The sequence below is a fragment of the Anaerocolumna jejuensis DSM 15929 genome (genome assembly GCF_900142215.1).
GTDB lineage: Bacteria > Bacillota > Clostridia > Lachnospirales > Lachnospiraceae > Anaerocolumna > Anaerocolumna jejuensis.
The window spans coordinates 1-57,671 of sequence record NZ_FRAC01000024.1 but is presented as its reverse complement, the minus strand read 5'-3'; the positions used below and the strand labels follow the sequence as shown (position 1 = coordinate 57,671).

At 41.7% G+C, this 57,671-nt stretch carries 55 protein-coding genes and 1 other annotated feature (1 of these 56 running past the window's edge); of the genes, 12 read left to right on the top strand and 43 right to left on the bottom strand.

Annotated features, from left to right (window positions below):
- Both BUB77_RS20970 and BUB77_RS20965 read right to left on the bottom strand, forming a co-directional pair.
- Positions 1-302, bottom strand: the 5' portion of a protein-coding gene (locus BUB77_RS20970) for a P-II family nitrogen regulator (RefSeq protein WP_073278871.1). Its footprint begins 37 nt before the window's first position; 302 of the gene's 339 nt are visible here — the first part of the coding sequence; the start codon lies at positions 300-302; its stop codon lies off the left edge, out of view.
- Positions 303-337: 35 nt separating this feature from the next.
- On the bottom strand, positions 338-1,579 hold the full coding sequence (locus BUB77_RS20965; RefSeq protein WP_334293049.1) for an ammonium transporter: 1,242 nt from the start codon (positions 1,577-1,579) through the stop codon (positions 338-340).
- Between the two features lie 492 nt (positions 1,580-2,071).
- Here BUB77_RS20965 and BUB77_RS20960 point away from each other — a divergent pair, with 492 nt between their 5' ends.
- Positions 2,072-2,305 (top strand): hypothetical protein, encoded by a 234-nt coding sequence (locus BUB77_RS20960; protein ID WP_073278868.1) that lies wholly within the window; start codon positions 2,072-2,074, stop codon positions 2,303-2,305.
- 12 nt (positions 2,306-2,317) lie between these two features.
- Here BUB77_RS20960 and BUB77_RS20955 read toward each other — a convergent pair whose 3' ends face one another.
- Complete coding sequence (locus BUB77_RS20955) at positions 2,318-3,646, bottom strand: replication-associated recombination protein A (protein WP_073278949.1); 1,329 nt, start codon at positions 3,644-3,646, stop codon at positions 2,318-2,320.
- An 823-nt stretch (positions 3,647-4,469) separates the two neighbouring features.
- On the opposite strand from BUB77_RS20955, the gene BUB77_RS20950 reads away from it, so the two are divergent.
- Positions 4,470-4,646, top strand: a complete 177-nt coding sequence (locus tag BUB77_RS20950) for a DUF4250 domain-containing protein (protein WP_073278867.1) — start codon at positions 4,470-4,472, stop codon at positions 4,644-4,646.
- 10 nt (positions 4,647-4,656) lie between these two features.
- Positions 4,657-5,316: a YigZ family protein gene (locus BUB77_RS20945; RefSeq protein ID WP_073278948.1), complete on the top strand. Its 660-nt coding sequence runs from the start codon at positions 4,657-4,659 to the stop codon at positions 5,314-5,316.
- Positions 5,317-5,422: 106 nt separating this feature from the next.
- Here the strand turns inward: BUB77_RS20945 and BUB77_RS20940 are convergent, their stop codons facing one another.
- Positions 5,423-5,716, bottom strand: coding sequence for a DUF6514 family protein (locus BUB77_RS20940; RefSeq protein ID WP_073278865.1), 294 nt, complete (start codon positions 5,714-5,716; stop codon positions 5,423-5,425).
- 553 nt (positions 5,717-6,269) lie between these two features.
- Between BUB77_RS20940 and BUB77_RS20930 the strand changes: the two genes are divergently transcribed.
- On the top strand, positions 6,270-9,014 hold the full coding sequence (locus BUB77_RS20930; protein ID WP_073278862.1) for a transglycosylase domain-containing protein: 2,745 nt from the start codon (positions 6,270-6,272) through the stop codon (positions 9,012-9,014).
- A 294-nt stretch (positions 9,015-9,308) separates the two neighbouring features.
- Here BUB77_RS20930 and spoVAE read toward each other — a convergent pair whose 3' ends face one another.
- The 16 genes from spoVAE to BUB77_RS20855 all read right to left on the bottom strand — a co-directional run bounded on the left by spoVAE (position 9,309) and on the right by BUB77_RS20855 (position 26,973).
- Positions 9,309-9,665: a stage V sporulation protein AE gene (spoVAE, locus tag BUB77_RS20925; protein ID WP_073278861.1), complete on the bottom strand. Its 357-nt coding sequence runs from the start codon at positions 9,663-9,665 to the stop codon at positions 9,309-9,311.
- A gap of 200 nt (positions 9,666-9,865) precedes the next feature.
- On the bottom strand, positions 9,866-10,915 hold the full coding sequence (locus BUB77_RS20920; protein ID WP_073278946.1) for a stage V sporulation protein AD: 1,050 nt from the start codon (positions 10,913-10,915) through the stop codon (positions 9,866-9,868).
- Positions 10,916-11,248: 333 nt separating this feature from the next.
- Positions 11,249-11,758 (bottom strand): SpoVA/SpoVAEb family sporulation membrane protein, encoded by a 510-nt coding sequence (locus BUB77_RS20915; protein WP_073278860.1) that lies wholly within the window; start codon positions 11,756-11,758, stop codon positions 11,249-11,251.
- Between the two features lie 238 nt (positions 11,759-11,996).
- Positions 11,997-12,419, bottom strand: coding sequence for a stage V sporulation protein AB (locus BUB77_RS20910; RefSeq protein ID WP_073278859.1), 423 nt, complete (start codon positions 12,417-12,419; stop codon positions 11,997-11,999).
- Entirely contained in the window at positions 12,409-13,038 is a 630-nt protein-coding gene (locus tag BUB77_RS20905; RefSeq protein WP_073278857.1) for a stage V sporulation protein AA, read from the bottom strand. Before BUB77_RS20905 ends, BUB77_RS20910 begins: the two co-directional genes overlap by 11 nt.
- The gene (locus BUB77_RS20900) at positions 13,007-13,210 is read right to left on the bottom strand and encodes a hypothetical protein (protein ID WP_073278855.1); all 204 of its coding nucleotides are present in this window, start codon (positions 13,208-13,210) and stop codon (positions 13,007-13,009) included. Before BUB77_RS20900 ends, BUB77_RS20905 begins: the two co-directional genes overlap by 32 nt.
- A 167-nt stretch (positions 13,211-13,377) precedes the next feature.
- Complete coding sequence (gene sigF / locus BUB77_RS20895; protein WP_073278854.1) at positions 13,378-14,091, bottom strand: RNA polymerase sporulation sigma factor SigF; 714 nt, start codon at positions 14,089-14,091, stop codon at positions 13,378-13,380.
- 52 nt (positions 14,092-14,143) lie between these two features.
- Positions 14,144-14,563 carry an anti-sigma F factor gene (gene spoIIAB / locus BUB77_RS20890; protein WP_073278853.1) on the bottom strand — a complete coding sequence of 140 codons (420 nt, stop codon included), beginning with the start codon at positions 14,561-14,563 and terminating at the stop codon, positions 14,144-14,146.
- 50 nt (positions 14,564-14,613) lie between these two features.
- Positions 14,614-15,000, bottom strand: a complete 387-nt coding sequence (locus BUB77_RS20885; RefSeq protein WP_073278851.1) for an STAS domain-containing protein — start codon at positions 14,998-15,000, stop codon at positions 14,614-14,616.
- Positions 15,001-15,279: 279 nt separating this feature from the next.
- On the bottom strand, positions 15,280-16,680 hold the full coding sequence (locus BUB77_RS20880) for a tetratricopeptide repeat protein (RefSeq protein WP_073278850.1): 1,401 nt from the start codon (positions 16,678-16,680) through the stop codon (positions 15,280-15,282).
- Between the two features lie 52 nt (positions 16,681-16,732).
- Complete coding sequence (locus tag BUB77_RS30035; RefSeq protein ID WP_170866704.1) at positions 16,733-16,876, bottom strand: hypothetical protein; 144 nt, start codon at positions 16,874-16,876, stop codon at positions 16,733-16,735.
- Positions 16,877-16,949: 73 nt separating this feature from the next.
- Positions 16,950-19,610, bottom strand: coding sequence for a valine--tRNA ligase (locus BUB77_RS20875; RefSeq protein ID WP_073278848.1), 2,661 nt, complete (start codon positions 19,608-19,610; stop codon positions 16,950-16,952).
- 79 nt (positions 19,611-19,689) lie between these two features.
- Positions 19,690-19,899: a binding site (T-box leader), on the bottom strand.
- A gap of 90 nt (positions 19,900-19,989) precedes the next feature.
- On the bottom strand, positions 19,990-21,153 hold the full coding sequence (locus BUB77_RS20870) for a hypothetical protein (protein WP_073278847.1): 1,164 nt from the start codon (positions 21,151-21,153) through the stop codon (positions 19,990-19,992).
- A gap of 27 nt (positions 21,154-21,180) precedes the next feature.
- Positions 21,181-22,017: a hypothetical protein gene (locus BUB77_RS20865; protein WP_073278846.1), complete on the bottom strand. Its 837-nt coding sequence runs from the start codon at positions 22,015-22,017 to the stop codon at positions 21,181-21,183.
- Between the two features lie 14 nt (positions 22,018-22,031).
- Positions 22,032-23,303: a DUF5716 family protein gene (locus BUB77_RS20860; protein ID WP_073278845.1), complete on the bottom strand. Its 1,272-nt coding sequence runs from the start codon at positions 23,301-23,303 to the stop codon at positions 22,032-22,034.
- A 79-nt stretch (positions 23,304-23,382) separates the two neighbouring features.
- A complete protein-coding gene (locus BUB77_RS20855) occupies positions 23,383-26,973 on the bottom strand; it encodes a DUF5717 family protein (RefSeq protein ID WP_073278843.1) in 3,591 nt (1,196 codons plus the stop codon).
- A 111-nt stretch (positions 26,974-27,084) separates the two neighbouring features.
- Between BUB77_RS20855 and BUB77_RS20850 the strand changes: the two genes are divergently transcribed.
- Both BUB77_RS20850 and BUB77_RS30030 read left to right on the top strand, forming a co-directional pair.
- Entirely contained in the window at positions 27,085-28,206 is a 1,122-nt protein-coding gene (locus BUB77_RS20850) for a pyridoxal phosphate-dependent aminotransferase (RefSeq protein ID WP_073278841.1), read from the top strand.
- A 29-nt stretch (positions 28,207-28,235) separates the two neighbouring features.
- The gene (locus BUB77_RS30030) at positions 28,236-28,406 is read left to right on the top strand and encodes a hypothetical protein (protein WP_170866703.1); all 171 of its coding nucleotides are present in this window, start codon (positions 28,236-28,238) and stop codon (positions 28,404-28,406) included.
- A 253-nt stretch (positions 28,407-28,659) separates the two neighbouring features.
- Here the strand turns inward: BUB77_RS30030 and BUB77_RS20845 are convergent, their stop codons facing one another.
- From BUB77_RS20845 to BUB77_RS20820, 6 genes are all read right to left on the bottom strand, one after another.
- On the bottom strand, positions 28,660-29,934 hold the full coding sequence (locus BUB77_RS20845) for an adenylosuccinate synthase (protein ID WP_073278840.1): 1,275 nt from the start codon (positions 29,932-29,934) through the stop codon (positions 28,660-28,662).
- Positions 29,935-30,294: 360 nt separating this feature from the next.
- On the bottom strand, positions 30,295-30,897 hold the full coding sequence (locus BUB77_RS20840) for a 2-thiouracil desulfurase family protein (RefSeq protein ID WP_330392654.1): 603 nt from the start codon (positions 30,895-30,897) through the stop codon (positions 30,295-30,297).
- Complete coding sequence (locus BUB77_RS20835) at positions 30,851-31,366, bottom strand: dCTP deaminase/dUTPase family protein (protein WP_073278838.1); 516 nt, start codon at positions 31,364-31,366, stop codon at positions 30,851-30,853. Before BUB77_RS20835 ends, BUB77_RS20840 begins: the two co-directional genes overlap by 47 nt.
- 159 nt (positions 31,367-31,525) lie before the next feature.
- Positions 31,526-32,422 (bottom strand): LysR family transcriptional regulator, encoded by an 897-nt coding sequence (locus BUB77_RS20830; protein WP_073278837.1) that lies wholly within the window; start codon positions 32,420-32,422, stop codon positions 31,526-31,528.
- 3 nt (positions 32,423-32,425) lie between these two features.
- On the bottom strand, positions 32,426-32,767 hold the full coding sequence (locus BUB77_RS20825) for an arsenate reductase family protein (RefSeq protein WP_073278835.1): 342 nt from the start codon (positions 32,765-32,767) through the stop codon (positions 32,426-32,428).
- A gap of 78 nt (positions 32,768-32,845) precedes the next feature.
- Entirely contained in the window at positions 32,846-33,121 is a 276-nt protein-coding gene (locus BUB77_RS20820; protein ID WP_073278833.1) for a GNAT family N-acetyltransferase, read from the bottom strand.
- Positions 33,122-33,529: 408 nt separating this feature from the next.
- Between BUB77_RS20820 and BUB77_RS20815 the strand changes: the two genes are divergently transcribed.
- A complete protein-coding gene (locus BUB77_RS20815) occupies positions 33,530-33,982 on the top strand; it encodes an HTH domain-containing protein (protein WP_084124539.1) in 453 nt (150 codons plus the stop codon).
- 212 nt (positions 33,983-34,194) lie between these two features.
- Here BUB77_RS20815 and purB read toward each other — a convergent pair whose 3' ends face one another.
- The 3 genes from purB to purC form a co-directional block, all read right to left on the bottom strand.
- On the bottom strand, positions 34,195-35,628 hold the full coding sequence (gene purB, locus BUB77_RS20810) for an adenylosuccinate lyase (RefSeq protein WP_073278831.1): 1,434 nt from the start codon (positions 35,626-35,628) through the stop codon (positions 34,195-34,197).
- A 230-nt stretch (positions 35,629-35,858) separates the two neighbouring features.
- Entirely contained in the window at positions 35,859-37,301 is a 1,443-nt protein-coding gene (gene purF / locus BUB77_RS20805) for an amidophosphoribosyltransferase (RefSeq protein ID WP_073278829.1), read from the bottom strand.
- Between the two features lie 130 nt (positions 37,302-37,431).
- Positions 37,432-38,139, bottom strand: a complete 708-nt coding sequence (gene purC, locus BUB77_RS20800) for a phosphoribosylaminoimidazolesuccinocarboxamide synthase (RefSeq protein ID WP_073278827.1) — start codon at positions 38,137-38,139, stop codon at positions 37,432-37,434.
- Between the two features lie 604 nt (positions 38,140-38,743).
- Between purC and BUB77_RS20795 the strand changes: the two genes are divergently transcribed.
- Positions 38,744-39,181 (top strand): helix-turn-helix domain-containing protein, encoded by a 438-nt coding sequence (locus BUB77_RS20795; protein WP_242962560.1) that lies wholly within the window; start codon positions 38,744-38,746, stop codon positions 39,179-39,181.
- Positions 39,182-39,365: 184 nt separating this feature from the next.
- Here the strand turns inward: BUB77_RS20795 and BUB77_RS20790 are convergent, their stop codons facing one another.
- The 9 genes from BUB77_RS20790 to BUB77_RS20750 form a co-directional block, all read right to left on the bottom strand.
- The gene (locus BUB77_RS20790; RefSeq protein ID WP_073278823.1) at positions 39,366-41,759 is read right to left on the bottom strand and encodes a glycoside hydrolase family 94 protein; all 2,394 of its coding nucleotides are present in this window, start codon (positions 41,757-41,759) and stop codon (positions 39,366-39,368) included.
- A 239-nt stretch (positions 41,760-41,998) separates the two neighbouring features.
- A complete protein-coding gene (gene hslO / locus BUB77_RS20785; RefSeq protein WP_073278941.1) occupies positions 41,999-42,877 on the bottom strand; it encodes an Hsp33 family molecular chaperone HslO in 879 nt (292 codons plus the stop codon).
- Between the two features lie 118 nt (positions 42,878-42,995).
- Positions 42,996-43,820 carry a class I SAM-dependent DNA methyltransferase gene (locus BUB77_RS20780; RefSeq protein WP_073278821.1) on the bottom strand — a complete coding sequence of 275 codons (825 nt, stop codon included), beginning with the start codon at positions 43,818-43,820 and terminating at the stop codon, positions 42,996-42,998.
- 57 nt (positions 43,821-43,877) lie between these two features.
- Entirely contained in the window at positions 43,878-44,816 is a 939-nt protein-coding gene (gene hisA, locus BUB77_RS20775; protein WP_242962558.1) for a phosphoribosylformimino-5-aminoimidazole carboxamide ribotide isomerase, read from the bottom strand.
- Between the two features lie 284 nt (positions 44,817-45,100).
- Positions 45,101-45,865 (bottom strand): ABC transporter permease, encoded by a 765-nt coding sequence (locus BUB77_RS20770; RefSeq protein ID WP_073278819.1) that lies wholly within the window; start codon positions 45,863-45,865, stop codon positions 45,101-45,103.
- Positions 45,862-46,779 carry an ABC transporter ATP-binding protein gene (locus BUB77_RS20765; RefSeq protein ID WP_073278818.1) on the bottom strand — a complete coding sequence of 306 codons (918 nt, stop codon included), beginning with the start codon at positions 46,777-46,779 and terminating at the stop codon, positions 45,862-45,864. Before BUB77_RS20765 ends, BUB77_RS20770 begins: the two co-directional genes overlap by 4 nt.
- On the bottom strand, positions 46,779-46,988 hold the full coding sequence (locus tag BUB77_RS20760) for a PLD nuclease N-terminal domain-containing protein (protein ID WP_073278817.1): 210 nt from the start codon (positions 46,986-46,988) through the stop codon (positions 46,779-46,781). Before BUB77_RS20760 ends, BUB77_RS20765 begins: the two co-directional genes overlap by 1 nt.
- Before the next feature lie 80 nt (positions 46,989-47,068).
- The gene (locus BUB77_RS20755; protein WP_073278816.1) at positions 47,069-48,181 is read right to left on the bottom strand and encodes a helix-turn-helix domain-containing protein; all 1,113 of its coding nucleotides are present in this window, start codon (positions 48,179-48,181) and stop codon (positions 47,069-47,071) included.
- Between the two features lie 309 nt (positions 48,182-48,490).
- Positions 48,491-49,039: an HXXEE domain-containing protein gene (locus BUB77_RS20750; protein ID WP_073278814.1), complete on the bottom strand. Its 549-nt coding sequence runs from the start codon at positions 49,037-49,039 to the stop codon at positions 48,491-48,493.
- Positions 49,040-49,172: 133 nt separating this feature from the next.
- On the opposite strand from BUB77_RS20750, the gene BUB77_RS20745 reads away from it, so the two are divergent.
- On the top strand, positions 49,173-49,751 hold the full coding sequence (locus tag BUB77_RS20745) for a TetR/AcrR family transcriptional regulator (protein ID WP_073278813.1): 579 nt from the start codon (positions 49,173-49,175) through the stop codon (positions 49,749-49,751).
- A gap of 165 nt (positions 49,752-49,916) precedes the next feature.
- Here the strand turns inward: BUB77_RS20745 and BUB77_RS20740 are convergent, their stop codons facing one another.
- From BUB77_RS20740 to BUB77_RS20730, 3 genes are all read right to left on the bottom strand, one after another.
- Positions 49,917-50,222 carry a hypothetical protein gene (locus BUB77_RS20740; protein ID WP_073278812.1) on the bottom strand — a complete coding sequence of 102 codons (306 nt, stop codon included), beginning with the start codon at positions 50,220-50,222 and terminating at the stop codon, positions 49,917-49,919.
- A gap of 457 nt (positions 50,223-50,679) precedes the next feature.
- A complete protein-coding gene (locus BUB77_RS20735; protein WP_073278811.1) occupies positions 50,680-51,198 on the bottom strand; it encodes a DUF5104 domain-containing protein in 519 nt (172 codons plus the stop codon).
- Positions 51,199-51,203: 5 nt separating this feature from the next.
- A complete protein-coding gene (locus tag BUB77_RS20730; RefSeq protein WP_073278809.1) occupies positions 51,204-52,403 on the bottom strand; it encodes a PAAR-like protein in 1,200 nt (399 codons plus the stop codon).
- Between the two features lie 236 nt (positions 52,404-52,639).
- On the opposite strand from BUB77_RS20730, the gene BUB77_RS20725 reads away from it, so the two are divergent.
- A complete protein-coding gene (locus BUB77_RS20725) occupies positions 52,640-52,942 on the top strand; it encodes a transposase (protein ID WP_139241265.1) in 303 nt (100 codons plus the stop codon).
- 189 nt (positions 52,943-53,131) lie between these two features.
- Positions 53,132-53,698, top strand: coding sequence for a class I SAM-dependent methyltransferase (locus BUB77_RS20720; RefSeq protein WP_073278806.1), 567 nt, complete (start codon positions 53,132-53,134; stop codon positions 53,696-53,698).
- Positions 53,699-53,957: 259 nt separating this feature from the next.
- Here the strand turns inward: BUB77_RS20720 and xylB are convergent, their stop codons facing one another.
- Both xylB and xylA read right to left on the bottom strand, forming a co-directional pair.
- The gene (gene xylB, locus BUB77_RS20715) at positions 53,958-55,436 is read right to left on the bottom strand and encodes a xylulokinase (protein ID WP_073278804.1); all 1,479 of its coding nucleotides are present in this window, start codon (positions 55,434-55,436) and stop codon (positions 53,958-53,960) included.
- A gap of 124 nt (positions 55,437-55,560) precedes the next feature.
- Positions 55,561-56,880: a xylose isomerase gene (xylA, locus tag BUB77_RS20710; RefSeq protein WP_073278803.1), complete on the bottom strand. Its 1,320-nt coding sequence runs from the start codon at positions 56,878-56,880 to the stop codon at positions 55,561-55,563.
- A gap of 586 nt (positions 56,881-57,466) precedes the next feature.
- Here xylA and BUB77_RS20705 point away from each other — a divergent pair.
- Positions 57,467-57,671: helix-turn-helix domain-containing protein (locus tag BUB77_RS20705; protein ID WP_139241263.1), on the top strand; the 205-nt coding region annotated here is incomplete at its 3' end.

The following is a 57,671-nucleotide window of genomic DNA, read 5'->3' as shown; positions in this document are numbered from 1 at the left end:
CTGATACAGTCCACAACATCCGTAACAAATATCTTGCCATCGCCAAATTTACCGGTCTGAGCGATGCTTATGATTGTATCGATAATCTCTTCCAGACGTTCGTCGGGCACAACCAGAGTAATTTCAATTTTGGGAAGAGTATTCATGATAATGGTATTACCTCTGACATACTCCGTGAAACCATACTGCTTTCCACAGCCCAGCACCTGATTAATGGTCAGTCCGTTGATTTGCTGCTTTAATAAGGCATCCTTTAAAGGCTCCAGCTTCTCCGGCCTTACAATTGCTTCGATTTTCTTCATATACAGTCTTCCTTTCTATTCGTTCATGAGAATGGTTAATCCAAACCGTTAAAAGAAGGATATGCAACTTCGCCGTGTTCAACCATATCAAGTCCCTGTGCTTCTTCTTCCTGTGATACCTTGATAGGCATTACCAGCTTGATAACGGATACAATAATAAAGGTAGCAACACCTGCAAACACAATCGTAATTAAGATACTTAATAACTGTGCGCCAAATAATCTCACATCACCAAAAACCAGTCCATTCCACTGAGCACCTGAGTTAATGGAGGTCTTTGCAAATAAACCTGTTGCAATGCCGCCCCAGATACCGCCAAGTCCATGGCAGCCGAAAGCATCCAATGCATCATCATAACCGAATCTGCCTTTAATCTTTGTCATGCCGAAATAGCAGATAGGGCTTACCAGCAGACCGATAATAAGAGCGGCCCAGATGGGTACAAAGCCGGCAGCCGGTGTAATAGCCACCAGTCCTACTACAGCACCGGTAGCAGCACCAAGAACGGTGGGCTTGCCATGAAGAACTTTTTCGATCAGCATCCAGGAAAGGAGAGCTGCTGCCGCAGAGGTATTCGTAGTCATAAAGGCATGTGCTGCAAGACCGTCCGCTGCCAAAGCACTTCCGCTGTTGAAGCCAAACCATCCAAACCATAAAAGAGCTGCGCCAAGAACAACAAAGGGGATATTGTGAGGCTTATAGGATACCACCCCATATTCCCTGCGCTTTCCAAGAATGATACAGGCTACCAGGCCGGATACACCGGAACTGATGTGTACTACATTTCCGCCGGCAAAGTCAACGGCACCCAATCCTCTGATAAGACCGCCAACACCCCAGACCATGTGTGCCAGAGGGTAATAAACAAGCAGGGACCAGGCCGTAACAAAAACAAACAACGCTGAAAACTTCATTCTGCCTGCTATAGCTCCGCAGATAAGTGCGGGAGTAATAATAGCAAACATCATCTGGAATGCGGCAAATACCGTTTCCGGTATGGTACCGGCATAATCCCCATTGGGTTCAAATCCAACCCCATTAAAGAAGGCTTTGCTGAAATCTCCTATAATTCCGCCGTGATCGGGACCAAAGCTAAGAGAGTATCCTACTGCAACCCATAATACGGAACCCAGCCCTAAAATGAAGAAACAGGACATCAAAGTGTTAAGCGCATTTTTTCTTCTTTCCATGCCGGAATAAAAGAATGCCAAACCCGGAGTCATTAAGAGTACTAATGCACTGCTGATAAGTATATATGCGGTGTTTCCATTGCTAATTTCCATAGACTCTAACCTTCCTTTTTATATTTTCTTAATGGATAGTGATTAACAGTTTAGTTCAATTACTTCTCCCGGGCACTGCATTAACTTATTAAAGTAAAAAACAGTAAAGATACAGCTTAGGAAATTACAGGTATACGGCCGATTAATACCTTATCCATCAGCTGGCTGAAATAAAAAAAGACAATCATCCCATAAAATGAGATAATCGCCTTTGACTTTAAAATGTATTATACATGATATTTTATAATTGTCAAATAAAAAATGCAATCTATTTACAAATACTATATTATGCAATATTATTTTTACGGCTTTTAAATATTTATACAGCAATTTGCACAAAAATTAAATTTCATAGACAGGTTCTCTGCAACTGCTTGCTTTAATGACTGTTATTTTTACAGCCATCGCCTCTTGTTTTTAACAACTACTTCCTTTATACTGTTGTTATTAACAAAACCTAATTTCATTGAAAGTAAAGGGGTTCTTATGAAAAAAATAAAACGTATCGGTGCCTTAATAGCCGTACTGCTTTTGCTGTCCTTATATGGCTTTACACTCTATGCAGGTCTTACCGCCTCTCCCAATTCAAAGGGACTTCTAATGGCAAGTCTGTATTCAACCATTATAATACCTATCCTGCTGTATGCCTACATGCTGGTATATAAGCTGCTTAAAAAGCGCGGGGAAGAGGAAGCCAAAAAAAGGAAGGACAAGCAGTAACACCTGCAGGTACTATTCTTCCGCTTCCCTTCTGATCCGCTCCTGGTATTCCTTTAAGGTCTTTTCATAGCCTTGATCAGACAGCTCATAAAAGCTGCGGCCCTGTAATTCATCGGGAAGATATTGCTGCTTCACAAAATGGTTTTTATAAGAATGAGCATACTTATAATCCAGGCCATGCCCTAACTTCTGCGCTCCCTTATAATGAGCGTCCATCAGATGGGGCGGGATGGTGGGAGTATGCTCATTTCTTACGGCAGCCATGGCGGCATCTATGGCAATTATGGCAGAATTGCTTTTCGGTGCACAGGCAACATAAGCAGCCGCCTGAGCCAGTACAATCCGTGCTTCCGGCATGCCTAACCTTTCCACAGCCTCTGCGGCGGCATTGGCAACTACAAGCGCATTAGGGTCCGCATTGGACACATCCTCAGCGGCACAGATAACGATACGCCTGGCAATAAAGGACACGCTCTCTCCCGCATAGAGCATCCGGGCCAGATAATAAATAGCAGCATCCGCATCCGACCCCCTCATGCTCTTTATAAAAGCAGAGATGGTATCATAATGGTTGTCTCCGGTCTTATCATACCGGATGGCTCTCTTTTGCACACAATCCTGAGCCACTTCCAGGGTAATGTGTATCCTGCCGTCCTCTCCCCGTTCCGTTGTAAGAATTCCAAGCTCAATAGCATTTAAGGCAGTTCTGGCATCCCCTCCTGAGATATCGGAGAGAAAATCAAGTGCCTCTTGGTCAATCTCCCCGTTATAATTACCCATTCCCTTTTCCTTGTCATAGACAGCTCTCACAATTAATTCTCTGATATCCTTTTTCTCCAGCGCCTTCAATTCAAAGATAACAGAGCGTGAAATAAGCGCGCCGTTAACTTCAAAATAAGGATTTTCCGTTGTAGCTCCAATCAAAATTATCGTACCGTCCTCCACAAAGGGCAGAAGATAATCCTGCTGTCCCTTGTTAAAACGGTGAATCTCATCTATAAACAATATGGTCCGTTTTCCATACATGCCCATATTATCCTTAGCCTGGCCAATGACCTCCTCCATATCCTTTTTACCGGCAACCGTAGCATTCAATTGAAGAAAGGCAGCACTGGTGGTATTGGCTATAACTCTGGCAAGTGTTGTCTTACCCGTCCCAGGCGGTCCGTAAAAAATAATGGAACTGATTTTATCCGCTTTAATAGCCCTGTACAGCAGCTTGTCCTTCCCAATAATATGCTCCTGTCCCACAACCTCATCCAGCGTTTTCGGACGCAGCCTGTTGGCAAGAGGAGCCTCTTTTTCCTTCTGTGTTTCCCTCATATAATCAAATAAATCCATCATTCACCCCGTTTCCGCACTGCTCCGTCCATAACCTCATTTCCAGCCGCAATGCACCTGCATACAAACCTCCGTTCTCTTATTGTATAGAAAAATCCCCTCCCCGTCAACTAAAAGCCCCCTAAAGGCAAACGAATGAAAAAAAGTTTATGGAAACGGACGATGACCAAGGGGGGTGTTTGGGAGTTTTGTTGCGCGAGAACCCTTATTCCACTAAAGCGGCAGAAAACGTAACTGGCAGGTAAATCAGCGCCAAACTCGCTGTGACAAATATGGCTGTGTCAGTTAATGCGCTCAAACAGTGGCACTGTTTTACCTAGTTACGTTTCCTGCCGCTTAAGTGTCATAAGGAACCTCTTGAGACAAAACTCCCAAACACCCCCCTTGGTCATCTGTGTATATCCATTATTTGGTTTCATGCGTTTGCTGTGCCTAAAACTAAGAAAAACTCAAAAAACATAATAACTGTCTAAGGGTTTCTTGCCAATACCCAGATGATTTTGGCTTACCTTTCGTAATTTTCTATTAAGGAGTTCCCTAATGACACTTAAATGGCAGCAGCTGTTCCTAGGTAAAATTATACCACTGTCTGAGCTCACAGCTCCACACCGAAACAACCTGTCAGCGAGTTTGGTATAATTTCACCTGCCAGGAACAGCTGCTGGCATTTTAGTGGAATTCGGAACCCCGAACGAGAAAATTACGAAAGGTAAGCAAAAATCATCGTCCGTTCCCAATCCCCCCCCTTATTACATTTGAAATCCTATTTTGTTTTAACTAAGCTTATGTTATAATAGTAAAAAATACTGCTTAGGAGGACATCATGACACTGCCCAAGGACCCATTCATACTGTTAAGTTACGTTAATACCCAATTAAGGGATAAATTCAAAACCTTAACAGAACTATGCGAAATACTGGAAATTAACGAGCAGGATTTAAAAGACAGGTTAAATATCATTCACTATGAATATATTCCTGATCAAAATCAATTCAGATAAGGGGACAGCAATGAACGAAAGCTGCCGAACAGTATACGGATACAGCACCGGTGAGGTGTCGGTTAAAAAATCCAGATTTATTGCTTCAATCTATCCGGTCTCTTCCGAGGAAGAAGCACTCCGGTTCATTGAACAGGTAAAAAAAGAGCATTCCTCTGCCAGGCATAACTGCTATGCCTATGCAATTGGCAGCAAGGATGAAATCAAACGCTTAAGCGATGACGGTGAACCGGCAAAAACTGCCGGGCTTCCCATCCTTGACCTTATTGTACAGGAAGGGCTTCATAATGTCCTCATTGTAGTTACAAGGTATTTCGGCGGTACGCTGCTCGGTACCGGCGGTTTGGTGCATGCCTACCAGAGTGCTGCAAAGGAAGGACTTCGGAATGCTGAGGTCATCGAAAAGACCTTAGGCTTCAAGTCAGATATTCTAATTGATTATACTCTGACCGGCAAGCTAAAGTATACCATTGCCCAGATGGGAATATATCTGTTGAAAGAGGAATATCAGGATAAGGTAACGCTCTCTCTTTTGATACCGGAGGAGATCTTTTCTTCCTTCCGCCAGAGCCTTACAGAATTGACCGCCGGAAGGCTGAGCCTTTCCAGGGAGGAAGAGCTGTGGTACGCTGTAATAAATAATGAACTGGTTATTTTTGATAACAATTAAGAAAGGAGCCGCCCCTTAGCAGCTCCTTTCTTAACTGTTTCCCTTAGTTTATTTATTCTTCTATTATTTCGGTATTATATCTTTTGTTTTGTTTCCCTCAGTGAACCTACAATGTACAATCTGTAACTAAATCGTCTACAATTTCCAGCATTGTAACCAGCGTAACTTCATTCTTCCAGAGTTTATGTATCATGCCCTCCACTATCTCCTTCGAATCGGAAATAGGTTCTGAATACTCTACTAAAAGATGGTCCCTCATATGCTGGAATATTTTAATGCCGTAAAGCTTTACATTATTTTGACAATTCCTACATTCTTCCACTAAATAATAATCAAATACCAGCTCTTTGTTATCTTCCAACAATATCCTCTTTGTTCCCTCTAAGAATAATTTCTCCATAGCCCCTCCAAAAATCTGATAATTTTTAAAATAACACTGCAATAATAGAAATAATAAACTATGGCTATTATAACTTTAACACAATATAAAATAAAGATATTATTTTGGGCTAACTCCCAATTTAACTGCTGTGATAGTACAATTTCACGTTATGTAAACAATTATTTTATAATTCCCAATTAATCACAGATTTTGTGATATTTTTAACATTTTTTGAGCTTTTTTTAGTGCTACACTTTGTAGCATATGTGCATAAGTGCTTAGAAAAATCCATATTTTGGATTTATTTTGTATATACTTAACATATTTCTTTAGAAATGATATAATACTTAAAGGTGCCTTATAGGCAGTAATGTATCATTTATCTTTTATTATTACTATAATATATTCAGACAAGTATTTGAATATGCAATTTTTCCCATTTACAATCTGCTGCCTTAGGAAAACTTGGTAAACAAAGACTGTAAGCCGTGGAACTGGTGCCTTCACAACAAAATATTTCTTTATTTTGCAGGCTTTATTTGATATAATAACGGGATAAAGGAGGTTTATTATGGATTTTAGCAAGAAAGGAACCGCCAGAAAGCAACAGTATATAAAATCTGCTTCCAGGAAGCTTGCCACAAAAGCAAGTGTTACCCTCTTCCGTTTATTCCTGGTATGTTTGGTTTCTATCATAATTATCGGCTCCTATCTGGGATTCGGTGTTTTGAAAGGACTTGCCGACAGTGCCCCCAGTATAGATCAGATTAATGTCGCTCCAACTGGTTTTACCACCACTATATATGATAAGGATGGAAATGTGATAGACACACTGGCAGATGCCGATTCTAACCGCGTTTATGTTGAAATAAAGGATATTCCGAAGGTTCTTCGAAACTGCTTTATCAGCATTGAGGATGAACGTTTTTACCAGCACAACGGTATTGACATGCAGGGTATCTTCCGTGCCTTTTTTAACGGTATCAAATCCGGAGATTTTGACCAGGGTGCCAGTACAATAACTCAGCAGCTGATAAAGAACCAGGTATTTAACGGCGGCGCAGAAAATAATATTCTTGATAGATTTATAAGAAAAATTCAGGAACAGTATCTTGCAATCCAGCTGGAGCAAAAGCTTCGCAAGAACCAGATACTGGAGTATTATATGAATACGATTAACCTGGGCGCCGGGACCCACGGCGTGCAGACTGCTTCCAGGCGTTATTTTGACAAGGATGTAAGCGACCTTACCTTATCTGAAGCAGCTGTTATAGCAGCCATTGCCCAATCCCCGACAAACATGAATCCCATCAACCACCCGGATAACAATTCCCAGCGGCGTATGCAGATTCTGGACAATATGAAGCGTTTGAATAAATGTACGGAAGAGGAATACAAGGAAGCGGTAGCTGATGATGTCTACTCCCGTATTCAGTCCGTTACCGCGGAGCAGGATGAGAACTCTACCTATAACAGCTATTTTGTAGATGAACTGATCGAGCAGGTCATCGCAGACCTTCAGGCTGAAAAGGGCTATACCTATACACAGGCCAGCAATATCCTCTACAGCGGTGGATTAAGCATCTATACTACCCTGGATTCCAAGGTTCAGTCCGTACTTGATAATGTATATACCAACGAAAGCTACTTCCCTAAGATGGGAACCGATTCCTTCTGGGAGCTTACCTATGCCCTTTCCATAGAAAAAAAGAGCGGAAAAACAGTACATTACCACACCAATGATTTATTGAACTACAACCATTTAACCTCTGCTTACTTCTCTTCCAAAAAAGAGGCCCAAAAGCTAATAAAGGATTTTAAGACCGCGAAGGTAGAAGCCGGTGATACTATACTTGCTGAGAAGACCAATCTTATTATCCAGCCTCAGTCTTCCATGGTTATCATGGATCAGCATACAGGCTATGTTGTAGGATTAATCGGCGGCCGGGGCGAGAAGACCGGAAACCGTACTTTGAACCGTGCTACCAATACGACCAGACAGCCAGGTTCTACCTTTAAAGTGCTTTCAACCTATTTACCTGCTCTGGATTCAGCAGGAATGACCTTAGCCAGTGTAATAGATGATGCACCTTATAAATATCCCGGTACGGACAGGTATGTAAGGAACTGGAACGGCGAAAACTATGAAGGCCTGAGCACTCTTCGAAGAGCAATTACCAGGTCCATGAATATCGTAACTGTCAAAACCCTTGAAAAAGTAACTCCCCAGGTTGGTTTTGACTACCTTAACAAGCTAGGTTTTACCACACTTGTAGACAATATGACCTCCAAAACCGGTAAAGTTTATTCCGATATCAATCTTTCTCTGGCTTTAGGAGGAATTACAACTGGTGTTTCCAATCTTGAGCTGACAGCTGCCTATGCTGCCGTCGCCAACGGAGGCGTATATTCAAAGCCTATCTTTTATACAAAGATACTGGATCATGATAATAAGGTGCTCCTGAAGAAGAAAACCTCCGTCCGTCAGGTTATGATGGAATCTACGGCCTTCCTCCTGACCAGCGCTATGGAGGATGTTGTTAAGAAGGGTACCGGAACCATGGTCAACTTCCAGAACCTTAAGATGCCCATTGCCGGAAAGACCGGTACGACCTCTGATTACAACGATTTATGGTTTGCAGGTTATACACCCTATTACACAGCCTGTATCTGGTCAGGCTTTGACAATAACAGGAGTCAGACTAATAAAAACTATCAAAAGATTATCTGGCGGGATGTCATGGAACAGATTCATAAGGATTACGGCCTGGAACCGGTGCCCTTTACGATTCCCGATTCCATCGTCCAGCGTACTATCTGCACCAAGAGCGGCAAGCTTGCTGTAGACGGACTTTGTAATAAGTACGAAGGCGGCTCCACAGTGGCTACCGAATACTTTGCCAAGAACACGGAGCCTACGGAAAAATGTGATGTTCATGTAAAGGTTTCCATCTGTACCGTATCAAATAAGATTGCAAATGATTTCTGCCCGAAAGCAACGGTTAAGGAAAAGGTACTGTTATCAAAGGATGAGACCTCTAAAACAATGGATACACCTTATATACTGCCAAAGGATACCTGTAATGTACACAATGCCAAAAATTCAGGGCTCCCGAACATTATTCCACCACCCACACCTATTACGACACCTCCGTCTGGAACTCCGCCGGTAACCACCCCGCCCATAACCACTCCACCGGACAATTCCAATACCGGAGGAACAGATGACGGGAATACGGATAACGGGAACAATGGCACCAATAACGGCACGGAAGAAATTTATGACCCGGAATTCAATTATAACTATGGACATTAATAACTAATGACACTGATAACAATTGGCGCTGATAACGATTGACGCTGATAACGATTGAACTGATAACAATTGACCTGATAACAATTGACCTGACAACAATTGACATTGATAATTTTGACCTGATAACGACTAACACTGATAATTATTTACACTGATAATTTTTGGCACTATAATTATCTACACTGATTTCTGACCTATGTAAAAGCTCCATACCCTCTCTGCATTAACCGGTTAAAAGGCAGCCATAAGACCTTTGACCGGAGATATGCAGGAAAGCATGGAGCTTCTTTTTTATCAATCTTTCATCTTGGGATTAAATATCAGGGATGCGATATAGCTGAAAATCAAGGCTCCTGCTATACCCGACGATGTGGCAGTCAATCCTCCTTTAAATATTCCCAGGAAGCCATCCTTGTCAATTGCTTCCTTTATACCCTGAAACAGAGAATTACCGAATCCACTCAAGGGTACTGTTGCTCCTGCACCCGCCCATTTGGAAAAGGGCTCGTAGATACCCAGTGACCCCAGCAAGGCTCCCAGGCAAACCAATATTACCATTATACGTCCCGGCATGAGCTTCGTATTATCCATTAATATCTGGATAACCGCGCAGATTGCTCCACCAATCAAAAATGCTTTTAAATAATCCATAGGATCCCTTTCTATCATCTGCTATGACAATTTTTCTTATTTTTACCAGATTTCTAATTCCACTCTATACATTGCATACCACAAGTCTGTATGCGATACCTCTTAAATAGTAAGTTTAAAAATGCAGCGCATTTTTCAAGCTAATCCACGGGCATATCGCAAGTCCACTTGCGATACTATACTGAATAACATCCATATTCCTACATCCCCTCAATAATTACTGCATGGGCGATACCGGGGACAGGATTACCTTCGTTAAAGCTGACCGTTGACAGAAGCGCACCGGTTGGCACAAAGAGAACCCTTTTCCACTCTCTTCTTCGAAGCTTTGGCAGCACATAGCCTGCCAGGGTTATGGCACTGCACCCGCAGCCGCTTCCTCCTGAATGGGTATCCTGCGTATCCTTATCAAACATTTCGATACCGCAGTCCATGTGGTTCTTGGAGATATCAAAGCCTTCCTGCTTCAACAGGTCAATTAAGATATCCTTTCCGACATAGCCCAAATCACCGGTTATAATTTTGTCATAATATTCCGGCTTTACACCAAGGTCGTTCAAATTCGCTGAAATGGTCTTATAAGCGGAGGGTGCCATACAGGCTCCCATATTCATGGAATCCTTTATGCCGTAATCTACAATCCTTCCTACCGTTGCTCCCATTACACAGACAGGTGCTTCCTTTTCAAGCTCCTTCTTACTTCTGTTATCTGCTTTATCCAATATGACCGCCCCGCTTCCGGTAACTGTCCAAGTTGTCGCTAACGGCCTTTGGCTTCCGTATGCCAGTGGAAAACGAAACTGCTTTTCGGCACCTGCAAAGTGACTGGAGGTAATAGCCATAATCTTGTCAGCAAATCCGCCATCCACCAAAACCGAGCCGATGGCAAGGGATTCACCCATAGTAGAACAGGCACCGTAAACTCCGAATAACGGAATTTCAAGCTCCATAATACCGAAGGAGGTAGCAATTAACTGTCCAAGCAAATCTCCTCCTACCATAAAGCGGATGTCGTCTTTATTAATACCTGCCTTTTGAATCACAGCATCCGCCGCCCTTTTCATCATCCTGCTCTCTGCATCCTCCCAGGTATCTCCCCCAAACATGGGGTCTTCCTCTACCTGGTCAAAGTATCTTCCAAGGGGTCCTTCCCCCTCCTTTTTACCGGTAATAGAGGAGCCTGCTATAATATAGGGCGGATTAGCAAACAACAGGCTTTGCTTACCGCATGTTTTACTGTTATTTTCCATATTTATACCCATTGCATACCGCAGCCAGGCCAGAAAGCCATTCTGCGATACTGCCACAAATAAAACGAGTGAAAGAATCTGTAAGTGGCATCCTTTCAAAATGATATTTTCTTTCACTCTTGCTCCCGTTGCATACCGCAGACAGGTCTGCGGTACTGCTATAGATAATGGAGTGTGAAAGTGCTTTTCTTTCACATATCCCGACATAATGCCGCTTTTTAACATCACAAACAATGATGGAAGAAGTCTGGAATGAGTACAAGTACCCTCTGTACACATTCATATTTGAAGTTAAGCCATAAGGTATGCTGACTCAAACCATTCCGGCAGCGGCTACCCTACGACTCCCATTTTCATTAATATATAATAGATAACTCCAAGAACCCAGGAGGAAAATACACCATATAGTATTACAGGACCTGCAATCGTAAATATCTTACAGCCAATACCAAAAACCTGTCCCTCTTTTTTAAACTCTACGGCCGGTGCAGCTACGGAATTGGCAAAGCCGGTAATCGGTACTACGGTACCTGCGCCTCCAAATTTGGCCAACTTCGGATATATATTCAATCCGGTCAGGACAACTGATAATAAAATTAAGGACAGTGAGGTGTAACCGCCTGCCTGATCCTTATTGCATCCTAAGTACGTGTAGTAATTATTTAAGGCTTGTCCGATAATACAGATAGCTCCTCCTACCCAAAAAGCATTGAAGAAATTGATGACCTTATTGTGAGTGGGCGTCTTTTCCTTGACATATTGATTGTATTTTTCTGCTTTTTTGGTCTTATCCTGCTCGTTTACCACATCAGCAGCACTGACCTTCTTTTTATTATTATCCATTTTAACCTCTTTTCTGAATATCCTATTTTTAATTGGATATTCGTTAATCCGTAGTTGAAAAAGTTTTTGTTTTTTCAACCTAACCTCTTTCCTGAATATCCGATTTTTAATTGGATATTCGTTAATCCGTAGTTGAAAAAAAGCTTTTATTTTTTCAACCTAACCTCTTTCCTGAATATCTAATTTTTAAGCTGATTGCTGCCTTACTATTTTACATAAATCCGATAATTTTTATTCTTTATTTTTTATAATGGATAAAAAGTTGAAAAAAAGCTCCCAAACCTTTTCCCAGGGCAAGAAATAATACGATTATAGGAATTCCCATTTTCAGCTTCAGGCGGTGTGTCATAATAGGAAATATTTGAATTACTTCCTCCAAGGCTACTGCAAGGCAGCCAATAAAACAGCCTATGAACAGCCCGAATATGATTAGTCCCACCGTACCAACAGGTATCGGAAGCCTGAACAAGTCCATAATATTCCCAAAAGTAGCACCGACCACAACAATGTCTTCATATAGCAAAATCCGCTTTGCGGTATCTGTTCTGATGGCAAGTCTTGTAAGGACGCCTACAATGGTTATGAAGGCAACTGTTCCGGCAGCTATTAAGATACCTGCTGTCAGTCCCAAAAAGCAAAGGAAAGCATATTTAATGAACATCAAAGGATTTCCCCTCCCTTGAACTGTTTTCAATCAAGGTGTCATCCATATCCGATTCGTATAGCCGCAGCTGAACCTGCATCGGCGTAGGGTCATTTCCGGTCTTTAACTTGCTGAAATGGTTAAAGAATATGATGATTCCTAAGGGAAGTCCTACCGCATAGGATATTTCAAGTATGGAGGCCTTTCCCTGCTCGGTTCCTAAAACTGACTTATAAATAATTCCAAATACTTTCTCTACACTGGCATCTTCATTAAAAGTCATTATTGTAAAAGCTGCTCCAAAAAATACAATACAGCAGACAAAAGCCACTTTAAAATACTCCCACAGCTTCTTTTCCTTCCCGGAGGGTTCATACTGAACGATGAAATCTGCTTCTCCCAGATTTGTAATTTCAATATCGGCATACGTCTTATGGATGAGCTCCATTAATTTCATAACAGAAAAGATATAGTCCATCTTTTTATCATCTTTGATAATATAGAGAACCTGCTGGTATAATTCCTCCACAAGCTTATCCTCCGGTGAATATAGCTTTGCTACATCCTTCAGGCGGATGACCTTATGGTGTATCAGAATACTTTTCTCAATCTTTATATAGAGGCGTACATTTTTCATTGGGCACCTTCCCTTTTATATCAGCAGTCTTCATGTAATTTCTTTCATAAACAAGGGTTCCCTTATGGATATTCCTTTCCGTATTCTGAGTAAAATAGGCTATCGCAATTCCTGCTGCAATTAACAGGAGTACTGCTGCAAAAATCCAAATACTTTTCTGTCTGAATGCCATCCTTCGTTACCTGCCTTTCTAAATACTGTAAATAAAAACAGCATCCCTTTTACCAGGATGCTGTTTTTATTTATTATTTTATAATGAATAGCTTGCAGATTTTACTATTTACTCTGATATTATCTGTTTACCTGCCCTTTCTATACTGGTAATATCCTCCATGTCCCTCAGGACATTTTTTCCCTCATTTTCATAAGTATTTTCTTTTCCAGACGTGATACCTGCACCTGGGAAATTCCCATTTCCTTTGCAATATCTGTCTGGGTTCTATTCATAAAGTATCGAAGCCTGATTAATTCCTGATCCTTCTCATCAAGGGATGCAATGGTCTCTCTTAATGCAAGCCTGTCAAGCATATTTTCACTCTCATCATTTGTCTGCTCCAATTTATCAATGAGATAAATGGCATTTCCGTCCCCCTGATAAATTGTTTTATATAAAGATTCTACCTCTGATCCTGATTCTAACGCCATGAGTACTTCTTCTTTTGCCAGATTAAGCTCCTTGCTGATTTCTTCCAGAGTTGGCTCCCTGCCATACAGGGTGCCCAGTTTTTCTCTGGTGATGCGGATTTTCCCCGCTGTTTCCTTCATGGAACGGCTTACCTTAATGGCTCCGTCATCTCTTAAAAACCTCTTTATTTCCCCCATTATCATGGGAACTGCATAGGTGGAGAATTTTACCTCATAGGACATATCGAACTTGTCAATGGCTTTGATAAGCCCTATACTGCCTATCTGAAATAAATCCTCCGTCTCATGTCCTCTGGACATAAATCTTCTTACAATACTCCATACCAATCCTATATTCTCCGTTATTACCCTGTCTCTTGCCTCCTTGTCCCCTGCCTGTGATAAACGGATTAATTCGATTGTATCCACTGTTTCACTTCCTTCCTGTCACCTTTGGTTTATCAGGATATCAGCCATTCCCTTAGTGGATTTTCTTTTTCATTTTAACAACTGTACCTTTGCCCTCTTCTGATTCTACTTCCAGATCATCCATAAAGGCCTCCATAAAAGAAAATCCCATGCCGGACCGTTCTTCCTCCGGCTTTGTTGTAAATAGTGGCTCCATAGCTTGTTTGATATCCTTTATGCCTTTGCCCTGGTCATGGACCTCTACATAAACCTCATGTTCAAATATTCTGCAGACTACAATAACTTTTCCCTTCAATTCTTCATAGCCGTGAATGATGGCATTGGTCACGGCTTCCGAAACAGCAGTTTTGATATCAGAAATCTCCTCCAAGGTGGGGTCAAGCTGTGCTACGAAGCTTGCCACTACGGATCTTGCAAAGCTTTCATTCTCAGATCTGCTGTCAAATTCTAATAACATTTCGTTGGTATCCATACTTATCCTCCTGTTTAAATACCTATCCCCGATTTACCGGCTTTCTGCAGCTATCTGCATCTGGTAATGGCCTCTTCTATGGAATCAAATTTCGGAACTATCCTGTACAGCCCGGACATTCTGAATATTCTGTCTAGATTGTGATTAATACCGGTTACAAAAATCTTCCCCCCGGAAAGTGTGAGCCTTTTGTAACGTCCCATTATGACTCCGATACCGGAACTATCCATAAAATCCGTTCCGGAAAAGTCAAATACAATACTTTTAATCTGCCCCTTCTCCAACAGCTTGTCCGACTGCTCTCTGATGGACAGGGTATTGTGATGGTCTAAATCCTGCTTTACCTTAATGATAAGGCATTTATCCTTAATATGGTACTCCGCAGCCTCCTTTCCCTTTGTACTGCTTGTCTTCTTTAAGGGTTCTTGTCTTTCCATGCATACCTCTTTTCCGGATATTTTATTTCCTCCGATTCCCTTTGTATAAGATTTGCACTGAGAGTACAGGGCTTTTCAGCCCTTTGACCGATACGGGAAGCCATAAATTCTTCCTGTGCTGCTGCAAATCATATCATATAAAATCCAGAAGTTTACATTTACATATTTTAACATATATTTTTAGTTTCGTCTATAAGAAAAGACAATTCCAAAAAATTTTGGAATTGCCTTTGCTTTTTGACCGGATTTATTTTTTTATTTTAATTTTACTATTTAAGCTTATTGGATACTCGACAGCTTTTCCTTGGCAGAACTTACACGCCAGGAATCCGGGAATTTATCTATAACAAGATTGTAGTATTTCTTAGCATCGTCATATTTTCCAAGCTGATGATAACTTCTGGCAATAAAATATACCGCAGACACATTCGTATCATCCAGCTCATAAGCACTTGTCAGATTGCTTAAAGCCTCGTCATACTTTCTGGCTAAATATTGGTTATGTCCTTCCTCATAAAGAGCTGCAGAGGCATTGGTTCCAATCGCCTGCTTTATCTCATTGTATAAGGCCTGAGCCTCAGGCTTATCAAACTTGTCACTCTTAATTTTTGCAAATTCGCTTGCAACTGCCAGATAATCAATATTTGACCCGCTTTTTTGCAGCTCGTTTATATAAAGAGTTCCTGTCTTTAGGAGCTGATCATAGATTGTATCGTCAAGCTGGCTGCCGTTTAAATCCTTTATCTGCTTGTTCAAATCCTCAATCTTTGCATCCTGGGTCTCTTTTTCCTTCTGAAGGGAATTATATTCCTGCTGCCATTTATTTACGGCTGCATTGTTATCATTTATCTGGTTATTATATTTGTTTTGATATTTGTCTCCGACTGTAGGAACAATTAAAAATACCGCTCCTAAAATACCTACCGCTATACCGATAATCAGATTCACAAAAGGCCATATATTGGGCTTATCTTCCTTATAGGCCGCATGGGTAAAGGTGACAGGCTCTGCTGTTACCCTTCGCTCTTCTTTTCTTTCGGGCTTTCCATCCTCTTCCGGTCCACTGGTCAAATCACTTAATTCCTTCAGATAACGAAGAGTGGTGGTATTGGAAACATCAATTTTGCTTGCCTTTGTCAGATTCTTTAATGCCTTCTCCATCTCACCGGTCTTCATATACAAGAGGGCTAACAGCTGAAGTGCTTTTACAAAATGAGGATTCAGGTTGGTTACCTTTTTAAGCTGTATGATAGCCAGGTCTTCATTTCCCTGTTTGGCTGACAAAAGGGCAGCATTATATCTTTTTGTTGTCTGATTCAGATTTTCAAGCCTTGTAGGATTGGACTGCACCAGCTCCATGTACCGGTCCGCATCATTGTTCTCCTGCTGGAAGTGCTTGCTGATGACCCACTCACTTAAGGCAGCAACGGACTCTCCCATCTCATAGTAAATTAAGCCTAATAGATTTCTGGCATCGGTATTCCTCTTATTGAGCTCAAGACTTTTCTTTAAGATGACAACGGCACCGGAAAGGTCCCTCACCTTTGATTTCTCAAGCCCTTCATTATAATACCGGTTTGACATCATATAAACTTTCTTATAAACAGTCAGGTCTTCGCCGCAGCGTTCACAGCGGTTATTCTTACCCTGTATGCTCTTATTACATGCCGGACATATCATGTCTTATTCCCGCCACTTTTTACTGTGAAATCACCTTGTGGCTTCCTTTCTTCTAATTTCTATCCTTGATTTCCTTCAGCATGGTCTTAATAATGTCTGTAATATCTGACAAATCATTGCTGTGAATTACTTCCTCCGCCTGGTCGACCTCAAGGCTTGGCTGAAATTTCGCTATTTCTTCATCAAAATTAATCATACAATCTACCTTTTCCATTTTTAATTCTATCTTACTCACAATATGTTTAAAAATCAAGTGTATTTATTCTTAACTATTTTTTAAGAGTTTTTAAGCGTTCTTCTACCTGTTCCATCAGCTGGGTATACTTAGCCAGCTTTTCCTTCTCTTCCTCAAGCTTTGCCTGGGGCGCCTTGCTCACGAACCGCTCGTTGGACAGCATTCCGTTTACACGTTTTAACTCTCCTGTCAGGCGTTCCTTTTCCTGGTTCAATCTTTCAATTTCCTTATCGATATCAACAAGCTCCGCAAAAGGCATGTATATAACTGCTTCCGGAATCAGGGCTGTTACCGCATCGGAGGATATTCCCTCGGTGCCTGTCTGTATCAGGACCTCAGAGGCATAGGCAAGTGTGGCAAAGAATGTCCTGCTGTTTTCAAAAATCTCTTGTATTCTGCTGCTCTCTGTCACGATGATAACGGAGGCTTTCTTGGAAGGCGGAACATTCATGCCCGTACGAACTGTACGAATCCCCTTGACAGCAGTCTTTATTAACTCTGCCGCCTCTTCCTCCTGCACATAATCAAGCTTCTCATCATAAACCGGCCAATCCGATATCATAATGGATACTTCTTCTCCGTCCTTTCCTTCCGCCTCGGAAAGGGTACAATAGATTTCCTCTGTAATAAAGGGCATATAGGGGTGGAGAAGCTTTAAGGAGGTAATGAGCACCTGCTTTAAGGTCTGTATTGCTGCGCTCTTGGTCTCATCCGTCTCACTGTAAAGTCTGGGTTTTACCATTTCAATATACCAGTCGCAGAATTCCTCCCAGATAAAATCATAAATCTTCTGAACTGCAATACCAAGCTCAAAATTCTCCATATTTTCCGTTACTTCTTTTACCAGGGTATTACATTTGGAAAGTATCCACTTGTCCGCAAGGGTCAGGTGAATTTCCCTGTTTCCTTCATTTTCTGCCTTCTCCAGGTTCATCATGATAAAGCGGGAAGCATTCCATACCTTGTTGGCAAAATTTCTGCTGGCTTCCACTCTTTCCAGGTAAAAACGCATATCATTTCCAGGTGCATTACCGGTGATAAGGGTAAAACGCAGTGCATCCGCACCGTATTTATCGATAATTTCAAGGGGATCAATGCCGTTTCCTAAGGATTTACTCATCTTTCTTCCAAGAGAATCCCTTACAAGTCCATGAATAAGCACCTTCTTAAAGGGAGCCTTGCCCGTATATTCATAGCCGGAAAATACCATACGGATAACCCAGAAGAAAATAATATCGTATCCGGTCACAAGTACATCCGTCGGATAAAAATATGCAAGGTCTTCGGTGTTCTTTGGCCAGCCGAGGGTGGAAAAAGGCCACAGAGCGGAACTGAACCAGGTATCAAGGGTATCCTCATCCTGTTTAAAATGAGTATGGCCGCATTTCGGGCAGACTCCTGGCATTTCCCTGGCTACCACTACCTCACCGCATTCCTCGCAGTAATAGGCAGGTATTCTGTGTCCCCACCAAAGCTGTCTGGAAATACACCAGTCCCTGATATTATCGGTCCAATTAAAGTAAATCTTATCAAAGCGCTCCGGAACAAAGGATATTTCCCCGCTCTTTACGGCTTCTACAGCTGGCTTTATCAGTTCATCCATCTTTACGAACCACTGCTGCTTGATTAAGGGTTCTACAGTTGTATTACACCTGTCATGGATACCGACATTGTGGACATGCTCCTCCACCTTCTTTAGAAGGCCCATTTCTTCCAGTTCCTTAACCATCTGCTTTCTGGCTGCATAGCGGTCCATGCCTGCGAATTTGCCGCCCTTTTCGTTGATGGTGGCATCGTCGTTCATAATATTTATCTGTTCCAGATTGTGCCTTTTGCCGACCTCGAAATCGTTGGGGTCATGGGCAGGCGTTATCTTAACCACACCTGTTCCGAATTCCCTGTCGACATAGGTATCTGCAATAATGGGAATTTCCTTATTTAAGAAGGGCAGAATGACATTCTTCCCAATCAGTTCCCTGTAACGCTCATCCTCCGGGTGAACTGCTATCGCAACATCACCCAGCATCGTTTCCGGCCTGGTGGTAGCAATCTCCAGGAAGTCCTTTGTTCCTGCTATTGGATAGAGAATATGCCAGAAATGTCCTGTCTGCTCCTCATGCTCTACCTCTGCATCGGAGATACTGGTCTTACATACAGGGCACCAGTTTATAATACGGGAGCCTTTGTAAATCAGTCCTTTTTCGTAAAGCTTTAAAAATACCTCCTCAACGGCTTCCGAGCAGCCCTCATCCATGGTGAAACGCTCTCTGTCCCAGTCACAGGAGGAGCCCATCTTCTTAAGCTGGCTGATGATGCGTCCGCCGTATTCGTCCTTCCACTGCCAGGCTCTCTCCAGAAAGCCCTCTCTACCAAGGTCCTTCTTATCAATGCCTTCTTTTTTAAGCTGCTCGATAATCTTAACTTCTGTTGCAATACTTGCATGGTCCGTTCCCGGCTGCCACAGTGCGTTATAGCCCTGCATCCGCTTAAATCTTGTAAGAATATCCTGCATGGTGTTATCCAGGGCATGACCCATATGGAGCTGTCCTGTGATGTTCGGCGGGGGCATTACGATCGTAAAGGGTTTCTTGGATTTATCCACCTCTGCTTTAAAATATTTCTTATCTATCCACCTGGCATAGAGTCTGTCCTCAATATCACCAGGGTTATAAGTCTTTTCCAGTTCTTTCTTCATTTTCTTCCTCCTGTGGATTTAGTTTTCCGTTAATTTTATTGCCTAAACCTATTTTAAGGCAATAAAAAAGTTCCCCGCCGAAAAGGACGAAGAACCGTGGTACCACCTTTATTTACAGCAATATGCTGCCTTTTCTTCTATAACGGGATTACCCGGTATCTCCTACTCGCCTTCAAAGATACTGTTCAGGAGCTACCTTCAACAAGCAGTAAGCAAGACAGCCTTTCAGCCAATGAACTGTCCTCTCTGATACACTTACCTATCTAATCCTCTCCGTCTTTACATTTTCAATTATTATATTGGCATAGAAGCTGAATTTTAGTTTAAACTTAATTCAACTTATATAGAATCAACTATGAATATCATATGAAAACTTTCCTTATCTGTCAAGAGCGATTCCCTTCTTTTTTAGAAGCTCTGCCACATATATCTTGTTTTCTTCGTTTTCTTTAGTAAATTTTTCAATTTCTTCCATGCATTTCTCTTTCAGAAGGTTATTCTGCTCTATCCTATCCTTTAGCTTCTGCCTTCTTTCAAATAGAGCCTCTTTTACCTTTTCCATCTCTGCGCCGTCTAACAGAGCCTCCAACTGATGCACCCATATCTTTGCGTCCGCCAGCCTGTACTCCTTTAGGTGGTTGATCAGCTCCCGGTTATAATATTCCGTCTGATCCTTGCTGAGCTTATATTGATTTTCGTCTTCTTTTTCCTTTTTATACTGTTCCCACAAAAAGCCCAGCTTTTCCTGACTGTCCACCAAATATTTGGCATAGCAGTAATCAAGGGCATTTGTATTGTTGACATATTTGATTTTAACCTTATTCAGCAGCAAAATAGCACGGTTTAACTTTTTCTCTGTTTCTGCCTTTTCCTTCTTATTATCCCTGGAACGAAGGAAAATATAAGCGGCTGCCGCGGCATCCATTGTAACGGTCAGCATAAAGGGCAGCTGCATGTTGGCATTTGTCTTACTATTTATCCATAAAAACACAAGAAATAAAAGGACGGAAAGTACGGTAGTGGTGATTCCGATGGTCCCAAGTGTCTTCTGGTTTTCTTCCACGTCTCCCTTCTGGTGCAGCAGGGCGGTTCTCTCGCTTTCCAGATATTTTAAATCATTTTGTATATTGGAGCTGTATTCTTCCCAGTATTTCATTTTTTTTAAATCCCTGGGAACATCCTCTTCGAACTTTGCCAGGTTCAGATACTGGGTGTCTTTTATCTTTCGTATTCCCTTTTTATATCTTTCCCTGTCCTTAGACAAGGTCAATATCTTTCTTGTAAGGTCATTTACCAATTCTCTGTCTTCACTGTTCAGGCCTTCCAGCTTCTGGATATCACTGATATAGGCGGTTACCGCCTGAAATTCTGCTTTTAATTCCTGCGCCTGGAGTGTACTTTCCACGACCTGCTCACAGCTCTCCTCTATGAAGCTCTTTTTTAGCTCCGAATAGTCCGCTTCTGCTATCTGTGCTGCCGCAAGTTCATTTTCTTGCCTTTGCTCTTCCGGCTTCTCCAGGTTTTTTTTCTTCCAAAACCCCATGTAATCATCTCCTTTTATGTTACCGGGTTATGAGTTCTCTGACCGGTATTCCTGTTTATAGCTCTCAAGCCTCTCCCTTACTCCCTGAAGAAAGTCAGCCGGCTTACCGCTGTCCCTGGCTTCCTTCAGCTCCTCAAGCTTTTTATATTCATCAGAAGACCCGTATTGTAACAGGCTGTCCTGAATTTCTTCCCTGATGCCCTTTACATAGGCTTCACTGATACTTTCCTCCGCCCCGAATGTACTTTCATTCCCGCCAAGGAGCATACAAAGCACATACTGCCTTTTGGATTCCTCTCCGCCAGTCATCTCGTAGGCTGCCTTAAAATCCTTCGCTGCCCTTTTAAAACCTTCCGTATGGAGTCTGCAAACCCCAAGGTTATGCCGGATTCTGCCTGCCTCTTCCTTTAAGACAGCATACATGCCGTCTCCGGCAAGGAGGCTTTCGTAAATCATGCCAGCCTCGAAATACCGCCCGTGCTGCAGAAAGGATTCTGCCTTTTTAACAGCCAGTTCCCCGGGGGAAACATTCTTTCTCTCATTCTGCCTTAGAAGGAATTCCTGTACTTCCTCCTCCTGATAATAGCTGTTATCAGAAAGCAGGATGGAGGCGGCTTCTACCAACGCATCATAGCCGGAATAGTTCTTTTTCGCTTCTCTTATTTTTTCCGCCTTCTCTGGAAGGAACAGTTCCTTTTCTAGCCACATTAGAAAGGCTTCCTCATATAATTCATCGGTTAAAAGTAAAAAATTATGATAGACATAATAAAAAAGTTCCTCTGCCGTATAAATGCCGGTATCCGTTACCTTAAAGCGGTAAGGAAGCTTTGCCTTATTTTCTTCGCATGCTATCAGTATTCCCATCCCACAAAGCCTCCTTATAGCTTGATTTCCTGCTCCCAGCATAAACCGGAGGAAGGTATGATCTGCCCGAATCCCCTATCACAGATTTTAATCAGGGCAGTCTTTCTGTCTTTAAAGGATACGGATATTTCTACTCTTGTAGACTTATCAGCCCTGACCTCCAGGCCCTCCAATAAAATATCGTGGTATTCCTTTTTCAGGGTAAACAGCTCTTTTACCAGTACCCTTATGGTATTATCCTCTGTCAGGATAAATTCCTGGGTCAGAGCCTTGTCATACCATGGCTTATAGCCATCCCATAAAGGTATCTGGATGAGCTTGCCGTCTTTTTCAGCTTCGATGGACAGAAGGGAGGTTATCTGGTCAGAATCAAGAAAAAGAAACTCCTTCAGCTTTCCACCCTCTTCACTTCCGATTTCCTTTGCCGCATAACAGGCTCCTTTGGCATAAAGGTTCTGCCCCTTGAAGACCCTTCTTCCGACACAGAGCTCCTTTAACGCATTATCCGCCCAATCCCCTTCAAAGCCGCAGCCCGTTACGTAGATGGTGGTTACGAGCTGTTTATGCAAAAGACTCCTGGCAAGATTCAAAAAGCAGTATTCCAGACGTTCCTTATCCCCTTTTTGCACCTCTTCATAATCCAGAATGTCATTAAAGTCCTTCTGAGTAATCCCCACCGGCAACGGAGTAAATTTCCGGCTGATACTTATCTGCCTGTAATGGAATTCCTCCTCATCCATATGAAAGAGCCCTACATCCGTACTCCACAGCTCTTTTTTCTGGCTCAGGGCATAATATTCATAGCTTAGGGAATGGCTCTGGAGGAACAGCCTGTCCTCCTTTAATCCGAGATTGCCAAAGACCTCTTTAAGCACAGCCCGAATGGTTTCATTTAAATCCTTGACTGTCACCGCAAGCTTTGCAATGCTTTCTCCCGGAAATTTTAAGGTTACCATTGTGAGGCACTTGCGAAAAAGCTTCTCCAGCAAATACACAGGGGAATAGACCGTATCATACAATACCGTCTCCGTACCCTGCTCTGCCTTCTTCAGCAGATTGTCTGCCGTCTGGCATAAGCCCTGCTCCTGAAATTCCAAAGCTTCTTCCCCGAAGAGCCATTCTTTACTCCCCTGTTTAAGGCCTATAAGGGAAGGATAGAAATACGGCCTGTCACCCGAATATAAGGTGACGGATTCCGGTTCCAGGCTCTTTGGGTTATAGCAGCATATCTGAATATCCTCATTTCCGAAATCAAGTCCTAAAAATAAACTTCTTTTATCTGCCATAGCAACCTCTTTCGCGAATATCAAAGCCTCGGTCTGATATTCCGTAGTTGAATAATCCATTTATAGAAATAAACCTGACTTATAACGCTTTAAATAACTTGTTTACCAAATGCCTGTTTCTTTCGTAATTCAAAATTCCCTCCCGGACGCTTTCATAATCATTCATTTCCAGAGCCGCCGCTATAAAGTTTATCTGTTCATAGGGACTGTCTTCCTCTCCGGATACCGCTGCGTCCGTCCTTAAGCTTCCGCTTTCCGTTATGACTGCCTGGGAATCTTCCCCCTCGGATATGTAATACGGAAGGCTTTCGTCTGCAAAGAGGATAAAATCCTTTACGTGGATTCCAAGAAACATATCCTTCATTTCTTCCCGGGTATATTCCTCCTGTGATTCCTTTCTGTAATGAATGAAAACCCTTTGGCTGGGGTTGGATATATATTCTACAAGGCAGCTGCTGTTTATCTTATCATTCAAGGGCAGTACCCCCTTAAAGTTCTGGAAAAAGGGCAGTATCATTCCTCTTCTCATAAAACGCTGCAGATTATAATCAATGAATTCCTTCTCGCTCTCATCAAAGAATTCTTCCGTTGAGAGCTTCTTTAACAGAGCCAGCATGCAGACATCATTTTCCTCATATATCAGCTCTCTCCTCATTACCTGGAACATTTCCCCTTTGAGAATTCTTCCGTTAATAAGGTATTTATAGGCATGATAAGATAAAAATGCCCGAATCAGCTTTCTGTTGCAGCCTCTCTGGTAGTATTTAAGAAATACCTGGGGAGAATTGACCAGATATTCTCTGGTTACAAGCATCTGCATCAAAAGCCTTTCCTCCAGGATGCAGGTGTCAATTTCAAAGCCGCAGGCAGCCTCCCAAAGACTGTACAATTCTCTGGTGGCACCCACATACTGCTCTGACAGGTATACCAATATTTCTTCATTATATTTGCCGGCCTTAAAGATATAAAAGCAAAGGCTTAAAAGAAGCTCATCCTTTTCTGCTTTTCTCTCCTGTAACAGCCAGGCACATATCTTCAGCAGCCTGTTAAGCTGAAGATCTTCAAATCCGTACTCCATTAAGGCTTCTTTAGCTTCCTCATAAAAATTCCTTATGATGTAAAGCTCTATGAGCTTCACCCTGTCATTCTTATTAAGACTGGCCGGATCAATCTCCTTTAGATACTCCTCCAGTAAATCTCCCTGGAAATTATCATAATAGTAAGAGATTAAATCCATCTGTATTTTACTTCTGTAGTTCTCCTTCAGGAAGGGAAGCTCTAAAAGCTTTCCTCTGATACGAACGGACTCCGCATCAAATTTCTGATAGGCTTCTGCTTTTTCGGCAAAGTTCAGGAGCACCATGGCATTCCCGCTCTCCTGCTGCAGGCAATCCATCAGATAATTGTCTTTTCCAAGGAAGGGATACAGGGTATAGGCAACGGTCTTGGCATACCGGTTATCCTGATTATCCACCAGGAGTATTTCATGATTCTCCGTATAGAGGTCAATGTAAGCGCACTCTGCTGCCAAGGGGGTATATATCTCGTCTCCGGTTTCGGCATGTACCGTTACCACACCTTTTATATTGCTGTTCTGACAGCATAATTCCTGCTTGAACATAACATAGGAAAGGTCATTTCCGATTTCACAGGTAAACCCGTTCATGGTTATCAGTTCTTCGTAAATAACCGAGAGGTTTCTGTCAATGGCATGCTCCTTCAGCATCCTTTTTCCGAAATTCTCGATTTTCTTGCTGTAGCTCCGGTAAATAGAACTAAGCTCATCCTTATTTTTTATGAGATAGGCATAGAGAAATGCCCTCTTTTTATCGCTCAGGCTGCTATTATAAATAAAGTATAACAGTACCTGCATGGGCAGCTTGCTCTGCTCTTCTTCGTCGTAGGAATAAAGATAATATTCATAAAGCTCCGTAAGGCGAAGCTGCTCCTTTACTCCCTTCTGGTACCAGTTAAAATACTTCCTTCCCCTTTTGTGCCCTTTGATTAAAAGGCTTAAGACAGCAGTCAGGATATTGGTAAGAGCCGCCTGTTCTTCCTTCTTACCCTTCTCTGAATAATTCCGGTACAGCAGTATAAGGCAATAATAGATACTTCTTTTAAATTCCCTCTTTTTTGCTGCCAGATAGGCAAACTGTCCTGCCAGCTCCACGTCCACATAGCTTTCTTTCACACCAAACAGGAGTACCTGTATTTCAAAATCCCCAAGTTCTGTTAACAGCACGGGATTTTCCCTATAGATTAAAATTGCTTCAAAATAAAGATAAGGACTGCGGCAGCCATGTAAAAACTGTTCTCTTAGAAGCTCCAGTGCCTGTCCTTTATTGCCGTCAAATTTCTTATCGGTGTATAGCCAAAACCATAATACCCTATAATCGTAGGAATTCATATGGTAGACATTTCTTATTTCCTTTATAGCCGCCTCCACCGTCTCCTCGCTCCTATCAATGAGTGCAAGAAGATACCAGTAAGCGCATACCACCGCCGTATCCTTCTGCTCTTTCTCTATGATTTCCGGCTTCAGGGCGTTCAGGGCAGCCTTTATCTCATTTTCGTTCTGGAGGTCGCCCATATCAGCCGTCTGCAGCAGATGGACTTCCAGGAGCCTGTACCACAATAAATTTTTCTTATCACCTGACTTCAGCCCCTTTAATTCTACTTCAGTCTTTTGGATATATTCCTCAGGACTGATGCGGTTTTCTCTGAAATTCAGATAATTTCTCACACAGGCAATGACTTTTTCCTTGATATGCCTCTGTTTGCGCCTCTCCTCTGTCTTTTCCGCCTTGCGTGTTGCCGTCACTTCTACTACAAGGGTATCATGAACGGAGGAAAGGATAATCTTGCCGTAATTCCTTCCTCTTCTCATAGCAAGAGGCTGTATTACAAATTCCAGAGGATATGTATTTCCCACAAAATAATCCGACCATATAATTTTATGCTCCGGTTGGATAAAATCCCCTTCGCAGCTGACCCTTATCTCTTCATACCCCCAGTTATCCTTCATCAGGGTTATCTTATCCATGAAGCTTTCCGTGTTCACTTCATATTCTAAAGTATTCTTGTCTACAATAAAATTAACAGGGGTTTTTTTACGGACTGTAACAAGAAATTCCTCCAATGCCTGATTTGCCGACCTGCTTTTCTTTAAGGCATCATATAATACCAGGTATTTCTTATCCCGGTACTGAAGAAATTCACGGAATTCTTCTGTTTTAAAGAGCTTTACTGCTTCGGCCCAGTCAGACTTGGCAAGATTGGTAAAATGAAAGAAATCTTTGATTTTACCAAGAGAGGAATTCAGATAGGGTGGCTCTGCCGTTATAAAAAAAGGGACTCTGGCTTCCCCGCTGTCACTTACAACATCAAGCCAGCCCCGTACCATATCTCCCGGTGCCAGTGTCTTAGCCTGTACCGTATATGCTAACTCAATACGCTCTCCTTCAAATTCCTGCTTTTCCGTGTAAAAATAGGTACTGGAGGAATACAGCTGCCCTGTCAGCATGGTGCCAAGAGAATTCCAGACCGATAGTGTTCCCTTATAGCAGCCGCCTGCATCCACCGTTATAATAAGCTCTTCCTCCGACAATAATAAAGCAGGAGACTCATATTCAAAACATCCGTCAGCCAGCTGTTTTATCTTCTCTTTCAACCAATTCACCCCAGACCATGATAATTTATGTATTGTATTGCATTTCTTCACCTTTATATTATAATTATTATAACACTAATCGACAGTATTTCGCAAGGGAAAGGATGGACTATGATAACACCAAAGGAACATTTTCACGGAAGTGATTTAGAAAAAATAGAAAAGTATTATGGAATTAAAAAAGATGAGATAATAAATTTTGCGGGAAATGTCAATCCCCTTGGAATATCCCCGGTATTAAGGGCAGACCTTTCCGGCCATATTGATGCCATAACCGATTATCCGGACAGGGAATACACCTCTTTGCGAAGGAGCATTGCTGCCTATGTCAATAAAGACCTGCCCACAGAGAAACAGTGTCAGACAGAGCATATTCTTGTGGGCAACGGCTCCACGGAGTTAATTTCTCTTTTTATCCAATTTATAAAGCCAAAGAAAGCACTGATTATAAGCCCTACCTATTCGGAATATGAAAGAGAGCTGACTCTTGAAGGGAGCAGGATTGATTATTTTCTATTAAAGGAAGAGGCGGAATTTAACGTAAATCTTTCCGCCTTGAAGGAAACCCTTAAAGCTTCCTATGACCTCCTTGTTATCTGCAACCCCAATAATCCTACCTCCTCTGTGATAAAGACAGAAGTAATGGCAGAAATCCTTGCCTTTTGCAAGAATAGGAATATTTATTGCATGGTGGATGAGACCTATGTGGAATTTGCTCCCGATATCGCCTCTGTTACCTCCGTTTCTCTTCTTTCCGCCTATAAGAACCTGATTGTCATCCGGGGAATCTCAAAGTTCTTTGCCGCTCCCGGACTTCGCCTGGGGTACGCCATGACAAGCGATGAAGAATTGCTTCACCTTGTAAATGAAAGAAAAAACCCTTGGACAATTAATATCCTGGCCTCTTTGGCGGGAGAAATTATGTTTTCCGATGAGGAATATATAAAGAGAACCAGAAATTTGATCAGCAGCGAAAGAGAGCGTATAAAGGCCGTGCTGAAGAATGTGTCCGGCTTAAAATACTATGAACCTTCTGCCAACTTTATCCTGTTGCAAATACAAAAGGATAACCTTACTTCCCATGATTTATTTGAGGGAGCCATCCGACAGTCCCTGATGATTCGGGACTGTTCAACCTTTCAGGGCCTTAGTAACCGTTTTATACGCTTTTGTTTCCTTACAGGAGAAAATAATGACAAGCTGCTGGAGTATTTATCCCGTAAGCTTGGCTGAGTACCCACGGCAAGCGCATGAAGGAAGTAATGGGAACGGACGATGACCAAAGAGGTTGTTTAGAAGTTTTGTTATGCGAGAACCCTTACTCCACTAAAGCAGCAGAAAACGTGACTGGCAGGCAAATCAGCGCCAAACTCGCTGTAACAAATATGGCTGTGTTAGTTATCAAGCTCAAACAGTGGCACTGTTTTACCTAGTCACGTTTCCTGCCGCTTAAGTGTCATAAGGAACCTCTTGAGACAAAACTTCTAAACAACCTCCTTGGTCATCTGTTCATATCCATTATTTAGTCTCATGCGTTTGCACTGTCTGAGTACCTTTAAGTACTCCAGAGCTTTAACAAAAGGAGCAGTCTGATATCTCTGGCATACAACTTTAAGATACCTCGCCAAGTTGTATGCCAGAGAAAATCAAACTGCTCCTTTCATCATGAGGGTGTTGCAAAATGATTTAGCGGTAAATAATCTCATCTCTTTCCGGTCCGTTGGATACCATCGTAACAGGAACACCAATTTCCTTTTCAATGAATTCAATGTATTTTCTGCAATTTTCCGGTAAGTCTTCGTATTTCTTAATTCCCCTGATTTCCTGCTTCCAGCCGGGAAGCTTCTCATATACAGGCTTTGCTTTGGCAAGCTTAACAGTGGTCGGGAAATCCTTCGTTACCACACCGTCAATTTCATAGCCTACGCATACCGGCAGCTCCTCCAGATAGCCCAGGACATCCAGTACGGTTAAGGCCACCTGGGTAGCTCCCTGCATCCTGCAGCCATATCTGGTAGCTACGGCATCAAACCAGCCCATACGTCTGGGTCTTCCGGTGGTAGCACCGAATTCACCGCCGTCTCCGCCTCTTCTTCGCAGTTCGTCCGCTTCTTCTCCAAAAATTTCACTGACGAATTCTCCTGCTCCGACAGCACTGGAATATGCCTTGGCAACAGCAATGATTTCCTTGATTTCATAAGGAGGTATTCCCGCACCGATAGCACCGTAGGCTGCTAAGGTAGAGGAGGAGGTTACCATCGGGTAAATTCCGAAATCCGGGTCCTTTAAGGCACCGAGCTGTCCTTCCAGAAGGATATTCTTTCCTTCCTTTATGGCTTCATAAAGGTAAGCAGCCACATCACATACATAGGGCTTTACCATATCCCTGTATTCCAAAAGGGTCTGGAACAATTCCTCCGTATTGATAGCAGGCTTGTGATACATATGCTCTAAGATGACATTCTTTGCTTCGCATACTCTCTCAACCTTTTCTCTTAAGCTTTCTTCCTCAAAAAGCTCCGATACCTGAAATCCGATTTTTGCATATTTATCAGAATAAAAGGGTGCGATTCCCGACTTGGTGGAGCCAAAGGATTTGCCGCCCAGCCTTTCTTCTTCGTATTGGTCAAATAAAATATGATAGGGCATCATAATCTGTGCACGATCGGAAACTAATAGCTTCGGTTCCGGCACTCCTCTGTCCGTTAAGGACTTCACTTCTTTAAAAAGGTAGGGAATATTTAATGCTACCCCATTACCGATAATGCAGGTGGTGTGATCATAAAATACGCCGGAGGGAAGAAGGTGGAGTGCAAATTTGCCATACTTGTTGATAATGGTATGTCCTGCATTGCTGCCGCCCTGAAACCTGATAATGATATCCGATTCCTGACCAAGCATGTCTGTTATTTTACCCTTACCTTCGTCGCCCCAATTAGCGCCTACTATTGCTTTTACCATGAAAATTCCTCCTTTTTATACCTGTGAATATAGCTGGCTTACGGTTATTCCCTTCATATCCATTGCATCCTGACCGGAAATATCCCACATCACATAAAAATAGCATCGTAACAAAACTTGCTACCATGCCTTATTACTTTCTTATTATACCCGCCGAAACAGCATAAGTAAAATCAATATTTTTTATGCATTCCATAAACTGTAGTTATAATGCATTATGACATCAAAAGCAGGTCCCATATCCGCACTTTGCTCCCGCCCTGTTATTATTACCGCTCTTTCCAGGATTATTCTGCCCTACACCTGCCCTGATGTCTTCAAGTCTTACTGGTCTTTCAAGTCTTACTGGTCTTTCAAGTCTTACTGGTCTTTCAAATCTTTCAGTTTCTTCACATCTTTCAATTTCTTCACATCTTTCAGGTCCTTTAAGTCTTTCAGGTCCTTTTCCGAATATATCCTAAGCCCCTTTTTATGCAAGAGCTCTGCCGTTATACCGTTTCCCTCTATCAGCTTTCCGCTGAAGCTTCCGTCATAAATACGCCCAAAGCCGCAGGAGGGGCTGTTTGCCTTTAGCAGCGCTACCCTGCAGTTAAAGTATCCGGCCAGCTTGCCTGCTTCCTGCGCTCCCTTTTTAAACTGCTCCGTACAGTCGGCTCCTTCTTTATTAACGGCTCTGCCTTCTGTTATTTCTACCGGGCTTCTGGGGGTAGGAAGGCCGCCAAGCTGCTCCGGGCATACGGGTATGAACTGGAACTCTTCCTTTAGCTCCTCCAGTTCGGCAATATACTTGCCGGTTCCGGAATATCTGCAATCAAGTCCCAGCAGGCAGGCACTTACCAATATATTTATCTTTTCCATCCTTTTGCCCCTTTCTTCTTCCAGCTCCCCATCTGCTTTCAAAGCCTGTCCGGCAGCACTAAGCTCTCGAAGTGCTTCCAAAGCCTCCGTTACGTTTCTCTTCACAGTCATCATCAAAGGTTATTCCATATTCTACAAAAATACCCTGCATAAAACCTGAACTAGCCTTTACTTCTGCTGTTTTTCCTTCATTGGAATCATTGGTCACCTTGGCAAAGATATGCCCTTCATTGTCGGAATAATAATAGTCACTGTCAATAATGCCCACGGTATTATTCATCTGCAGACGGAACTTAAAGCCCAGGCCGCTTCTGGGATAGCATTTTAACACCCAGCCCTCCTCCATTGAAACCCGGATACCGGTAGGTATCTTAATGCCTTCTCTGGGAGCCAGTGAAAAATCAATGGGGCTGTAAAAGTCATAGCCTGCCGAGCCCACTGTTGCACGCCTTGGAAGCTCTATTGCTTCATAAAGCTTATCTGCTTCTTCCCTTTCCATATCCGGAAAAGTCTCCATCCAATCCTTTGTAAATTGACTCTTACTTACCTTTTCAAACTTTGCTATTCTTTTCATGCAGTATTTTAAGTCCGCCGGCTTAAACCGGCGGCTCTTCCTTTCTCTTTCCTTGTCCTTCTGGCTTATATTATAACAGTATGTATGAGCTGCTAATTTAAAAGAAAAATCTCATACCTTTTTAATAAATTTTAAAATACTTTTTTCGTACCTCTTTTATCAAATTTCCTTTTCGCTTATCATCATAGAAAGAAGGCTTTTTGCTGCCATTGCTTCCGGATTTTTTGAGCTTGTCACAATGCAGAAATGCCTTGGCGGCAGGGGCCGTTTAAGCTTTAGTTCAAACAGCTCTCCCCTGTCAATATACTCCCTGGCGAAATCCCTGACCACAGAGCCGACTCCCAAATTCCTCAGGGAGAATTGAACAATCATATCACTGGTTGCCAGTTCAAATTCTGTCTTTAATACTACTCCGTTGTTTTTCAGTATTTCATCTACATAGGTTCTGGTACTGGTCAAGCCCTCCAGGCAAATAATCGGCAGTTCCTCCAGCTCCTTATACTCCAGTTCTTTATCCGACAGATGGGCAAAGCTGTTTCCTGCCACAAAAATATCCTGTATTTCCTTTACCCTTAAGGAAGTAACCTCTGGCTTTGCCATAAAAGGCTCACTGACAATTCCAAAATCAATCTTTCCTTCATAGAGATAAGACAGGGTCTCCGGTGTCGGTCCATTGGTTACGCTCACCTTGATGCCCGGATATCTTTTATGGAATTCCTCCAGATAGGGAAGCAGGTAAAATTGCAGTGTCATATCACTGGCACCAATCCGTATCTCACCGTTTTCCAGGTCCAGCAGCTTCCTTAGATTTTCTTCTCCCTTAAGGATTGTTTCATAACCGGAGGAAATATAGGAAAAAAGCATATCTCCTTCCGGTGTCATTCTTACTCCCTTTTGGGTCCGCAAAAAGAAATTTCCGCCAAGCTCCCTTTCCAGAAGCTTAACAGCCTGGCTTACGGCCGGCTGGGATATATTAAGCTTCTCTGCAGCCGCCGTAAAGCTTCCCATCTTTGCTACATAATAAAATATCTTATAATATTCAAGGCTGATGTCCATGGTTTAAACCCACTCTTTCCAAACATCCGGCTGATATCCCACCGTTGCCTGCCTGCCGTTTCTTACTATGGGTGTCTGGAACATTCCCGGGTGCTCTAATAGCTTTTCTTCCCTGTCCTGTTCCTCTGACAGATATTTCACATAATTATCTTCATATTCTTTGGAATGCTCATCTATCAGCTCCTGCATACTGCCTACGGCTGTCTTTACACTTTTATACTCGCCAAGACTCATGCCATGTTTTCTTAAATCAATCATCTGATACTTGATCCGTCTTTCCTTGAAATACCTTTCTGCTTTTCTTGTATCAAAACATTTGGATTTCCCGAAAATTTGTATGTTCATCCCATCCTCATTTCTTACTTAAAAGGTCTGGTCTTTAAAGACCGGCTTTCCACAAATCAGCTGCAACTATCAACTTTCCTATCTGCTAATCAGATCTTCATTCCCTTTATTCTTCTCAAACCAGCTGATTGCATAGGAACAGGTAAGTACTGCAGTCTTACCCTCAGTACGAAGTCTCTTTACCAGCTCTTCCATAAGCTTCCCTGCAACGCCCTGCCCTCTAAGGGAATCATCTACAAAGGTATGGTTAATCTCCACTGAATTCTCATTCACATCAGGGAATGTCACCTCTGCAACCATCTTTCCCGCTGCGTCTTCCAGATAAATACGGTTTGTTTCATGTTTAAAGTCCATATTCCTGCTCCTTTCCTTTCACTTACTATACTATAATTTCCAAATGTTCTTTGCTGCATACATCTTTATTGTAAGTTGTGCAGGCACGAAATGCAAGGTTATTTTGTGCGAAAGCAGCATTCGCCGTTTTTCTCTCTAATCGCGTTTTATTCTTCCTGTCAGCTCATTTTTTCGTGTAAATCCATGCTTTTGTATCACTCTGATAAAAGTAAACAAGCTCCTTACCAATAATTTTTGCATTTATATACTTGAATTATTACTGTAAGTGTAAATCGCAACATAATTAGTAATAAATTTACATAAAGCTGTTGCAAATTTCCATATAATGGTCTAAAGTATAATTTTAAGAAGGGAGTGAAAATAAGAGTTTACAATTATTTAATTAAATTTTTAATAGGAGGGTAAAGAATGAGTATGAAAGAAATACCGAAAATACCCAATAAAATTATACAGCATGATTTAAAAACATTAGTGGAGAATGGAAAGATTACAATAAATACATTAAGTAAGGTTACCAGAATAGAGAAGCAATGGTTTGAAGATTATATTTCTGAAAAGGAACATATAGAGTCAATTTCACCGGATGAAATACATTTTATAACAGATTTTATTTCTATCCTTTCGTTAGGAATGAAAATAGATGATGATAGTAGATTAAAGGCAATAATTGAAGTATTAACTCAAATTTATGAAATGAATACTGACACAATAGCAAATTGTATTGAAATAGACAGGCAAATCATTGAGAATTTTATGTTAGATAGTAATTTGATTTCAATGGAAGAAAAATATACATTATCTGTGAAAGTCATGTTTCTTTATTATATATTAAAGTTTCCCAAATATGATATATTAAATTAGAAATTCTTCTTGGAACCTTATAGCAGCTGTTTCATAATCTCCCTTCACTTCCCGGTAAATTCAACAGTTAGAAAGCCTCTGCTTCATCTTTTCTTACCCCATAACTATATAAAAAAAGAACGCTCCTGCAATTTTGCAGATAACGTTCTCATTTTTTGAATATTTCTATATAAATTCTAATATCAGTAGTTTACTGTAGACAGATACATTAATCAGACCTTTATATCTGCTGTAATACCAAGGCACACCTTATATTCGTCCAAAATAGGGTTAATAACCTCTGTTATAAACTCCTCCACCTGCTCCGCCGAACGTCCGACATACTTCTTCGGGTCCATGGTCTGCTTTAATTCTTCCAGAGAAAGGTTAAAGGAAGGGTCTGCTGCAATTAATTCCAAGAGATTGTTTTCTAACCCCTTTTCCTTTACATTTCTGCCGGCTTCCATGGACAGGGTGCGGATTTTCTCATGAAGCTCCTGCCTGTCCCCTCCTGCCTTCACCGCATCCATCATAATATTTTCTGTTGCCATAAAAGGAAGTTCTGCCATCAAATGCTTTTCAATTACCTTGGGGTACACTACCAAACCGTCCACAATGTTAAGATACAGGTCCAGAATTCCGTCAACTGCCAGGAAGGCTTCCGGCACACTGATGCGCTTATTGGCGGAGTCATCAAGGGTTCTTTCAAACCACTGGGTGGAGGAGGTAATGGCAGGATTCAGGGCATCACAAATCACATAATTGGCAAGGGATGCAATACGCTCGCTGCGCATGGGGTTTCTCTTATAGGCCATGGCAGAGGAACCAATCTGGTTCTTTTCAAAGGGCTCTTCTATCTCCTTTAGATGCTGCAGCAGCCTGATGTCATTGGAGAATTTATGTGCGCTGGCAGCGATTCCCGCAAGTACATTTAATACTCTGGTATCCACCTTTCTGGAGTAGGTCTGTCCGGATACGGGATAGCAGTCCTCATATCCCATCTTCTCTGCTATTTTCTTATCCAGTTCTTTTACCTTTGCATGATTTCCTTCAAACAGCTCTAAAAAGCTTGCCTGGGTTCCCGTAGTTCCCTTGGAGCCCAGCAGCCTCATGGAACCGATCAGATATTCCAGGTCATCAAAGTCTAATTTTAACTCCATCAGCCAGAGAGAGGCCCTTTTTCCGACAGTAGTGGGCTGTGCCGGCTGGAAGTGGGTAAAAGCAAGGGTCGGCAGCTCCCTGTATTCACAGGCAAAATCCTTAAGCTTATCCATAACATTCAAAAGCTTTGTACGGATTTCTTTTAAAGCTTCCGTCATTACAATAATATCGGTATTATCCCCCACATAGCAGGAGGTCGCTCCAAGATGAATGATTCCCTTTGCTCCCGGGCATTGCACTCCGTAAGCATATACGTGGGACATTACATCATGGCGTACCAATGCTTCTCTTTCCTTTGCCACATCATAATTGATGTCGTCCTGATATTTCTTAAGCTCTTCTATCTGCTCCTTCGTAACCGGAAGTCCCAGTTCCATCTCCGCTTCTGCCAGAGCGATCCAAAGCTTTCTCCAGGTTTTAAACTTCATATCGGGAGAAAAAATATACTGCATCTTTTTGCTTGCGTATCTCTCGGACATAGGGCTTACATATTTGTCATTGCTCATTGCAACCTCCTGTAATTTTTCTTCGTCTTGCAATTTTCACCTTAGTTTTTAGTTCACACCTAATTTTATAGTTCTTATTTTTACTTTTTTGTTCTTAATATATATCTTCTTCATTTCCAAAACATAGGGACTGCAGGATATTTTACATCCTTCCTGCACTCTCCTGGTTCTTTTCTCTATTTTATTATCCTTAATATTTAACAGAAAAGCAAGTCTGAATTTCTTTTTCTTTATCTGTCGTATTCTCCCCTGATATCTTCTTTCGGCGGTTCAATGGGGTAATTTCCGGTAAAGCAGGCATCGCAAAAGCCCTTATCTCCTTCAATTAATTCACTGAGCCTGTCCACACCTAAATATCCCAAGGAGTCTGCACCAATCATTTCTTTGATTTTTTCCACCGTATTATTGTGGGCGATCAACTGGTCATCGGAGGGTACATCCGTGCCGAAATAACAGGGGTATAAAAAGGGCGGAGAGCTTATCCTTACATGAACTTCCCTGGCTCCTGCGTTCTTAAGCATTCTTACGATACGCTCGCTGGTAGTACCTCTGACGATGGAATCATCAATCATGATAACCCGTTTGTCCTTTACCACATCCTTTAATACGTTCAGCTTGATCTTAACGCTGGACTCCCTCATGGACTGCTTGGGCTTTATAAAGGTTCTGCCCACATAGCTGTTTTTTACAAAAGCCGTGGCAAGCTGGATTCCCGATTCCAGTGAATACCCGTAGGCTGCCGCATTGCCGGAATCCGGCACACCAACCACAAGATCGGCTTCCACCGGATAGGTCTGTGCCAGTATCCTTCCTGCCATAATTCTGGAGTTATACACACTGACATTGTCCAGGCAGCTGTCCGGTCTTGCAAAATAAATATATTCAAAGATACATTTGGCTTTCTTTGGCTGTGTCATGGACATATCGGAATGAATGCCCTCCTGGTTAATCATAACGACTTCCCCCGGTTCCACATCCCTTACAAAATCTGCTCCCACCGTATCCAGTGCCGCACTTTCGGAAGCCAGTACGTAGGAGTTTCCTCTCTTTCCGATGCAAAGAGGCCTGAAACCAAAGGGGTCCCTGGCTCCGATTAATTTTCTGGGGCTCATGATAACAAGAGAATAAGCTCCCTTTAATTTTAGCATGGCATTCTTAACTGCTTCCTCAACGCTCCTGGTCTGAAGCCTCTCTCTGGCTATGAGATAAGCTATTACTTCTGAGTCTATGGTTGTCTGGAAAATAGCTCCCGTATAGGCTAATTTATCCTTTAATTCCGGTGCATTGACAAGATTTCCGTTATGGGCAAGTGCCAGAGTTCCCTTGACATAATTTAATACCAGGGGCTGGGTATTCTCTCTGTTACTGGCTCCTGCCGTCGAATAACGTACATGCCCCACACCGATATTACCCTTTAAATCATCTAAACTCCCAGGTGTAAATACCTCATTTACCAAACCCATTCCTTTATAGGACTTAACGCTGCCCTTGGGTCCGCTGGTATCACTGACTGCAATACCGCAGCTTTCCTGTCCTCTGTGCTGCAGGGCAAATAAGCCGTAATAAATGGAAGAGGCAATGTCATTGCCATCAAAATCGTAGATTCCGAAAACTCCGCATTCTTCATGTATTTCATCTGAAATCCAGGTATCAATTTGTGTGCTCTTATCCATCCATAATCCTTTCTGCAATCGTTTCATGACTTTGGAAGCTTCTGTCACTTCTTACGAAAGAAGGGCTGCTGCAAAATCCAGTACGTGATGTACTTTTTACTATGTTTGCAGCAGCCCCTTGGCATACCTCTTAAGCCAGGCCGATTCTCTTTAATACTTCCTTATAAGCATCTTCTACACCGCCCATATCTCTCCGGAAACGGTCCTTATCCAGTTTTTCATGGGTTTTACTGTCCCAAAGCCTGCAGGTATCCGGTGAAATCTCATCTGCCAGGATAACCTCCCCTTTGGACCTTCCGAACTCAATCTTAAAATCTATCAGCTCAATGCCGCATTCTTCGAAATACTTGCACAGAACTTCATTAACCTTAAAGGTCATCTTCGTAATCTTCTCAATTTCTTCTCTGGTAGCAAGGCCCAGGGCAATTGCATAGTAATCATTAATCATAGGATCGCCCAAATCATCATTCTTATAGCTGAATTCCAGAGTAGGTGCCAGCAGCTTAATGCCCTCTTCCATTCCTAACTTCTTGGCAAAGCTGCCTGCGGATACATTACGCACAATAACTTCTAAGGGTACAATTTCAACTTTTTTAACAACAGTCTCCCTGTCACTTAATTCTTCAATAAAGTGAGTAGGAACACCTTCTTTTTCGAGTAACTGAAACAGATGATTGGACATACGGTTATTGATAACACCTTTTCCGACTATGGTTCCTTTTTTTAAGCCATTGAATGCCGTTGCATCGTCTTTATAATCAACAATATAAACATCTTCCTGCGCTGTTTTAAAAACCTTCTTAGCTTTACCTTCATAAAGCATCTCTAATTTTTCCATATACGGCTCCTATCTGTGTTCTTTTCACAAAGTGTTGTTACTGCGTCTCAAGCTTTCCTCTACTCTTACTCTCTTATTATATCCTACTAAATCAGATTCGCAATAGATAATTCACAATTTGTGGCCGCAGCAAAGCATTTTTATACTAATCATCATCATAAGAACTGCTAATAAATGAAAAGTTTTACAGACTATTACTTATTAGTCTAACCTTCCATTCACCAGATAATTTCATTATACCGGCAATCCCAATGGTGAAAAAAAGATCTGCAAGCCGGTATTAACAGACTTGCAGACCTTTTGTGTAAATGTGTAGCATTTACCCGCATGTACTTCCGATAAAATCCAAATACAATGAACTGATTTGAGGGGAATGGATTCAAAAAACTACTTGTATTTTATTGGATAGGCACAATGCCTGCCAAAACCTCCGAACGAAAAACTCCTACAATTGTTTCGTTCTTTTTGTTTTGGCTACGTTTTCATTATATGACCATAAGGCATATTTGTCAATACTATAATTTATATTGGTCATAAATCGCACAATTATGACAGATAGTATTATATAATATCGAAGTCAGGAGGTGGTGGTGAATTGTTTGATGTGAGATTAAAAGAATTGAGAGAACATAAAGGCTTAACCCAGAAGGATTTAGCAAGTAAATTAAATCTTACTCAAAGTACCATCGCATATTATGAAAGCGGCAAGAAGCTTCCAACGGTGGATACTCTGCTGTCCCTGGCAAAATATTTCAATGTTTCCACTGATTTTCTTTTAGGCCTCAGCAAAGTCCAGAAATTTTCGGAAACCGCTGTACAAGGTAACCTGAATGAGTCTCCTAATTATCAGGCAATTCCGCTTACCGGTGAGCATCGGAAAATCATACGCTATTTTGACAGATTAAATAATGAAAATAAGGAATTTATCATTGGTAAAATGATAGAACTATATAAAGAACAACCTGATGATGAGATTGCACGGGAGCTTGAGCGTTACCGTCTGGAATTATTGTCAAAGAAAGATTTATCAGACCTGGGATAGGATACAAAGCCCCAGGGCGGCTAAAGCGTAACAGACAGGCGTAGACTTTTGCCATACCATTTCGCTGCCGAAAACGGGGAACAGGATACAATTTCCGTTCTGTAGCAACGGACTTCTTCTCCTAATCGTCATACTTTTTATAAATTTACGGCGCTGACTGCCAGTCAACGCCGTCTTTTATGTTTTACATGACTAAAAGTATTTCATTCTCTTCTTTCAAGCTGTTTTCCACAATATAATTGTCTTCCTGTCTTACTCCATTTAAATACATTTCCTTATATCCGCCTTCGGCACCATCCTTATTCTCTACACGAATATTCAGGCTCTTGCCTCGGAATACCTTTTTAATGGTAATTTCCTTCCAGTCAGAGGGAATGGAGGGAGCTATACGAAGCCCGTACAGGTCCGGCCTCATTCCCAGTATTCCTTCCACGCAACCCACCATAACAGTGGAAGCAGTACCTGTCAGCCAGTGTACATGGGAACGGCCTTCAAAAGGGCTGTCTGTGCTTTCCGTAAACTGCCCGTGTACATACGGCTCCAATACCCTAATCTCAGCATGGTCATTCTGCATGGCCGGGGAGCTTCCCTTAAAGTATTCAAAGGCTCTGTTTCCATGGCCCATCAGGCTTTCCGCCAGAATAATCCAGCCCTGGGGCTGTGAAAAGATGCCGCCATTTTCCTTTGTAGAGGGGTTGAACAGAATGGCAAGGGCGCCGGGGAAAGCATGGTCTACAAAGGAAGGTGCCATTAATCTTACACCGTAAGGAGTATTTAATTCCCTGTGCACAGATTCCAGTGCCGCCTCTCCCTGCTCCCTGTCTGCAAGTCCGCTGATAACAGCCCAGGACTGGGGATTCAGCCACATGCTGGCCTCCGCATCCTTTTTAGAGCCAATTACCTGGCCGTCCTCTTTGATGCCTCTTATATATCTGTCGTCTTCCCAGCACAGGCTCTGAATAGTGTCGAAAAGCTCGCCCTGTACCTTATTGATATATTCGATATATTCGCTGTCCTTTTGATCCTTTGCAAAATCTTTGATAATGCTCATGGCATAGTAGAGCTGAAAGGCAACAAAGGTCGATTCCCCTTTCTTTCCAAGCCTTAAGCAGTCATTCCAGTCAGCATGAAGGCCGGCGGGCATCTTATGGTCACCCTGTCTTTCCATGGAAAAACGGATGGCACGTTTTAAATGTCCGTACACTGTATCCTCTTCCTTGTTGGCATAGGGAATCACTTCCTTTAAAAAGCCGGTATCTCCCGATTCCCCGATATACTTTAAAATAGTGGGGAAGAGCCAAAGGGCGTCATCTGCGCGGTAAGCGGGATGTCCGGTAGCCTGAACATAGGAGTAATCGTCAGGAGTGTCCTCATTCCCTGCATTGTGGTCATATTTTACCAAAGGCAGGCCGCCGCCGTTATCCACCTGGGCGGAAAGCATGAAACGGATTCTTTCCTTCGCCATAGCCGGATCAAGATGGATAATTCCCTGGATATCCTGAACCGTATCACGGTAGCCATAGCCGTTTCTCTGTCCGCAATATATAAAGGAGGCAGCTCTTGACCAGATAAAGGTGATAAAGCACTGGTAAGCATTCCAGGTATTTATCATACTGTTAAATTCACTGCTGGGGGTATTGACCTGAAAATTGTTCAGCTTTCCATGCCAGTAGTCCTTTAATTCCTGTATTTCCTTCTCTGTGACACCAGGGTCTTCATAAGCCTTTAATATCTCATCGGAGTCCTTGTCATTGTATCTGCCCAGAATATATACGATTTCCTTCGTCTCACCGGGTTGAAGGGTGAAACTTGAGTGCAGGGCACCGCAGCTGTTGGAATTATAATTCAGTACATTGTCGCAGTGCCCTTTTTCTACAGCAATAGGATTGCCATAGGTACGGTAAGACCCAAGGAATGCTGTCTTATCGCCGTTATAGGAAGTCACCTCAGTACCCACACATCCGAAGAAACGCTCTTTGCCATTGGACCCCTCTTTATCCTTTAGCTCGTTCTGGTTTATGGTCTGAAGTATCTTATTGTTCTTAAAATAAGTTTTTGTAATAAATAAGGTATACTGGAGATTTATCTGGTCCTGCTCGTAATTGCTGTCATTGGTAAATTCCGCATAGCCAAAGGCAGAAAGCTTTCTCTCTGTCTGAGAAGTATTCTGAAGCCTAAGCCTCCATACCTCATAGGTTTTATTAAGAGGTACATAATAAAGTGCCTCACTGGTTATTCCCTGATACTCTGCTGTTATTTTGGTATAGGCAGTACCGTGTCGGCATTCATTCTTATAAACCGCAAGGTCTTTCCCTACCGGCTGCCAGGAAGCGGACCAATAATCGCCGCTGGCATCGTCCCTTATGTAAAGATACCTTCCAGGTGTATCATCACTGTTAAAATGATACCTTAAAATCCTTCCGTTGGCTCCGCTCTTTACAAAGCTGTAGCCTCCCGCATTGTTAGAGATAATGGCTCCATAATCCGGAGAGCCCAGATAATTCGCCCAGGGTGCCGGTGTATCAGGCCGGGTGATTACATATTCTTTCTGTTCTTCATCGAAATAACCGTATTTCATATTTACACTCCTTTTTCATTTTACGAAACATTTCGCAAATATTCTTTTATTCCACTGGAATAATTATAAGGTTTTATGCCGATTCCAGAAAAGGTAATTTATGTCTCAAATTTATTTTACTATAGTTTTCGTAAAATAGCAATGAATATGCTGATGTTCTTTTATACGGAAAAAGCCAGGTACTTTTCCCTGCACCCGGCTCTTTCAATGAATGTATAATTTCCTGTTATTATTCCCTGTTACTTGCTTCTTTTTATAATTTCTTTCAGGTCTTCCACGTCAAAATGATATTTGGAATTACAGAAATGGCAGTTAACCTCAATGGTCTCCTTCTCATCAATCATTTCCTGGATTTCCTTTTTCCCGATACTTACGATGGCTTTTTCCACTCTTTCCTTGGTACAATTGCAGTAAAAGCTTGTATCCATGGTATCAAGTATGGAAAGGCCCATATCCCCGAGAATTGTTGTCAGAATGCTCTCCGGTGTATTTTCCGCCTCTAAAAGAGAAGTGATGGAAGGAAGGCCTGCAATCTTCTCCTCCAGCTTCCGTATTACTTCTTCCTCTGCAAAGGGCATAAGCTGGATAATAAATCCCCCTGCCTGCCTTACGGTATTTTCCTTATTCATTAATACCCCTAAGGCTACAGAGGAGGGGACCTGCTCGGAAACTGCATAATAGTAAGTGATGTCCTCTGCAATCTCACCGGATACCAGCTCTGTCTGTCCCACATAAGGCTCCTTTAAGCCCATATCCTTTATGACGCTTAGTATACCGGGCCTTAATGCGCCGCCCACATCTAATTTTCCTTTGGGGCTGGGAGGAAGCATGACCTCGGGATGATACACATATCCTTTTACATTTGCCTTGGAATCGGCAGTTACCGTAATTCCTCCTATGGGTCCGTCACTTTTTATCTGCAGGGTGAGTAAATCATCCGTTCCCTTCATCATACTTCCCATCATTGCTCCCGCCGTCAGGAGCCTTCCAAGTGCTGCTGTTGCTACGGGACTTGTATTATGCACACTTCTTGCATGCTCCACCAGATTTCTGGTCGTTGCCGCAAATGCACGTATCTGATTATCTGCTGCTGTTGCCCTTACGATATAATCTTTCATGTTAACTCCTTTCGTATCAAATCTATGATCTGATATTCCTGAATACATAGTTGAAAAATGTTTGCCCTCCCTGCGCACGTAAAACTGGGCTGAGATTGGGCTGAGAACTGTCTGTATTTTACTGGTATACCTTTCCTGGCTGGAATTTTTCTCTGGCAAGGAAGCATACCCTTTGAGTAGTTTCAGCAGGAGGTTCATCTAAAAACGCTTCATATATGCCGATAAATTCCATTCCCGCTTTTTCCAGCAATGCCTTTACCGTATCGATGGAATAAGCCTTCTGGTAATGGGTCTCACTGAATTTTTCATAAAGCCTGCCCTGGTTATGTCTCTCCTCTTCTTCCTCTTCTGCTTCTACAAATATTGTTACCTGATATTCGTTGATGCTTTCCTTTTCATCGAAATAATTTTCCCAGATAAAGCTGCAATCCTCTCTGTTTTCTGCAATCACGCTGTCACCTAGGATTTCTTTGTACTTATATTCCGTATTCATATCAAAAAGGAAGATTCCCCCGGCTTCCAGATAATTATTCACCAGGGAAAAAATGTGCAGCAGCTCTTCTTCCTTCGTTATATAATTTAAGCTGTCACAAGTACATACCACTGCTGAAACGGTTCCATACAGTTCAAAGTCCCTCATGTCCTGATTCAGATAAAGGATATCCTCTCTCTTACTGGCCTGGGGAATATCTTCATCTTCCTCATATTTCTTTTCCATGGCAATCTGAAGCATTTCCTCCGAAATATCAATTCCAATCATGTCATAACCGCAATCGGCAAGCCTTCTTGTAATATTTCCCGTCCCGCACCCCAGATCTAAAAGGATGCCCTCCGAAACGCCATATTTTAAAAGTATTTTCCGGATATCCTGTGCCCATTCATCATAGGGGACATTATCCATGAATTTATCATAAACCTGGGCAAAGCCAGTATATGCTTCCATCCGCTTTCCTCCCATGTCATTCTATTCTGCTTTTTGCTTTTTACATTACAACAGCTTCTATGAATGCTGCCGGAACCATTCCACCACTTCCCTATAATTCAGTGGTCCTCCAAAAAGGCTTAAAGAGCTTCCTATGGTAACATCAATGTTTCCCTTTCCGCTCTTCCTTATGCTTTCAAGGTCCTCAAAGTTACTCACTCCTCCTGCATAGGTTATGCAGGAATCCTGCCATTCACTTAGTAACTCTATCAACTCCCTGTCAATTCCTGCTGACTTTCCTTCCACATCTACCCCATGGATCAGGAATTCATCACAGTAATCTGCCAAATCCTTCAATAGAGAAAAGGAAAGCTTTTCCCTGGTGAATTTCTGCCAGCGGTCGGTTACAATGAAATAATCCTCTCCCCGCTTACGGCAGCTGACATCCAGCACCAATTTGTCCTTTCCCGTCTCAGCGGATATCCGTTTAAGATTATCATATTGGATAAAGCCATCCTGAAAGACATAGGAGGTTACAATAACGTGGGAGGCACCTGCTTCCAGAAAAGCAGAAGCGTTCTTATCCGTGATTCCTCCCCCGATCTGAAGGCCGCCGGGATATTCTTTTAATGCTTTTTCAGCCTGCTCCATATCCAACTCATATTCTTTGGTACCTGCCGGATTTAACAGGATGATGTGGCCACCCTTAAGACCATCCTCCTTGTAAAGGGATGCGTAATATTCTCCGCCTTTTTCCGATACAAAGTTCTCCTTAGCCTTACTCATGCTCCCATTACATACCGCAGACAGGTCTGGGGTACTGCCATTAATATCGGAGTGTGAAAGTGCTTCTTTTTCACACTTGCTCCCATTGCATACCGCAGACAGGTCTGAGGTACTGCCATAAATAATGGAGTGTGAAAGCGCTTTACTTTCACACTTTTCATCTGTAAGGCTTCCGCCTACAATCTGCTTGACTTTCCCATTGTGTATATCAATACATGGCCTGAATCTCATTTATTCCTCCTAAGGTTCTGTATACCTTTGCGATAATTTCCTTCCTAAAACCATAAACATACGTACAAGCATTATACCTTAGATGGGAGAAACAATCAACTGTCCCATCCTCTTCCATAAGCACCCTATCCTCTTACATAAGCACCCCTTAGCATAATGCAAGAGAATTACCATATATCTATATAAAAACAAAATAGCTCCTCTTGGAACAAACAGCCCTTACTGCCTGGCTGCTTACCCAAAGAGGAGCATCTATTCATAATCTCTTCCGGCATAACCGGAAACTATATTTTCTTTTTCCTAAACATCTGGATAGAAATTACAAGGCATAACACCGTCAGCGCAATTGTTATCCCTATGGTCAGATATAAAGAGTCCCCTTTTACCGTTCCGTTTAAAAGAGCAGTATTTTTTGATGCAAGGGTAACCGGATTGAACTTTTCTGCCTTTGGAAGGATGTTTACCATCAACAGGATAAACAGGGTAACTGCCGATAAAATCAAGCCTCCGAAAGAGCCTGCTGCCAATGTGCTGGAGAAAAGAATCAGCGCAATTACAAAACAGCCAAACAGCCACAGGCAGAACATCGAAAAAATAAGCGCAGGAACTCGGGGCTCCCCAAAGAGATATGCTGTGTATCCATAATTTGTTACAGCGGACAGAAGAAAGCCAGCGGACCACAGGATAACCGCTGCTGTGTATTTTGAAAGCAATACTGCTGCTCTTGACAGTCCCTTTGCCAGGATATTGACCAGGGTCCCTTTGACCAGCTCATTGGACAAGGTTCCTCCAAAGATAAGAAGCAGTACCACAATCCCCATCTGTGTCATGTTTTTGAAATACTGGGCATAAGCATCCATGGCGGTGGGCTTTGGCAAGGTTAATGTAACTCCCCCCATATCCATGGAAGAGATTAAAACCGGTGTCAGCTTGGCAAGAAGGGGGCTCATCAGCCCAAAAAGGAAAAATACCGACAGGACTATTAGCCACTTGTAAGTGCGCGCCTGCTCCCTGAATTCTTTTTTCGTAAATGCAAGAAAGCCTCTCATCCTACCACCTCCAGAAATACATTTTCCAGGGAAGGTTCCATAATCTCATAGCGGATTACAGGAATATTTTCCTTTAACAAAAATGCTAAAATGCCCGCTCCGGAATCTTCTGCATTATGAACCTCCACTTCAATCCTTTGGCCGCTTATATGAATATTGTTTACAAAGGCAAGCTCCTTCAGTCCGGCAGCAGCCTTCTCCACAGGGTACTGACCTCCTATTTCAAGCCCAATGATATCCTTTCGGTACTTATGCCTGATATCAGCTACATTCCCTCCCAAAACCAGTTTTCCCTGGTTTAAGACTCCAATACTGTCACAGATTCGTTCCACATCCGATAAAATATGCGTGGAAAACAGTATGGTAGTCCTGTCCTTTGCCAGGGAGAGGATATCCAGTATCTCCTTCCTGCCTACCGGGTCCAGGGCAGAAGTCGGCTCATCGCAGATTAAGAGTTTGGGCTCGTTTAAAAGTGCCTGTGCAATTCCAAGTCTTTGCTTCATTCCCCTTGAAAAACCATGTACTTTTCTGTTAACGCCCTCCAGGCCTACCAGCTCTAATAACTCCCCGGTTCTTGAACGGATGGCCTCCTTGCTTAATCCTGTTATTTCTCCGCAAAGCCTTAGATATTCCCTGGGATTCATATAGCCGTAATACTCCGGCACATCCGGCAGATAACCGATGTTACGGTTGGTTTTTGTATTGCCATAGCTAACTTTTTCCCCGCATACACGGATAGCTCCTGAATCCTGCTGCAAAAATCCCAGAATCATTTTCATGGTGGTTGTTTTTCCAGCACCATTTTTACCGATGAAGCCAAAGACGGAATGCTCCGTGACCTGAAAGCTTAAATCACTGATTACCTTCATATCTCCAAATTTTTTATTCACCTTATCCAGCTCCAGAACTGCCATTAATCCTCACCTCTGCCGATTGTAAAATATAGAATGGGCCCTATTGTATTGACTACCACGGTTATAATAACCCAAAGGATTCTGTTGCCAAAACGGTAGTTCTGATGGCGGAAGATATGAATCAGGGCTGCTATCATTAATCCATATTGTATGATTAAAATTGGGATAAGAAACGGGATATATTCCTTTATTTGACTGAAATCACTCATAGTTTACCTCATTTTCCGCTGCTCGGTAAACAGTTGGAAGCCAGACTGCCGGCAGCATATAATCTGATTTATTCTTGCCCTTAGTTTACCAGCTCCTGTAAGCTCTTTTTGATCAGCTGGAACCGCGGTTCCCCTTCCAGTGCATTAAAAGCAGGATTTTCAGCAACTATCTTCCTGATATCCTGCCATATCACCTGGGAATTGCGGGGAGCCAGGGTCTCTGCGTCAATTGCCCTCAGATAATTTTCCAGGGAATCAAATATCTTACTTCCATGGAGTGTAAAATCCTTCTTCGCATTCCGCTTTGCCAAATCCACATACCTGTCCAGTACATCCAGTGCTTTTTCATTTCTTCCCTGAGTTACATAAACGGTAGCCGCAACGAAATAGATGGTATATAGTCCTCCTGCAGCTACCTGATCGATTTCAAAAATATCAATCAGCTTTATAAAAATATCATAGTACTGGTCCATCCGTTCTTCATTGTCCGCATACAGCTGAAAGAAATCCGTGGCAGAGCCCAGTATTGTATTTAAACTTGTAAAAGTAGAGCCCTGTAAATACTCGATTGCTTTCTCTTTCTCTCCTTTTAGCTGATAAGCCTTTATTAGCAGGGTTTCCGTCTGTATCATCGGCTCACAGAGGCTTTCCAGAACCTCTATGGCCTCGGTGGGCTTCTGCTGGCAGAGGTAACAGTATGCCTTTATCTGCATCGCCTGCTTGACAAGGCTTATATCATCACCGGAATGCTCCACCTGTTCAAGAACCTCCACTGCTCTTTGCAGTATTCCTGCCGTCTTTTCAGGGCTTCCTGCAAGACTGCAATGATTCAGGTACAGCAAGCCGATTTGATATTGCAGGTACCAGCAGGAAAAATATTTTTTCAGTAATTCCTCACATTCCTTATAAACCTGATCAAAGGGCTTTTGGGCAAAATCATCTGCCAAACGGTGATAGAGTTTTCTTACATCCTCCTTTACCATCTTAGGCTCGTATCCAATCAGCTCATCCACCGATATATTAAAATAGGCAGCCAGAATCGGAAGCAGCAGAATATCCGGATAGCTCTGGCCCGATTCCCATTTAGAAACCGCAGGCTTTGATACTCCCAGGTAATTTGCCAGTTCTTCCTGGGTAATTCCTTTATCTTTCCGTTTAACCGATATCATCTTTCCTATATTAATCGTATCCATAAGAGCTCCTTTCCATGGTAATTACCATATATTATGTATATTATTTTATAACCTGGGCTATTTATATACAATGGATTTATAGTTAATTTACGTTAATAAAATTAACCTATGGTTAACCATGAAAAGTGGGGCTGCCGAAAATAGAACAGCCAATACCGGATATTGTATGCAAAAACGAATCTATACAAGGTATCTGGTATGAAATTTCTATTTTGCAGCAGCCCCTTTCGGTTTTACAACTTCCAGGTATAAAAGTGCTGGAATATATGGCATTTTAATACCTGGAAGTGGTCCGGAACTTAATTCATCTTATATCATTTTTTCCTCTGAATACCGGTATAGCCATTCGGACCAGTAAGCCATCAGCTTATGAAGCAGCGGTATTAATATACCGATCATAACGATTCCAAACAGGCAGGCTAATAGAATAGTTCCTGTTCCGTAATGTAAGCTTATATTTGCCCTGTACAAAAAATAGATACTGGGAATCAGAAATATAACGGATGTAATGACTCCCGGTACATAGTTCTTAAACCGAAAGCATATGGGCATATGGATCACAATCATATGGATTACCAATCCCAGGAAAGCCCCATACCATATAAAATACCCATCCAAGGCCACAGAAAGAAAACTGATAAGTACAAAAAGCACAAATTCGATTTCCACTCCGATAGAAAATGTCGGTGTATGGCAGTGGCGTATATAATTTAACCCAAAGGGCTGCTTTCCCGGCCAGACCTTGTTAATCTTAGTTTTATAGCGCAGCCCCCATACCTCTGCCATAATGATTTCTTCAAAATCATGGAGCATAAAAATAACCGGCAGCATCCATACAATAAAATTCATCGTCTTCATTTATTTTTCCTCCTTTAATGTCACACTTGTGTCGATTAACAATTTCCATTATAATAAGTAAAAAAGTGGAGTCAACCACTTTAGCCTAATAGCTACAAATCAAATATTGTGTGACGATGAAGGAGGACTGCTTATGCAGGATAAAAATAAAGGGAATTCAAAATCAAACCAATCCAAACTCTGGATGGAGGCCGCCCTGTTAAAGCTGATGGAGACTGAAAATTATCAGGAAATTACCATACAGGAGATTACCGATCATGCAGGGCTTTCCAGACGGACCTTTTACCGGAATTATTCCAGCAAGGAGGATATCCTGGAAGGCTGCTTTTACAAAATTTGGTCAGAGTACCGCTTCCTTGTTTTACAGCAAAAAGATATATCCCTGCCAAACATTGCAAGAGTATTTTTCACTGAGATGCAAAAATATACCGGCTTTTTATCCGTTATTAACCGGCACCGGCTGCTCCCGCTTTTCCTTACAAAGATAGATGAGCTGTTACCTTCCGCTTTTGAGGAGGTAAAAGGCAAGGACATGAGTTTTTCAAAGGAAAGCCTCCAATATGCACTTGCTTTCAGCACCGGCGGCTTTTTCCGTATACTTATTCTATGGCTGAATGACAACGCACAAAAATCACCGGATGAGATGGCTGGAATCCTGGAAGATTTTATTTACATCTGTAATTACCCGGATAACTCCAATGATAAGTTATAGATATGGCAGACTTAAGGAGGATAGTGTAAAATAAAGGCATTAACAATATAAAATATCTTTTGATACTAAGGCCGCTTCTGACCTGATAATCATCCAGTCACAACAATACTTCTGCAAGCTTTAAGAAAGGCCACATCAGTCGAAACTGTGTGGTCTTCATACTACTTAAAATATATCAAAGAAATCATCCTCTGCTTCTCCATCAAATGTGTAAAGGGTCTTATAACTTGCAATTTGTTTTCCTTTGTGGCGTATCCACATTGACGCTGAAACCGTATTATAACTACATTCTGGCCAATTACCTAAATTCAATGATATTGTATGCATTTGTAAAGATAGCTCTTCAATTCTTATATTTTTGAATACTTTCCGTAAAGCCTTCTCCGCAATAAATTTTCTGCTGCTGTCAAGATCCATTAGCTCTTCAGCATTTTCTACCGTTTTGCTTTGAAATAATTCAAAATAGTCCATGCTTATTCCTCCTGTCCATCCAGACAGATAATCTCATCATACTCTAAATTTTATGCTGCTAAAGCAATCGTTAACATTTTCATCATACATCCCTATATAATTAATCGGTTAAAATTGGAAAATAATTGATGAGAATATTCTATAAATATATATCACGAATTCGTTTTACGGGGCCTCGTAACATTACCCGGCACTTGAATGCCTATAGCAATTCAATAAAATAGCGCAACCTCTTGACACAGGCGTTATGATTAAGTAAAGAGGTGATTCTTATGTTACATAATGAAACCAGAAAACTTTTATAGCATTCCATAAGCCACCGTGTACAGCTGTATAGTATTTTATTAAACATCATAAGGTGGTTTGTCCATTTGTAAAAAATGAAATCGGATTTGGCGGCTTTCTGAGAAAGGGTCTTATCATTGAAATGTAAGAATCAAAATGTGTTTTGTCACCTCTATTCCTTTGGAATATAAATCCCTGGAATTTTCATATCCTCAACATAACCAAATTCTTTATCTTCATCTTTTGCTTTGATTACTCGCAGCGTATATAAGCCTTCATTATCAGGGTTTATAGTATCTATTGTAAAGTCTATAATAAAAAACATATAACTTTCTTGGTCAGTTTGAACAGTATACCAAGATACAAGACTTTCCGATTTTTTACCATTGTCTACTGATGTATTCCCTGAAAATCTGAATCTTTCCCATCCTTCTATATTTCCTTGAATATAATCAAACAAATAGTCAATGCTATCTTCAAAACCTTCTGTCTCATTCAAAGCTTTCTCAGAAAACATTGATTCTAACTCATCTTTATCTTCGTTTTTTATCACTTCAATTAATTGTTCAATTTTTTTATCTGCTCTATTCTCACTATCATCTACAATAATTTTTTTATTACCATAAAAAGAACATGAATTCAATAAAAAAATACTTATCAATAACCATAGGACTACGACTCTTTTTTTCATAGTTCTCATCTCCCTAAAAATCCAAATGTGACCGTATAGTTATCGAATGTAAGATTTTTGTATTGCCCCTCCCATTGTTCCCTAAATGCATCATACATTCCTTTATCATACTCGTTACCGGAAAAGTTAATAGTATACGTGGCTGTTAGATTACTTGCTTCAACATCTTTATATGCTGGGTTAAAACTAGTTATCCACCATTGTACCTCAGTTGGCCTATAATCAGATATTTCATGACCTTCATTATCTACCAAGTTCAAAGTCATAGGCATTGAAAGATTTGTATCAACCAACCAATGGTCCTCATTTGGACTCTCAATATTGGCCAGACCAAGAATACCTGATGTGTGGGAATAGATTCCTATTTCAGCTCCTGCTCCTAAGTTTATATAATCACCTTTCCATGCCCATACTCTAAATTCTCTCTCATTGTAAGTGAAATTGAAAAATTGCGCATCCATGCTTGTTCCATAATCGAAAGCTTTATCATATAAATAATTATATCCACCAATTTGTTGCCAAGCATTAGTTTTTGCATGGTAAATTCCATTGTCATCTTCAAACATCCACAGAGCTCTTGCACCATATTCATCTGTTCCAGCATATCCATGTGCTATAAGCCAAGCATCTAATGATTTATCAGCATCATCCAATAATTCTTGAAACCATGTGGTATCTTTACCCGTCTTCTTCTTTTCTTTCGCCACCGCTTTTATCGACTGCTCACTTTCCATCGCCACTTCTTCCTCCTGAACAATGGTAATAATACCGCCGAACTTACAGGGGCACTGACTTTCCGTGGTAAGGGCCGGTGCCCCGTCTATCATATGATCTCTGCTGGTAAATAGCCAAGGCAGGGGAGTATCCAGCTCACACTTATTGGATGCAAAGGTTTCCTTCACGTTAAGTACTGTTTTTGTTGTAAATTTCGCAATTCCTTTTCCAAGTTTGCCAAAAAAACCGTCTCCCTCTTCTGCCTTATATTTTTCATCGGCCTGTTTTTTTGCTTCCTCAAAGATGAGCTTTGATTTACAGTCTCCAAAGTGAGTCAAATTGATATCTTTTACATGGTCATTGGCATTTAGAACAGGCTGTCCCTGATATACTACGCCATGCCCTTTATCTGTGTTAATATAATTCTCCATCGACCCTTCGCTGCATTTCGCTCTCATTCCATGTACTACATATTTTGTTCCATCTGCCATTTAAACCACCTTAATCCTTTGCAATCTGATTCCATAAAGCCTTCTCTCAAATATACTTACTGCTGCTGTCAAGACCCATAGCTCCACAGTTCGTATTCGTATAAAACTCTCATCCCTGCATAATTAATCGGTTAAAATTGGAAAATAGTTGATAGGAATATTCTATAAAATATTACCATATTTTTGCCATTATATTATGATAACTATAAAGAGCATTTTTGCTTAAGCTCCATGGTATGAATAAAATACTAACACAGGAAGATGTCAACCTAATCAAAGTTGGTAACCGTGAGTATTATGTTTATACCTATCGTGGCAAGCTAAAAGATATCCCAGCTTGCCTTATCGTTTTATGCTGGCCCAAGGAAGCTCTTTTTAAAGAGTGGTGCTTAAGGACATTTATAACACTTGACACCGCACTGACCACGGAAGAACTTCTGATTCATTACAAAAGTCGATGGCCAATTGAAACCTTTTTACGTGAAACAAAGAAGCATCTTGGTCTGGACGATTATCAGGTCAAAAGCAATAACTCTTGATGAGGTTTTTAAAGCCCTTAAAATGACTTATTCATCCAGCAACACTTATACGGTAACAGGGTCAGTTTGCCGATATATAGGCAGTACTGCGACATTCTTCTAGTATAACAGGAATATTCGCTAAATCCATCTCATCTACAATTTAAGAATTATTAAATAAAGGATTATATATACAAGAAAGGAATACCAATGGAATACATGGGAAATAAGGAATACTGGGATAGTAAATTTGCTGTAAGGGGAGATAATCCCTTACAACCGGAGAAATCTCTGCTTGAAAATATTTCATGCCTAAAAAATGGCTCTATCCTTGATATAGCATGCGGAGACGGCAGAAATACATTGTTTTTACTGGAGAACGGCTTTCAAGTAACAGGAGTTGATTTTAGCAGTAAAGCTCTTGAACGCTTGAAGATATTTGCTGATAGAAAAAATTACTCTGTAAATACAAAACTGATTGATCTAAGTATTCCAAATTCATTGAATGATATCGGTATCTTTGATAATGTCTTAGTAAATCACTACAGGTTAAGCAGGAAACAGCTCGGCAGTATGGAAAACCATATAACGGACAACGGGATTTTATTTGTCTGTGGTTTTGGACAGCATCATAAGATTGATTCCAAAATCAGAAAAGAAGATCTTATTCAGCCTGCTGATTTTGAACAGCTGAAAAGATCCTTTGAATTGATTAAGAATATAGAAAATGCCGATGACAGAGGTTTTTTTGTTACTTATATCTTCCGTAAAAAATAAATACGAAAAGCTTGTTCTAATCTAAGCCCTTTTTAATCATCATACCAATACAGCCAATAGCTTGAATCCGGCCTGCAAAATGACCGCCTGCAAGTGCAGGCGGTCATTTTGCAGTAATCCAAATATTTTATAACCGTTTCCTGTTTTTACATGGTTGAAATTAGTTCTTTCCTCTTCCAGAAATAAAAGCTGGAAGATATGGAATTTTTATATCTGAAAGAGGTCAAAAACATAATTCAACTTATATTTAACTTAGATATTAGTTTTCTTCTGCCATTCTTTTATATACAGGCTCTAAAGCAGGATATATTTCTTTGAACACATTATATTTCTTCTCATAAAGATTAACGATTTCTTCTTCCGGCTCGGTGGTTTCCGTTACCTGAATAAGCTTTGCGGCTGCTTCCTCTACGGAGGCGAATTCTTTGCAGCCTACCGCTGCCAATATGGCAGCTCCAAATGCCGGACCTTCCTCGGAATTTATCTTATCAACCTTTACATTCAGCACATTTGCAATGATTCTGCACCAGAGGGGGCTCTTGGCTCCACCGCCGTTAATACGGATGCGCTTGATGGAAAGGCCCGTATCCTTAATGATTTCAAAGGAATCCTTCAGGGCAAAGGCTACCCCTTCCAGAACTGCCTGTGTCATATCTTCCCTGGTAGTATCCATTGTCATGCCGACAAAGGTGCCTCTTGCATCGGGATCATTGTGGGGTGTTCTCTCTCCCATAAGATAGGGCAGAAAATATACGTTATTTTTCCCAAGCTCTACGATAGCCTGCTGTTCTTTGGCATATTCTCTGGTCTTTAGCACCTCGTCCATCCACCACTTGTTAGAAGCCGCTGCCGAAAGCATAACTCCCATAAAATGGTACCGTCCGTCAGCGTGGGCAAATACATGAAGGGCATTGTCCTTTATTTCAGAATACTCCTTGCTGGCAACAAATACTACTCCGGAGGTTCCAAGGGATACATTGCACATGCCGGAACCAACCGTACCGGTTCCTACTGCTGCCACCGCCTGGTCGCCGCCGCCGGCTATTACCTTACATTCCGGAGGAAAGCCCAGTTCCTTTGCAATATCCGCTCTTAAGGTACCGGTTACTTCATAGCTTTCATATACCTTTGCCATCTGTTCTTCCTTCAAGCCTGCAAGTTCAAGCATTTCTTTGGACCAGCATTTCTCCTTTACATTAAAAAGCAGCATACCGGAGGCATCGGAGACATCTGTAGAATGAACACCGGATAAGCAATAGGCTATATAATCCTTGGGAAGCATCACCTTTCTGATTTTACGGAAATTATCCGGTTCATGTTTTTTCACCCATAAAAGCTTGGGGGCAGTAAAGCCTGTTAAAGCCATATTTCCGGTATAGGAGGAAATCTTCTCCCTGCCGATTGTTTCGTTTAAATAATCACATTCCTCTTTTGTACGTCCGTCATTCCACAAAATAGCAGGGCGGATTACTCTATCCTCTTCATCAAGGATTACCATACCATGCATCTGGCCGCTGAAACTGATGCCGCCTACTTCTTTCTTTTCCCCGTCCCCAACTAGCTCCTTTAAGCCTTCCATGAGACTGGAAAACCAATCGGCAGGATTCTGCTCTGACCAGCCTGGCTTTGGGAAGCTGATAGGATATTCCTTTGTTACAATATTTCTGATAGTACCCTTTTCATCCATTAACAGCAATTTAACGGATGAAGTACCTAAGTCAACTCCGATATACAGCATACAGACCTCTCTTCTTTTTTCCTGAGGCTGCTGCCCGGATGCCTTACAGTTCTTGTATGCAATACCCGTAAGTTATCCACTGCAGCAGCCCCGTCTGATTTTATACTTATCTTCGTCCTAACTCTTATTTTGTCTCTAAGATATACTGGTTTAAAATACCCTCTAACATTTCCTGTCTTCCGGAGGTATTAGGAGTGATGCCGCTATTAAGGGCATAGGCTTCCAGAGTCTTAAAATCAGCCTTGCCTTCCACGATATCTTTTCCCAGTCCTTCCTGGTAGCTGGCATAGCGTTTTTCCTTAAAGTCTTCAAATACTTTATCCTCTAACAGCTTTGCCGCAACCTTAAGGCCCTTGGCAAAAGCATCCATGCCTGCAATATAGGCAAGGAACAAATCGTCTTCTTCGAAGGAAGCTCTTCTTACCTTGGAGTCAAAGTTAAGTCCGCCTTTTGTGAAGCCGCCTCCCAAAAGAACCTCATACATCGCCAGAGTAGTGTCATAGATATTGGTAGGGAACTGGTCCGTATCCCAGCCCAGCATAGGGTCTCCCATGTTGGCATCAACACTTCCCAGTACACCGTTAATGCGGCACATGTTAAGTTCATGCTGGAAGGTATGCATAGCAAGTGTGGCATGATTTGCTTCGATATTCAATTTGAACTTGTCTATCAAATCGTATTTTCTTAAGAAGGACATTACGGTTGCAGCATCTGTATCATACTGGTGCTTTGTAGGTTCCTTGGGCTTGGGTTCAATTAAGAACTGTCCGGTAAATCCAATTTGTTCTGCATAATTACAAGCCATTTTAAGGAGTCTTGCCATGTTATCAAGCTCTAATTCCGTATTGGTATTAAGAAGAGTCTCATAGCCTTCTCTTCCGCCCCAGAATACGTAATTCTCTCCGCCTAATTCCTTGGTCAGCTCAATTGCCTTCTTTATCTGTGCTGCTGCATAGGCAAATACCGTTGCATTGCAGGAGGTGCCTGCACCATGAACAAATCTGGGATTGCCGAAGGCATTTGTAGTCCCCCAAAGGCACTTAATTCCTGTGCGCTTCATTTCTTCCTTGATTATTGCTACGATTTCATCCAGTCTTGCATTGGTTTCTGCCAGGTCCTTGCCCTCCGGAGCGATGTCCCTGTCATGAAAGCAAAAATAAGGAATCTGAGCTTTTTCCATAAATTCAAAAGCTGCATGGACTCTTTCCTTGGCAACTTCCATGGAACACTCATGGTTATCCCAGGGTCTGAACATAGTTGCTGAGCCAAAAGGGTCATTTCCCATATAGGTAAAGGTGTGCCAGTAGGACATGGCAAAACGAAGCTGTTCCTTCATAGTCTTACCCATCACCACTTCAGTGGGATTGTAATACTTAAAGGCCAGGGGATTTTTACTTGCGGGTCCTTCATATTCAATTTTGCCTACCTTCTCAAAATAAGCCATATTCAATTCCTCCTATTTGTTTATTTACTAAACTATATTTGATACATTTATCATAACAGTATTTATTCCACTTGTCAATCCATTTTACACCCACATAATTTTCTTTTTTTATAGCCTTAATTAAGGCGTTTAAATATCAGGTTTATTGAATGTATACTTGGGGGATAAAAATACACTCAGCTCCATGAAAGTCACTTCGTTGCATTTTTATCCCCCAAGTATACATAAAGGAAGGCTGAGATAATTTTAAAACCAAAAGCTTCATAGCAAACGTATGAAACAAAATTAAGTACCCTAGTACTTCCTTACCCAAGGCAGAACATGTTCTCCTGCCTTTCCTTGAACTGGTTTCATGCGTTTGCTTAGTTTGCTTACAGTTCATCCTTGCACATCTATTCACAGAAAATTTTAAGGCAAAGCACAGATGGTTTCTGGTTCCGTTCAGGCATTTTCTATTGAGCGGTTCCATATGACACTTAAATGGCAGCCGTTATGACTAGTATATCATAAATTAAATAAGTACCATATATAATAATGTTTTGATATGTGTTATAATATATTCATCAAATATAAAGGATTGGTGAATATGAAGCAGACCTTTTTACCTTTGTCAGATGAAGACAAAACATATCTTAAATCATTATCAAAAACAAGAACTATTCAAGCTCAGGTTGTCGACCGTGCAAGAATTTTATTATATAAAGCTGATGGTATTTCTTTTGATGTAATAGCCACCAGACTAAACATAAGTAAACGTACTGTGCGTCTCTGTATCTCAAAATACTATGACG

Bases quoted from the DNA above. Each gene is read 5' to 3' on its own strand.
- BUB77_RS20960 (WP_073278868.1), top strand. From the start codon at position 2,072: ATGAAAAAAATAAAACGTATCGGTGCCTTAATAGCCGTACTGCTTTTG.
- BUB77_RS20955 (WP_073278949.1), bottom strand. From the start codon at position 3,646: ATGGATTTATTTGATTATATGAGGGAAACACAGAAGGAAAAAGAGGCT.
- BUB77_RS20950 (WP_073278867.1), top strand. From the start codon at position 4,470: ATGACACTGCCCAAGGACCCATTCATACTGTTAAGTTACGTTAATACC.
- BUB77_RS20945 (WP_073278948.1), top strand. From the start codon at position 4,657: ATGAACGAAAGCTGCCGAACAGTATACGGATACAGCACCGGTGAGGTG.
- BUB77_RS20940 (WP_073278865.1), bottom strand. From the start codon at position 5,716: ATGGAGAAATTATTCTTAGAGGGAACAAAGAGGATATTGTTGGAAGAT.
- BUB77_RS20930 (WP_073278862.1), top strand. From the start codon at position 6,270: ATGGATTTTAGCAAGAAAGGAACCGCCAGAAAGCAACAGTATATAAAA.
- spoVAE (WP_073278861.1), bottom strand. From the start codon at position 9,665: ATGGATTATTTAAAAGCATTTTTGATTGGTGGAGCAATCTGCGCGGTT.
- BUB77_RS20920 (WP_073278946.1), bottom strand. From the start codon at position 10,915: ATGGAAAATAACAGTAAAACATGCGGTAAGCAAAGCCTGTTGTTTGCT.
- BUB77_RS20915 (WP_073278860.1), bottom strand. From the start codon at position 11,758: ATGGATAATAATAAAAAGAAGGTCAGTGCTGCTGATGTGGTAAACGAG.
- BUB77_RS20910 (WP_073278859.1), bottom strand. From the start codon at position 12,419: ATGTTCATTAAATATGCTTTCCTTTGCTTTTTGGGACTGACAGCAGGT.
- BUB77_RS20905 (WP_073278857.1), bottom strand. From the start codon at position 13,038: ATGAAAAATGTACGCCTCTATATAAAGATTGAGAAAAGTATTCTGATA.
- BUB77_RS20900 (WP_073278855.1), bottom strand. From the start codon at position 13,210: ATGGCATTCAGACAGAAAAGTATTTGGATTTTTGCAGCAGTACTCCTG.
- spoIIAB (WP_073278853.1), bottom strand. From the start codon at position 14,563: ATGGATACCAACGAAATGTTATTAGAATTTGACAGCAGATCTGAGAAT.
- BUB77_RS20885 (WP_073278851.1), bottom strand. From the start codon at position 15,000: ATGGAAAGACAAGAACCCTTAAAGAAGACAAGCAGTACAAAGGGAAAG.
- BUB77_RS20880 (WP_073278850.1), bottom strand. From the start codon at position 16,680: ATGATATGTCCGGCATGTAATAAGAGCATACAGGGTAAGAATAACCGC.
- BUB77_RS30035 (WP_170866704.1), bottom strand. From the start codon at position 16,876: ATGATTAATTTTGATGAAGAAATAGCGAAATTTCAGCCAAGCCTTGAG.
- BUB77_RS20875 (WP_073278848.1), bottom strand. From the start codon at position 19,610: ATGAAGAAAGAACTGGAAAAGACTTATAACCCTGGTGATATTGAGGAC.
- BUB77_RS20870 (WP_073278847.1), bottom strand. From the start codon at position 21,153: ATGGGGTTTTGGAAGAAAAAAAACCTGGAGAAGCCGGAAGAGCAAAGG.
- BUB77_RS20865 (WP_073278846.1), bottom strand. From the start codon at position 22,017: ATGGGAATACTGATAGCATGCGAAGAAAATAAGGCAAAGCTTCCTTAC.
- BUB77_RS20860 (WP_073278845.1), bottom strand. From the start codon at position 23,303: ATGGCAGATAAAAGAAGTTTATTTTTAGGACTTGATTTCGGAAATGAG.
- BUB77_RS20850 (WP_073278841.1), top strand. From the start codon at position 27,085: ATGATAACACCAAAGGAACATTTTCACGGAAGTGATTTAGAAAAAATA.
- BUB77_RS30030 (WP_170866703.1), top strand. From the start codon at position 28,236: ATGGGAACGGACGATGACCAAAGAGGTTGTTTAGAAGTTTTGTTATGC.
- BUB77_RS20845 (WP_073278840.1), bottom strand. From the start codon at position 29,934: ATGGTAAAAGCAATAGTAGGCGCTAATTGGGGCGACGAAGGTAAGGGT.
- BUB77_RS20835 (WP_073278838.1), bottom strand. From the start codon at position 31,366: ATGAAAAGAATAGCAAAGTTTGAAAAGGTAAGTAAGAGTCAATTTACA.
- BUB77_RS20830 (WP_073278837.1), bottom strand. From the start codon at position 32,422: ATGGACATCAGCCTTGAATATTATAAGATATTTTATTATGTAGCAAAG.
- BUB77_RS20825 (WP_073278835.1), bottom strand. From the start codon at position 32,767: ATGAACATACAAATTTTCGGGAAATCCAAATGTTTTGATACAAGAAAA.
- BUB77_RS20820 (WP_073278833.1), bottom strand. From the start codon at position 33,121: ATGGACTTTAAACATGAAACAAACCGTATTTATCTGGAAGACGCAGCG.
- BUB77_RS20815 (WP_084124539.1), top strand. From the start codon at position 33,530: ATGAGTATGAAAGAAATACCGAAAATACCCAATAAAATTATACAGCAT.
- purB (WP_073278831.1), bottom strand. From the start codon at position 35,628: ATGAGCAATGACAAATATGTAAGCCCTATGTCCGAGAGATACGCAAGC.
- purF (WP_073278829.1), bottom strand. From the start codon at position 37,301: ATGGATAAGAGCACACAAATTGATACCTGGATTTCAGATGAAATACAT.
- purC (WP_073278827.1), bottom strand. From the start codon at position 38,139: ATGGAAAAATTAGAGATGCTTTATGAAGGTAAAGCTAAGAAGGTTTTT.
- BUB77_RS20790 (WP_073278823.1), bottom strand. From the start codon at position 41,759: ATGAAATACGGTTATTTCGATGAAGAACAGAAAGAATATGTAATCACC.
- hslO (WP_073278941.1), bottom strand. From the start codon at position 42,877: ATGAAAGATTATATCGTAAGGGCAACAGCAGCAGATAATCAGATACGT.
- BUB77_RS20780 (WP_073278821.1), bottom strand. From the start codon at position 43,820: ATGGAAGCATATACTGGCTTTGCCCAGGTTTATGATAAATTCATGGAT.
- hisA (WP_242962558.1), bottom strand. From the start codon at position 44,816: ATGAGATTCAGGCCATGTATTGATATACACAATGGGAAAGTCAAGCAG.
- BUB77_RS20770 (WP_073278819.1), bottom strand. From the start codon at position 45,865: ATGAGAGGCTTTCTTGCATTTACGAAAAAAGAATTCAGGGAGCAGGCG.
- BUB77_RS20765 (WP_073278818.1), bottom strand. From the start codon at position 46,779: ATGGCAGTTCTGGAGCTGGATAAGGTGAATAAAAAATTTGGAGATATG.
- BUB77_RS20760 (WP_073278817.1), bottom strand. From the start codon at position 46,988: ATGAGTGATTTCAGTCAAATAAAGGAATATATCCCGTTTCTTATCCCA.
- BUB77_RS20755 (WP_073278816.1), bottom strand. From the start codon at position 48,181: ATGGATACGATTAATATAGGAAAGATGATATCGGTTAAACGGAAAGAT.
- BUB77_RS20750 (WP_073278814.1), bottom strand. From the start codon at position 49,039: ATGAAGACGATGAATTTTATTGTATGGATGCTGCCGGTTATTTTTATG.
- BUB77_RS20745 (WP_073278813.1), top strand. From the start codon at position 49,173: ATGCAGGATAAAAATAAAGGGAATTCAAAATCAAACCAATCCAAACTC.
- BUB77_RS20740 (WP_073278812.1), bottom strand. From the start codon at position 50,222: ATGGACTATTTTGAATTATTTCAAAGCAAAACGGTAGAAAATGCTGAA.
- BUB77_RS20735 (WP_073278811.1), bottom strand. From the start codon at position 51,198: ATGAAAAAAAGAGTCGTAGTCCTATGGTTATTGATAAGTATTTTTTTA.
- BUB77_RS20730 (WP_073278809.1), bottom strand. From the start codon at position 52,403: ATGGCAGATGGAACAAAATATGTAGTACATGGAATGAGAGCGAAATGC.
- BUB77_RS20725 (WP_139241265.1), top strand. From the start codon at position 52,640: ATGAATAAAATACTAACACAGGAAGATGTCAACCTAATCAAAGTTGGT.
- BUB77_RS20720 (WP_073278806.1), top strand. From the start codon at position 53,132: ATGGAATACATGGGAAATAAGGAATACTGGGATAGTAAATTTGCTGTA.
- xylB (WP_073278804.1), bottom strand. From the start codon at position 55,436: ATGCTGTATATCGGAGTTGACTTAGGTACTTCATCCGTTAAATTGCTG.
- xylA (WP_073278803.1), bottom strand. From the start codon at position 56,880: ATGGCTTATTTTGAGAAGGTAGGCAAAATTGAATATGAAGGACCCGCA.